The sequence below is a fragment of the Mesorhizobium sp. M0019 genome, from assembly GCF_040323975.1.
Taxonomy (GTDB): Bacteria; Pseudomonadota; Alphaproteobacteria; order Rhizobiales; family Rhizobiaceae; genus Mesorhizobium.
On sequence record NZ_JAMYVK010000036.1, the window covers coordinates 1 to 55,426 of the forward strand.

Here is a 55,426-nt window from a genome sequence, read left to right on the forward strand (position 1 = left end):
GGAACCCCAGTCACAAAGAACCACGGTCGATCAGCAGGCGCACCGCCTGCCACAAGCGCCATTGCCGCGCGAGCGGCTTAGTCCTGCCATCTATTCAGGACGGTCCGACCGTGAGGTCGCAACGACTGACTTGGGTCATGAGCTGTCTACCGGCGGCGTCTGCACAGAGCGCGGCAAAATCCGCTGCTCGGCGTAACCATCGGACCTAAAAGCGGGCCACGCCGACGCTCAGCAAAACTAGCAGGAGCGAGGAAGATCCCGCCCGCGCTTTCGCCCAATTCAGAAGATAGAGTTTGTGATCGATTTTATCGGGCCGAGCAGGATCGATCCTTCCGGCACGCCGGCGTCGATCGGAATGGCTTTGCGGTTTGCTGTCGCCACCATCGGCTGACCGATGTCGGCCGTCACCACGACCGGGGTCTTGTTCGGCACACGATCATAGAGATCGATGATGTCCTGGTTCATCAGGCGAACACAGCCCGACGACACCGATTTGCCGATCGACCGCCATTCCGGCGAACCGTGCAAGCGGTAGAGCGTGTCCTGGTTGCCCTGGAAGAGATAAAGCGCCCGCGCGCCAAGCGGGTTCTTGAGCCCACCGGGCATGCCGCCATTCTCGGCGCTGTAGGGTCTCAACTCCGGCTGCCGGGCTATCATGTCGTCCGGCGGCGTCCATTTCGGCCATTTCTGCTTCCATTGGACCACGGCATCGCCCGACCATTCGAAGCCGGCGCGGCCGAGGCCGACGCCATAGCGGATCGCCTGGCCGCCCGGGCGCACCAGGTAGAGGAAGTGATTGGTCGTGTCGACGACGATGGTGCCCGGCTGCTGCCCGGTCGGATCGTCCACGATCTGGCGCAGGAACTGCGGGTCGATCTTGTCGACCGGTATGGCCGGCAGCTCGAAGCCGCCATCCGACATCGGCCCATACATCGTCACATAGTCGCCGAGCGCCGGCTCGACATAGGTCGGCGGCGGCGGCTCGACCGGTTGTTGCGACAGCGTGGTGCAACTGGAGACCGCGACCGAGGCGGCGCCGAGGGCTGCTGCGTTGAGAAAACCGCGACGGCTCAGGCGAAAAGAGGACGATGGGGGTGTGAACATGATTGCCTTTTTTAAGTCTCAAATCGCAACAAAGCATAAATGCGTCCGGTTGCGCGCGGTTGCCCGAGCAATGCCCGGCGCGATAGGCGGTTCCAATTCTGGCCGCAGGGTGGACAAACAAAGGCAAAGCTGTGACTGGATCGTCACTGTTGCGCCGACGCAACATTTCCGGTGTCACCCCCCGGCGACCAGACCTTCAAGGGACGGCAGGATCAGGGCCGGTGGAAAATCCCGGTATTCCTCTGGCTGATTGGCGCGGTTGATCCACACCGTCCTGAAGCCGAATTTGGTGGCGCCGGCGACGTCCCAGCGGTTGGATGACTGGAAAGAGACAGCGCCCGGATAGAGGCGCCAGCCCGTGGTGACCATGTCGTAGACCGACGGATCGGTCTTGAAGCGCCTGACGCTGTCGACGGAAAAGACGTCGTCCAGGACCTGGTCGAGCGCGGCGGACTTGACGGCCGCTTGCAGCATCTCAGGCGAACCGTTGGACAGGATCGCCAGCCTTGCCCCCGATGCCTTGAGCGCCTTGAGCACGGCCGGTACCTCCGGATAGCAGTCCAGCCGCCAATAGGCCTCGAGCAACTTCGCCCTCAGCCCGGCATCGGCGGATGGAACCTTGCGCAGGGCGAAGTCGAGGGCCTGCTCGGTGAGCTGCCAGAAATCGGCATAGGCCCCCATCAGCGTCCTGACCCAGGAATATTCCAGCTGCTTGGCGCGCCAAATATCGGACAACAACTGGCCGTCCGGCCCGATCTGGTCGGCGTGACGGCGCACGGCCGCATGCACGTCGAACAGCGTGCCATAGGCGTCGAAGACGTAAGCCGCGAACTGCATTCGACAGTTTTGAGGCCGCGTAAGGCAAGGCGCAAGCGCTGATTGCAGTCCGCCAGTCCGCTGGCCTCAACAAATCTCAGCCAAGCCGGTTGACGGCGGCCGCCAAAGCATCTTCCAATGCGCCGCAACAAGCATCGAACGGAACCTGGCAATGACACTGGCGACTGCGGCGCAATCCGCGACATGGACCTTCGTCGACGGCGACTGGTACGAGGGCAATGTTGCCATTCTAGGGCCGCGCAGCCACGCCATGTGGCTCGGCACCAGCGTGTTCGACGGCGCCCGCTGGTTCGAGGGCGTCGCTCCCGATCTCGATCGCCATGCAGCGCGGGTAAATGCCTCGGCGATCGCGCTCGGTCTGAAACCGACGATGAGCACCGACAGGATCGTCGGCCTGACCTGGGACGGGCTGAAGAAGTTCGAAGGCAACACGGCGGTCTATATCAGGCCGATGTATTGGGCCGAGCATGGCGGCTATATGGGCGTGCCGGCCGACCCGGCCTCGACTCGTTTCTGCCTTTGCCTCTACGAATCGCCGATGATCTCGCCGGCGGGGTTTTCGGTGACGGTGTCGCCGTTCCGGCGCCCGACCATCGAAACCATGCCGACCAACGCCAAGGCCGGCTGCCTCTATCCCAACAACGGCCGGGCCATCCTAGAGGCCAAGATGCGCGGCTTCGACAATGCGCTCGTGCTCGACATGCTGGGCAATGTCGCCGAGACCGGCACCTCGAATATTTTCCTGGTCAAGGACGGCCATGTCCTGACGCCGGCGCCGAACGGCACCTTCCTGTCCGGCATTACCCGCGCGCGCACCATGGCCCTGCTAGGCGAATACGGTTTCACGACGACGGAAAAGACGCTGTCGATCCGCGATTTCCTGGAGGCGGACGAAATCTTCTCGACCGGAAACCACTCGAAAGTCGTGCCGGTCACCCGTATCGAGGATCGCAATCTGCAGCCCGGACCGGTGGCCAAGAAGGCGCGCGAACTGTATTGGGAATGGGCGCATTCGACTTCGCCCGGCTGACCCGCTAAAAAGCGGCCGGCGCTTCGTTTCCGGAGTTGTTCCAGACCAATCCAGTCCTATGTTAGTCCGGTATCGACACCGGATTTTTCCACGAGGGAGTACGACCGATGGCTTTTGAATTGCCCGCCTTGCCCTATGATTACGAGGCTTTGCAGCCTTATATGTCCAAGGAAACGCTGGAATATCATCACGACAAGCACCACAAGGCCTATGTCGACAACGGCAACAAGCTGGCCGCCGAGGCGGGCATGGGCGATTTGTCGGTCGAAGAGGCCGTCAAACAGTCCTTCGGCAAGAATGCGGGCCTCTTCAACAATGCCGCCCAGCACTACAATCACATCCATTTCTGGAAATGGATGAAGAAGGGCGGCGGTGGCAACAAGCTGCCGGGCGCATTGCAAAAGGCGGTCGACAGCGATCTTGGTGGCTACGACAAGTTCAAGGCCGACTTCATCGCCGCCGGCACCACCCAGTTCGGTTCGGGCTGGGCCTGGATCTCGGTCAAGGACGGTAAGCTGGCGATCTCGAAGACGCCGAACGGCGAGAACCCGCTCGTCCATGGCGCGACGCCGATCCTCGGCGTCGATGTCTGGGAACATTCCTATTACATCGATTATCGCAACGCCCGGCCGAAATATCTCGAAGCCTTCGTCGACAGTCTCATCAACTGGGACTATGTGCTCGAGCTCTACGAAAAGGCCTGATCCGTTCCAGAAAGCCCCGGCAGAACCGGGGCTTTTCTTTTTCAGCATCAGAACGACAGCTGCAAAAATTTCACGCAAGCGTGAGGCGAAGCGTCGGAATTTTTAAGCCATCCTTGCCGTTTGTCATCGGGGTGGGGCCGCATCCTGAATTGCCTTCAACATGGAGCCAAGTGAATGAGAAAGCTTATCCTCGCCATCTCGATGCTCGCCTTCGCTGGTTCGGCGGCATTTGCCGATCCGGTAGCCGACCGGCAGGCTCTGATGAAGGAACGTGGCAAGATCGCCGCCGGTTTGTCGAAAGTGGTCAAGGGCGAGACGCCCTACGACGCAGCTTCGGTGCTGACGGCGTTGCAGGCACTGCAGGTCAATGCCGAGAAATTCCATGCCGGCGTCGACACGCTTTTCCCGGCGGGCAGCGACACCGGCGACACCACGGCGTCCCCAAAAATCTGGCAGGACATGGCCGGGTTCAAGACGGCTGAAGGCAAGTACCTCGCCGACGTCAAGGCGGCGGTCGCCGCAGCACCTGCGGATGCCGACGCGTTGAAGGCGCAGTTCAACACCATCGGCGGCGGCTGCGGCAACTGTCATCAAAACTACAGGGTGAAAAAAGGCTGATAGCGGGCAATGCGCTTGCTGAAGAAACTTGTCGGCGCCGCCCTCGTTCTGGGCGGCGCGGCCGCGATTGCCGGCTGGTTCCTGTCGGCTCCGGTCAGGCTCGATGCCGCAACGCTGGCTGAGCTTGGTCCTGGCGACGCGGCCAGGGGCAAGCGCATCTTCTACGCCGGCGGCTGCACATCCTGTCATGCCAAGCCTGGCTCGCAAGGCGACGCCCGTCTTCAGCTGGCGGGCGGCCTTGAACTCAAGACGCCATTCGGCACCTTCGTGCCGCCGAACATATCGCAGGATACCAAGGACGGCATCGGCGCCTGGTCGGTCGAGGACTTTGCCAACGCCATGCTGAAGGGCGTGTCGCCGTCGGGCGAGCATCTCTATCCGGCATTTCCCTATACTTCCTACGCGCGCATGAAGCCGGCCGACACTGCCGATCTCTATGCATTCCTGAAGACGTTACCCGCGATCGCCGGCAAGGCGCCCGCCAATTCGCTAGGGTTTCCCTTCAACGTCCGACGCGGCCTTGGTCTGTGGAAATTGCTCTATTTGAGCGACCAGCCGGTCGTTTCCTTCGCCGACGGCAGGCCGCAGCCGGTGCAGGCCGGCCGCTATCTGGTCGAAGGCCCCGGCCATTGCGGCGAATGCCACACGCCGCGGGATCTTGCCGGCGGCACCAGGAAAAGCCAGTGGCTGGCAGGCGCCGCCGCCGCCGAAGGCAGCGGCATCGTGCCGAACATCACGTCGGGCGAGGGCGGCATCGCCGACTGGTCCGAGGCCGACATTGCCAACTATCTCGAAACCGGCTTCACGCCGGATTTCGATACGGTCGGCGGCGCAATGGTCGACGTGCAGCGGAACATGGCCGTGCTGACCCCGGAGGACCGCGCGGCGATCGCCGCCTACCTGAAAGCCGTGCCGCCGCACCCCAACGGCTATCCGGCGCGCAAGAAGCCGTCGAGCTGACGGCTGTTGCGTCAGCGGTCGCCGAGGAAATCGAAGCCGGTTTCGAAGAAGTGATTGTAGTCGCAGGTCATTTCCTCGCCGGGCGCAATGTCGCGCAAGGCATAGGTCTCCTCCGGCTGCGAGACGTCGCAATTCGGGCTGTCGGCATGGTTCATGTAGCGCGCATCGTCGGCCTCGAAGACGATGTAATTCGGGTCGCGCCGGTCCGGATAGGCGTAGCGGTCGAGATAGGTTCTGACCGGCCCGGTTTCCCGCTCGTAGGCCGCTACCTCGATGCGCCGGTCGTATTTCGGGTCGAGCTTCCAGACCAGCGTGCCGCGGGCAATGTGGTTCTTGGCAAAGACGCCGATGCCCTGGATGGGCGATTTGTCGAGATAGACATCGACGAGCAACATGGCAGATCCCTGGGTGATTGTGTGTTGGCGCGGCTGTGAAAAGGCCGCGCACTGGGTAGCGCGCGGCCTTTGCAATTGCGAGCGGAAAATCAGCTGTGCCTGCCCATTATCCGAAGCCTCGTACGGCTCGTCGCCTGTTGAGACCCTAGCGCTGTTGCAGCGCCAGCCGGATGCCTAAGGCGCAATAGATACCGCCGACAGCTTTGCCTTGCCATCTCCGCACCGTCGGGTTTCGGCGCAGGAATGCACCGAGGCCGCCCGCAGCCACGGCGAAAACCACCGTGCTGACGAGGCCCAACAGAACAAAGATGACGCCCAATATCGCCAGTTGAAGCATCACCGATCCGTTTTCAGGCCGCACGAACTGCGGAAGAAATGCGAGGAAGAAAAGCGCGGTCTTGGGATTGAGAACCTCGGTCAAAACAGCCTGCCGAAATGCTTTGGCAGCGGGGATCGCAAGTGCGCCGGCGGCCGGATAGGCCGGCGTTTTCTCGATGATCGCGCGAATGCCGAGATAAATAAGGTAGGCTGCGCCGATGTACTTCACGATGTTGAAAAGCGCCGCCGACGTGGCAATGATCGCCGAAATGCCGACGATCGCCATGAAGGTGTGAACCACGTCGCCGGCCGCGATCCCCGCGCCGGTCGCGATGCCCACCCTGGTTCCAGAGCTGGTTGCCCGCGCCACGGTCAAAAGGGTGGCAGGACCCGGGATGAAGACAAAGCCAAGCACAACCGCGACATAAGCTATCAACGTGGCGAGATCGATCATTGGTGGGCTCCGCAACTCTCACCGCCAATGAAGCCACGTCGCGGAACGGAAGGCAATGACCGCTCATCCGCCGATGTTCACGCCGCAAGCTCGGCCTTGCCCGTCACCTTGAGCGCGAAGGCGTAGGTGAAGGCGATTTCCTCCAGTCTTGAAAACCGGCCGGAGGCGCCGGCATGGCCTGAATCCAGGTTGATCTTGAACAGCACCGGATTTTCACCCGTCTTGCGGTCGCGCAACCGCGCCACCCATTTGGCCGGCTCCCAATAAGTGACGCGCGGGTCGGTCAGGCCGGCCAGCGCCAGAATCGGCGGATAGTCGAGCGCGGCTACATTGTCGTAGGGTGAATAGGCGGCGATGGTCCGGTAATCCTCCGCCGAAGCGATCGGATTGCCCCATTCCGGCCATTCCGGCGGCGTCAGCGGCAAGCTGGCGTCGAGCATGGTGGAGAGCACGTCGACGAAGGGAACCTCGGCGACGACGGCGCCGAAGCATTTCGGCGCCATGTTGGCGACCGTGCCCATCAGCATGCCGCCGGCCGAACCGCCTTGCGCGACGATGCGGTCATGCTGCGTATAGCGCTCGGCGACGAGATGCTGGGCGACCGCGATGAAATCGGTGAACGTATTCATCTTGTTCGCCCGCTTGCCGTCGTCGTACCAGCCATAGCCCTTGTCCTTGCCGCCGCGAACATGGGCTATCGCATAGACAAAGCCGCGGTCGACCAGCGAAAACAGATTGGTATTGAACGCGGCCGGCACGGTGATGCCGTAGGAGCCGTAGCCGTAAAGCAGGCAAGGCGCCGACCCGTCGAGCGGCGTGTCGCGGTGATGGAGGAGCGAGATCGGCACCAGTTCGCCGTCGGCGGCAGGCGCCATCAGCCGGCGCGTGACATAGTGCTCCGGGTCGTGGCCGGACGGCACTTCCTGGGTCTTGAGCAGCACCCGCTCCCGGGTGCGCATGTTGTAATCGAAGACCTGCGCCGGGGTCGTCATCGACGAATAGGAAAAGCGCATGATCTCGGTGTCGTATTCGTAGGAGCCGGACAGGCCGAGCGAGAAGGCTTCCTCGTCGAAGGAGATCAGGTGCTCCTCGCCGCTCTTGCGGTCGCGTACGACGATGCGCGGCAGGCCTTCCTTGCGCTCGAGCCGGACCATGTGGTCCTTGAAGCCGATCACCGAAAGGATCAGCCGGCCCGCTTCGTGCGGCACCAGTTCCTGCCAATTGGCGCGCACCGGATCATGGGCCGGCGCCGTCATGATCTTGAAGTCCTTGGCGCCGTCGGCATTGGTGAGGATGAAGAAGATGTCGCCGCCTTCCTCGAGTTCGTACTGCAGGCCCGTCTGGCGCGCCGCAACCAGCTTCGGCTCTGCGAACGGATCGTCGGCGCTCATGATACGGTATTCCGAGGTCTCATGGTCGTTGATGCCGATCATGATCCACTCGTTGGAGCGCGTGCCGCCGACATCCATGAAAAAGCCCGGATCGGTCTCCTCGTAGATCAGCCGGTCGTTTTCAGGACCGTCGCCAAGCGCATGGAACAGCACTTTGGAAGGACGGTGGTTGGGGTCGAGGCGGGTGTAGAAAAAACCGTCATTGCCGGCATCCCACACACCGCCGCCGCCGGTGTCCGGGACCCTGTCCGCCAGATCGTTGCCGCCGGCCAGATCGCGGACGCGCAGCGTGTAGAATTCGGAACCCTTGTCGTCGAAGGCCCAGAGCAGCTTGCTGTGGTCGTCCGAATGATCGACGCCGCCCAGGCGGAAATAGGGCTTGCCCTCGGCCTCGGCATCGCCGTCGAGCAATATCTGCTTGTCGCCGCCGTCACGCGCCGTGCGGAAATAACGCGGCTGCTGGCCGCCAAGCTTGAAGGAGGAGCCGTAGGCGTAAGGTCCGTCCTTCATCGGCACGGAAGAATCGTCTTCCTTGATGCGTCCCTTCATTTCCGCGAAAAGCTGCTTCTGCAGTTGGACCGTATCGGCCATCAGCGCCGCCTGGTAAGCATTCTCGGCTTCGAGGTGGGCGCGGATTTGGCCGTCGAGCAGGGACGGATCCCTGAACATCTCTTGCCAATTGGCGACCCTCAGCCAGCCATAATCGTCCGTCCGCGTTATGCCGTGATGCGTGTCGAAGATCGGCCGCTTCTCCGGCTGCGGCGGCGTGGCGGTCGGAAACACTGGGGTTCTGGTCATTGCATCTCGCTGTGGAAGCTACTTGAATGGCGAATGAACACGCCGAGCAGCGCGGGTTCAAGGGCTATGATCTATTGTCGTGGTGGCTCGAGAGGACGGGCTGGAGGAGCGGATGACGAATATTTCTTCTCGGACTGCCGCGGTTCTCGCCGTCGCTGCGATGACCCTGCCAGTGCCGGTCAATCTCATGCAACTGCCTTCGCGGCTTGGCAAGTGGCCGATAAGGCTGGGTCTACGGAAATACATTACCCCATTTCAATGACACAGCGCACCGCTCCGGCGACGGCTCGCGAGCAACAGTAACGCTTCGCAACCTATGATTTTACTGAATCCGCCGATCATCCAGGCTGTAATGCCGCCGGCAGGGTCAAGCATCGAACTCTATTTACCTGCTGCCGTTTGTGTAATGGCTGCTTGCCGCGGCGTCAGTCGATGCTGGTCTGACCAGAAAAAACGGCAAAGTTACGCTTTGCACGAAAGAGTGAAGCTGAATATGGAAGATTTGACTTGTATCGCTGAATAGACCGAAAGAAGCGAATTGACTTACTTGGCGGCCCGGCCCATTAAGATGCCGCGACGCGAATCGCGGAGGCTTTTTCCTGCACAAGTTCGCGCGATGCCCAACTATCGAAACGGGCGCAAACAGAAACAATTCTCGTTGGGGCCTGAACGCCATGGATATTACCGAAACACCTTCCAGAAACAGTGACGCGCTGATCGAGCTCACCGCCGACGTGGTGGCTGCCTATGTCAGCAACAATCCCGTACCGGTCGGCGAACTGCCGAACCTTATCGCCGATGTCCATGCCGCTCTCGGGCGTGTCGGCGGGGCCGCCGAGCAGCCGCCTGCCGACAAGCAGAAGCCGGCGGTAAATCCGAAGCGTTCGGTGCATGACGACTACATCGTCTGTCTCGAGGACGGCAAGAAGTTCAAGTCGCTCAAGCGTCACTTGATGACCCACTATGATCTGACGCCCGACCAGTATCGTGAAAAGTGGAACCTGGACCCAAGCTATCCGATGGTTGCGCCCAATTACGCGGCCGCCCGTTCGCAGCTCGCCAAGAAGATGGGTCTCGGCCGCAAGCGCAAGGGACGCTGACAAGCGGCTCTTCCGGTTTGATACTCAAACGACGCCTACAGGCGCCGTTTTCGCATTGTGGGGAGACCAAGCTCAGGCCGCCAGTTCTTCATGCCGCCAGCAACTGCCGTGCGGTCAGGCGGTCTGCTTCAGCGCTGCCTCGGCGTCACGCTTGATGCGCTTGACCATCGAGCGAAGACCATTGGCGCGCTGCGGCGACAGGTGCTCGTCAAGTCCGAGTGCCTTTAGCGTTGCCTCGGCGTCGGTCCTCTGGATTTCGCTGGCCGGCCGTCCCGAAAACAGCGCCAGCATGATGGCGACTAGGCCGCGCACGATATGGGCGTCGGAATCGCCCTCGAAGGTGATAACGGGGTCGGCACCCCCGCCCTGTTCGGTGGTCAACCAGACCTGGCTGACGCAGCCGGGCACCTTGTTGGCCGGTATGCGTTGCTCGTCGGGAAACGGCGGCAGCGCTTCACCCAGTTCAATCACATAGCGATAGCGGTCTTCCCACTCGTCGAGCAGGGAAAAGTCGTCGCGGATGGTCTGGATCGTCGTCGTCATTCCCCCGGATATAGTCATCCGGCGCTGCCACGTCACGGAAAAAGAGGAGAAACGCCGCGGGCGCCGGGCGTGGGGAGCCTTGCGGTCTGGCGGATGAATTCGGCCGAAACAGTCTCAGTTCGTCGCCGGCAAGTGCAGTTTCGCCGGCAGATCGACTTTCGCCGGCAAGACGATTTCCCCGGGCACGCTGCCGGTGGTCGTCACCGTATCGGGTTCAGCGGCCTTGTCGTCCAGCATGGCGGCCGCGATCTTGGCGGTCTCCTTTGCCCGGGCGGTGATGGTGTGCATTGCCGATTTGCCGGTCTCGCAAACGTCCGGCTTGCGCTCGCAGATGCCGGCGATGTCACCGACGGCTTCGCGCGCCGCAAACAGCGCCTGGAGCGGCCCGACGCTTTCGTGGCCCGCATCATCGGCGCCGACACCCAGCGGCAGCGCCAGAAGCACCAGCGAAAACCAGAAAGCAGCTCTTATCAGAAAGCCCATCTGTCTGTCCTTTATGACGGTCATGCGTCCGAACCGCAGACCTTGTACCGCGATACTGGCACAGACGCGCAAAGGACGGCTTGTCCCGAAAGCAACAGTTTTCCTCAAATTTTAGGTAGATTCGAAACGAAGCGTTTTGAAGTTCATTTGCGTCGAACGGCTCAGATTTTATTCAGCAAATGATAACCATCCAACCTATTGTTTTTCATGATCATTTTCTTACTCGGCGACAGTTTGATGCCATCGGCCGCAGGTGCAGGCGCGGGCGGTGTGGATAACGCTCCGTTTACTATGGCGGCAATTGCCCCGGTTTTTCCCCGCCGGTATCCCGATATTTGCAGCCTGCCGGGGGACGATCGGCCCAGCCTTATCCATTCCTTAAACGCTGGATGCGAGTTTTGGATCGACAAAAGCCGCCTGCAAAGCAGGGCCGTTCACGACCGGGTGCGTTGAGTTGAGTGCGATCAAGGCCAGATACGCCGAGTTGCCGGGCGCGATAGCCGCCGGTTGCGAACGGATGGTTCATCCGTCCGTGCTCGGCCAGAGCGATCGTCGCCGCCACAGCCGGTTCATTGGCGCCATGCTGGCGGCTCCTTTCTTCAGCGCGGGTGCAGCGGTGACGCTGGTCACGTCGGGCATGGGCGCGGCCGTGACTGTGGCTGCCATCTTTGCGGCGTTCGGCCTTTGCTGGTTCGCCGCCCTGCTGGTGGCTGCATCGGGCAAGATGACCCTGGCCGGCCAACTCGCCTTGGTCGTCGGCAGCATTGCCCTCGGTGCCCTTATCGCTGCCGCCGGCGGTGTGGCCTCGCCGGTTGCCTTGCTCGCGGTGGCGGTGCCGTTTGAAGCGTGGTGGATCGGCCAGTCGCGCCGTGCCGTGATCTGGGGCGCCATATCGGCCTTTGTCGCAGTCTTGCTGCAGCCTTTAGCCGGTTCCGTCTTGCCGCTCGACCAGACCGAAATCGCCGCATGGCACTGGCTGGTACCACTGGCCTGGGCACTCACGCTCATTCCGCGTATCGCTCCGCTTCGCGGCGCCGCCAGCGCACAGTTCGATCCGGCCGGCAGCCACCGGCTCGAAGACCTCATCGACGCCGTCGTGCTGCGAATCGCGGCGCATGGCGAGGTTCTGGACGTCTCGGCTAAGGCACGCGCTATGCTGAGGCTGCCGCCGGAGCTGCTTTTCGGCACCGGACTTTTCGATCGCATCCATCTGTCCGACCGCGTCCCGTATCTCAGTGCGCTGGCCGATATGCGCGATGGCGCCCTGTCGCGCCGGCTCGACCTTCGCGTACGGCTGCCGCAGAGCAGCGGCGTGACGGCCGACAATTACCGGCCGTTCTCGCTCGAGATGATGCGCGCGCCGGGGCAGGAGACTGTCTTCACGCTTCTTCTGTGCGAGAACGACGAACTGGCCGGACTGCGCCAGGAGCTTGCCGCTGCCAATGAGGCGGCTGCCTCCGCCGAGGTGGCGAAAGGACGTTTCCTTGCCGTCGTCAGCCATGAGTTGCGCACCCCGCTCAATGCCATCATCGGCTTTTCCGACATGTTGCTGCACGAGATGTTCGGCAGCTTCAAGGATCCGCGCCAGAAGGAATATGTTGGGCTGGTCAGGGATTCGGGCCAGCACCTGCTTGCCGTCGTCACCTCGATACTCGACGTATCGCGGATCGAATCGGGCGCCTACGCGACCGAACCGGAACCGTTCCGCTTCCGCGAAGCGGTCGAGATGTGCCAGTCCATGATGCGCCTGCAAGCCGAGGCAAAGGCTATCGATCTGCAGGCCCAGATCGCGCCGGACGCAGGCGAAATAAATGCCGACCGTCGCGCCGTGCAGCAGATCCTGATCAATCTCGTCTCTAACGCGATCAAGTTCACGCCCGAAGGCGGCAATGTCGTCATCGGCGCCAAGCGCATCGGCTCGCGGCTGCATTTCTGGGTCCGGGACACCGGCATCGGCATCGCCGAGGAAGACTTCGTCAATCTCGGCAAGCCGTTCATGCAGATCCAGAACGACTATACCCGCCGTTTCGAAGGCACAGGCCTCGGGCTCTCGCTGGTGAAGGGGCTGGTGGCGCTGCACGAGGGCACCATGTCGATCGAAAGCATGCCGGGCGAGGGCACCACGGTGACGATCAGCCTTCCCGTGAGCGGCCCGACGAGCCGCTCGGCGGAGAAGACCGGCGTGGTGCCGATGTCCGCGGTCAAAGCCAAGGCGGACGGTGGCAAAGGGGAGAGCAATGGGTCGCTCCGCAAAACAGCCTAAGGCGGTCAAACGCCGCGGCAATGCCTTCGAGCACGGAGCGATGGCGCTGGGCAGCCTGATCTCGCGCAATCCTGTTGTGGTCGGCGGCTCCACCGCGTTCCTGGTGACGCTGTTCTACGTCTCGGCGAACGCGCTTTGGTACCAGCCCTTTCCGCATGCCGGCGCGTTTTTCGCCACCAGGAGTATCGAGCGCTTTCCGCGGGCGGACAGCGACGAGCCCGAAACCACCATCAATATCGTGCGTCCGGCCGCTGCGCCGATCAAGAGCGACCCGGTCGTCGAGCAGGTCCAGGGCATATTGAAGGATCTCGATTTCTATTCCGGCACCATCGACGGGATTCCCGGACCGAATACGCGCAAGGCCATCCAGGCCTATCAGCAGAAGGTCGGATTGAATGCCTCCGGCGAGATCGACAGCGTCCTGCTGGATCAACTGGGCGCCACGCCAAAGACCGCGGCCGTGGTGCCGCATCCGGTGCCGCGGCCGGTCGAAACGGCCGCTGCTCCGGCCGCCATTCCGGTGTCCGCACCGGCAAATGCGACGGCGCCGGATCCCCGCATCGTCAAGATCCAGGCCGGACTGAAAGCGTTCGGCAATGACGACATGCAATTGGATGGCGTCGTCGGCGCGCGCACCAAGGCCGCGATCAAGGAATTCCAGGCGCTGTTCGGCCTGCCCGAGACCGGCGAGCCCGACGAGATCGTCTACGTCAAGATGCGCGAGATCGGCCTGACCAACTGAGGGTCGAAACCCAGTCTCCCGGTCTATTTAAGCCATTGCTCCGGGTCACGCATTCCGTGGACTATCGCCACGGCTAACATGCCGTAGGGCATAGGCTCATAAATCACGATGTAGCGTCCCTCGACCAGAATGCGGGCGGTGGCGCTCAATTCCGGTCGAGCTGCGCCCATTTTGGCGTGCTCGCAAGCCAATTCCAGCCTGTCGAAAATGCGTCCGATCAGCTTGTCAGCCGCCTTCTGGTTATCGATGGCAATGTGGTGCCAAATATCTCGCAAATCCTGAGAAGCTCGGGGGGTGAGCCGGTATTCAGCCACGGGCTGCGCGTTCGGCTTTCAGAGCGCGTAAGAAAGCCGTGCGATCCACGTGCTGGCCCTCGCCGCTTGCCATCCCTTCGTCATACGCCCTTTTGAGACGTTCCAGTTTAAGAGTGCGGAATTCCTCGCGCTGCTCCCATAGACGTAGTGCTTCCCTGACAATTTCACTGTTGGAAGCATAGTCTCCGCTGTTCACAGCGTCTTGTAGACGGGCGGCCTGCTTGGGCGTAAGCGACACAGTAAGAGTGCGCATGGGTTGGGCTTTCATACCGGACGCTATAGCATTTTTTCACAGGGGCTAACAAGATTTGTTAGATCTTGGGTAGATCGTCGCATTCCGGGGACTCGCTATGATAGCCAACCGTTGCTCGCGAATAAGTGACAATCTCGACGCCACAAAACCGAAATCGTGCAGGGTCGCGCCATGCGGGTAACCACCGATCTGTGGGTGTCGGCGCTGTTGCGCCGGGTTTTCAGCGCCGGCGGCTTTGCCGCCGTGGTCAAGCGCGGCGCGACGGAAGCCGGCGCGGTTTTCGTGCTGGCGCGGGGCAGGCTGGGGGAGATAGCGCTGTTCGGGCCGGCGCCGCAGACGAGTTACGATTCAGCCAGGCCGGACGACCGTTTTTTCAGCCTGCTTGGCGAAGGCGACGATGCCGCCATCTTCGACGCGCGGCTGGAGCGCGAGAAGAGATTCGATTCGGATATCTGGGTGATTGAGATCGAGGCGGGCGCCATTCCCGTCGAGGAGCTTATCTCGGTCAAGGCGTCTTAACGGCAAGCCCTTCAGACGCGACGCGCCTTTGGGGTGGCGGCTATGTCGGCGCTGTTCGGCTTGCGCAGGTCGGCATTTGCGGCGACGCGCCCAGGCTTGCGAACAATTTTCGATACGGTGTCGGCCTTCCAGCCGCGGAGCCTGTCCAACGCCGCGTCGCGGTGCAGCAGGCGGTAGCGGTCGAGGAAGATGCGGATCGCCTGCGGGTGCGGAAACTCGGTCGGATAGATGGCCGCCGTGATCAGGAACGCCTTGTCTTCACTAAGGTCGAGCGCGCGCAAGGCGGCCAGCAGCGGTGTGTAATTGTGGCTCGCGGTGAGCGTCCGCGCCGTTGAAAAATCGACTTCGAGCGCATCGGCGAGCGCTGTCTGGAAGAATGCCGCATTGCCGGTCAGCGCGGTCTCGCGCAGCTTGACGTAGGTTTGTGGCGCGACGAACGGACCGATGGCGGTGCAGCTCTCGCGCATCATGGATCGCAACCGCCGCCGTACAGTTTCAGCGGCATCGGAAGCCTCTTGCCTGTTGACCTCGCCCGCAACCACTTCGGCGTTTTCAGACGCGGCTTTGGCGGTTGTTTCCGGCTGCTGCTGCGACCGCACCAGCGTCGGCCTTTCGAGCACTTTGATGAGATCCGCGATCGTTTGATTGAGATCCTTGCGGCGGGCAATGGCACGGGCATGCGGCAGGCCGTGACGTCCGATCAGCGCGATCAGGTCGACGTCGCTGAGGGCGCGCGAGCGGATGAGCAGCGGAGCGGCGATGTCGACCCGCTCCTGGCAAAGCCGCCGCACCAGCGCGGCAGGTGCATATTCGCATTCGGAAAGGGCTGCCGCGACGTAGCGGCGCGATTCGACCGAGACATTCTCGAAAAGCGGCAGCGTCAGGTCTTCGAGCTGCGCGATTTCCCGGCGCGAAGGGCGGGTGAGCGAGCAGAACGCCGATACCGCGGCGCGAAACAGCCTTTCGGCCTTTCCCGATTCAGCTCCTGCTGCGATTTGCCTGAAATCCGAAGCTGACACGAAGGATACGCCCGACACTCGACACGATCTGGACAGCGCTCTGCCGGGCTGTACCGGTTTCGCGTTTCCCAAGAACAAAGATCAATTTAGCGGCGATCCGTTAGCGCTCCGTTAACCTACTACCTTCTTAATCGACTATGGAGGCGTTGCGTTGTGCTCCGGGGCAACCGAGAGGAATACGCGAACCATGGGCATGGTACTGTCTTTCGTGCCGCGAACGGCGGCAACCAATCGAGCACAACAAGCCGCGCCGGCGGCAGTGATCATTTTTCCCGGGGTGCGCTACGAGCAGCGGCCGCTGACGGGCGAAACGCGGCCGGCCGGCCCCGACAAGCCGGGACCTTCGGGAACATTGCCGGTACCGCATCACTGAGCATCGGAACCGGCTTAAAAATCCTGCAGTTCGCAGGAACTCTGTTCGAGAAACCGCGAGACGATCGGCTTCCAGCTGTCGTCGGGCACGAACGAACGGATGACGAATACGCCTTCCTCTATCGGCGCCTCGACGAAGATGGCCCCTTGCAGTTCCTCGGGAAGATCCTTGCGGACCTCGATCATCTGGGCCGGCGTCAGCACAACGGTGTCGAGCACGCCTGCGGTCGCGCTGTGGTCGTTGAACGAGTAGATGTTGTGGCCGCCGCGGTCGTAGACCGATATCGACCAGAACGGCACCTTTCCCGGTGCCTTGACCCGCATCATCCCCTCGGCAAGATCGAAGCGGCATGCCGCCGCATAAAACAGCGGATCGACCGATTTCACCACCGGCGCGCCGCCGGCTTCCGCGTCGAGCCTGGTCATCTTGTAGAGATCCGAAGCCATGGCCAATCGCGACCAGGCGTCGCGTTCGGAAAACTCGGGGACGAGCAGCAGCACGATGATGTGCACGATGCCGGCGCCGAGCAGGCCGAGCAGCACGGCATGCAGCAGGCTACGCATTGCAGCCGACCTTCTGGATCTGCGGCAGCGTGACGTCCGAGAGACCGGTGCTGCTGGCGATCGGCGTGTCGTAGAACGTAAGCACCAAGTACATCTTGCCGGCGCCGCTGGTCAGCAGCCAGTTGCCGGGCGCAGGGCGGCTGCCGACGGAAATGACCACCGAATTGTCGGCCTGGCGCAGCACTTGATAGGACTGCAGCGCAGCCGGCCTCGGCTTGCCGGTCTCGACCACGCCAAGCGACTGGTCGGCGGCATAAAGCGTCCAGAACCGGGCGGTGGGAAAGCCGCCCGCAATCTTGTAGGCACATTGCCGCTTGAGCTGTTCGCCGCCGGAATCGCGCTCGGCTATGAAGGACAGTCCTTCCGCCTGTCCGAGCGCCAGCACGCCTTCGCGAGCCACGCGGGCCTTCGAATAGGGATCTGCCGTCGGCGTGCCGATATCGGGGAAGGCGGTCCATTGGCCGATCCTGATGGCGCCGACGCCATCCTGCAGCTTCAGTGCATACCAGACGCTGCCGCCACCGCCGACGACGGCGATGGCAAGCGAAAGCAGCGTCAGGAAGGCGTTCTTGAGCATGAGGAGCCGGGGAACCGAAGGCCGGGGACTGAAAGACTGTCGCTCGGGATATCGCGGTGCGGGGGCTTGTGGCAAGCGGCCCCGCGCAATTGGCCGTCACAGCGCCGACAGGGTCTCCGGCGCAGCGGGCGCGTCGAGCACGGGTGCCGCCTGGAACAGCTTCGTGAGTTCCTTCAGGGTCTGGGTGGTCCGGCTGGACAGCACCGGCGGACGCTCGGCGGCGGCATCGGCTGCTGCCTGTTCGGCGCTCTTCTTCTCCGCTTCCTCGGCCTTGGCAGCGATTTCGGCATCGACGAAGGGGTGATCGAGGCCGGGGATCGGTCTGAGGTCGATATTCTGGTGCGCATAGAGCATCAGGCGCTGCCACACCATGGCCGGCAGCGTGCCGCCGGTCATCTTGTTGGTCGCGGTGAAGTCGTCATTACCGAGCCAGACGGCGGCCGTGTAGTTGCCGGTAAAGCCGACAAACCAGGCATCGCGGTAGGACTGGGTCGTGCCGGTCTTGCCGGCGACGACGATGTTTGGAAGGGCTGCGCGCCGGGCAGTGCCGATCACCGGCACCGCCGCCAGCATGGTGTTCATGTATTTGAGCGCCTGCTCCGACAGCACCCGATGCGGCGGCGGCGCATCCTTGGCGAAGTCGTAGACCACCTCGCCGGTACGGGTGAAGAGTTGGCTGACGCCGTGCCGGGTTCCGGCAAGGCCGTTCTGGGCAAATACGCTGTAACCCGTCGCCTGGTCCATCACGGTCATGCCCGACGTGCCGAGCACCATGGTCTTGTGTGATTCCAGCGGCGACTCGACGCCCATCGCTTCGGCCATCGCCTTGATCGGCTTGATGCCGAGATAATCCTTGGCCAGCCGCACCGGCACCGTGTTGATCGATTTGGCCATCGCCGTGATCAGCGTGACGTTGCCGGCCGACCCGCCATTGTAATTGTGGGGCGACCAGCTGCCCCAGGAGATGGGTCCGCCGGAAACCACCGAATCCGGCGTGAAGCCATGCTCCATCGCCGTCGCATAGACATAGGGCTTGAACGAGGAGCCGGTCTGGCGAAGCGCTTTGGTGGCGCGGTTGAACTGGCTCGCGCCGTAGTCGCGGCCGCCGACGATCGCCCTGACGGCGCCATTGGTCTCGATGACGACGATGGCGCCCTCGGTGACGTTGTATTCCTTGCCGAACTGGCGGAGGTGGAACTCCATCGATTCTTCGGCCGCCTTCTGGATGTTGGCATCGAAGGTGGTGTGGGCGACAAGCGAGTGCGGGCCGCCTTTGGCGGCGATCTTCTTGACCTCGTCGAAGGCCCAGTCGAGGTAATAGTCGGGGCTCTTCTGCTCGCCGCGGTCGACGATTTCGGCCGGGTGCAGCCTTGCTTGCAGCACTTGGCCTTCGGTCATGAAGCCGGAATCGACCAGATTGGACAGCACCACGTTGGCCCGCGCCCGGGCGGCGGGCAGGTTTATGTGCGGCGCATATTTGGTCGGCGCCTTGAACAGGCCGGCCAGCATCGCCGCCTCGGCAAGGTTCAGGTCCTTGACGCTCTTGCCGAAATAGAAATCGGCTGCCGCCTCGATGCCGAAGGTGCCGCCGCCCATATAGGCGCGGTCGAGGTAAAGCTGCAGGATTTCCTTCTTCGACAGATTGGCTTCGAGCCACAGCGACAGGAACGCTTCCTTGATCTTGCGCTCGAACGTCCGCTCATTGGTCAGGAACAGGTTCTTGGCCAGCTGCTGGGTGATGCTCGAGCCACCCTGGACGACGGAATTTGCCCGCACATTCTCGAATATGGCGCGCGACAGGCCGAGCACATCGATGCCGTAATGGTCGAAGAAACGGCGGTCTTCGGTCGCCAGCACCGCCTTGATGACATGGTCGGGCATCTCGTCGACCGGCACCGAATCGCGCTGGATGATGCCGCGCTGGCCGATCTCGTTGCCGTAGCGGTCGAGGAAGGTGACGGCGAAGTCGCCTTGCGTGCGCCAGTCGCCGGCGGTTATCTGGAAGGCCGGCAAGGCCAGCGCCAAAAGGACGACGATGCCGCCAGCACCGAGCGTAAAGCCTTCACTCAATAGTTCGATCAGGCCACGGCGCCAGCCGCCGACGCGGAAACGCCGCGAGAAGATGGTCGCCGCCTCCCAGAACTGGCGCGCCCTGAAGCCGATTTCGTAGACCGAGGAATCAATCCACGCATCCACCGCCAGCAGCCTTGCGGCGATCGGACCTCTTCTCTTGCGTGGTTCCAAAGGACTAGCCATTCCAGGATCCGGCTGCGGCGATGCCGCTAACTGAGAAACCGCATACCGGCAATTTCAGGGAGGCGCGCCTTTGAAGACTATTCGTCCATTTTGGTGCTGCCTACAAGGGCGATGAAGATAGGCGCGATGAAGATAAGGGCGATGAAGACGTAACGGGCGGTTCGTCGAGGGGAAGACGGCTCCTGCGAGACGTCAGCGCAGGATGTTGGCTGCCCTGCGCGAGTAGGTGGTGTCGTTGATCTGGGCGAGCATGAAGGCCGCTACGTCGGCCCGCGCCAGTGTCGGCAGCAGCGACGCCGACCGGATGCCATTGCCGTGGCGAAATTCACCCGTTGCCGCCCCATTGCTCAGCTTGGGGGGCCGCACGATGGTCCAGTCGAGATTGGATTGAACGATCAGGCTTTCCTTCACTTCATGGTCCGCCACCTCATGGCGCAGCACCAATGGCGCGATGATGTTGCCCAACAGGGGGCCCAGTTGCCGCCGGCTGTCGCGAACGCCAAGGAATGAAAGATAGATGAGCCGTTCGGGGCCGGCCTGTTGCATCGCCGCGACGATGAAGCCGATGCCGGCAACGACGGCCGGATCGCGTTTCAGCGGCACGCCCACCCCAAGACAGCTGAAAACCGCATCATTCCCGACAACGGCGCGTTCGACTGCCTGCCGATCGGCGACGTTTCCGACGATCACCTTCAGATTTTCGTGGCTGATGGCAAGCTTGCCCGGCGTGCGGACGAAGGCGGTCACCGCATGGCCCTTCGCCAACGCCGCCGAGACAAGCAGTCGACCCGTCGCACCGGAAGCGCCGAAGATCAGCAGTTTCATCGTCCGCTCCTGGAAACCGTTAGCCCCGCTTACGCCCGGCGACGAAGGCGACAGGCGCCCCGGTCGGGCCGGGCAGCAACCGGCTGTCGGCATAGCCGCTCTGATCGACCAGGTCCTGGGCTGCGCCCTTTTCAAAGACCGTGCCGCCCCACATTGTGGTGCGGAAGCGGGCGAGGGCGTCTCCCAGTGCATCCGGTCCAGGATTGACCATTGCCAACAGCAGCCAGCCGCCGGGCCGCAGCGCGGCGTAGCTGCGCTTGACGACGGCCCTGACATCCGGCTCGGGGATGAAGGCGCTTGGTACGAAAACAAGGTCGAACGCGTCCGTGTCCGCGATATCCTGGCCCAGCCCGGTGTGCAGTTCGATGCGATGTTCGAGCCCGGCTGCCCTGACGTTGGCAGCGGCCTGCGCGATGGCTTCAGGCAGGGGATCGACACCGACCGCCTTCAGGCCGGGCCATTGCCGCAGCATCGACACCGACAGGGCGCCGACGCCGACGCCGATATCCAGGAAGGCTGCGCCCGGTGCGGCGAGCCTCTCCGGCAAACCGGTCAGTTGTGGCGCGATCAGCCGCTTCAGCAACGCCGGGAAGCCAGATGAAACGTCGCCGAAGGCCTGGCGTAAACGGGCTTCCAGGGCCTCGACGCTTTCGGAGGAGCGCGACAGCAGCTTGCCACCTGAAAGCAGGTCGACCCGGATGCTGGCCAGCACCGGCGTGAGTTCAATGACGCCAGCACTTGATACGACGTCGGAGGCGCCGAGTTCGGCAAGCACGGCCCCTGTGCGCCGGGCCACACTGCCCTCGAGTGGCGTGCCGGAAATACGCGCCTCCATCGCCAAACCGAGCGCCACCAACGCATTGGCCGACGTCGCGTGCCGCGCCACCATCGTTCGCAAACCTTCGATATCCATCGATCGCTTCCCTGAATTGGATCAGGCCTATTCTCGCGCGGACGTCAAATTCAGGCGATTTGCAATTTCCGGGCATGCTTGTGCAAAACTGCACAGGTGCGCGGCGAGGAATTGATCTAGACTAGGTTCGTGATCAAGACCGGCGAACCGGACTGGAACGATCTGCGCTACTTTCTCGCTGCCGCCCGCGCGGGAACGTTGTCGGGAGCAGCGCGCGTGCTCGGCGTGCGTCACACGACGATCAGCCGGCGCCTTGCTGCTCTTGAGGCGGCACTCGGGGTTTCGCTTGTCGTGCGAACGCGGCAAGGCATCGAGATCACGCCGCTTGGCCAGACATTGCTGCCACTCGGTGATGACCTTGAACGTACCATGCAAGCACTGACGGCGCTTGTGCGTTCGGGCAAGAATAGCGTTCGGCTGGCACTGCCGTCAGGCTTCAGCCCCCTTTTTGCCGAGCGTATGGCCGGGTTCCATAAGGCCCACCCCGATATCAATCTTGAACTGACGAGCGGCAGCAGGCCCGTGGACCTGCAGCACGGCGAGGCCGACCTAGCGGTCAGGATCGGCACCATCGCCGACGACGATCGCGCAGAAGCTTTGTGTTGCGGGCTGGTCGATCTACGCGTCCCAGCGCTATCTCGACCGTCACCCGATGCCCATCGACCCTCGCCAGCTGGCCGGACACGAGATCATTGGATTTCACGCAAGCCTTGCCGGCGTCCCCGGCGCCAAATGGGTTGAGGCGCACGGCGCCGGCGCGACAATTGTCCTTCGCGTTGCCGAAATGACGGAAATGCTGGCGGCGGCTCTGAGTGGCGCCGGTCTGGCGGTAATGCCCTGCATGTTGGCCGAAGCTGAACCGCGGATGGTGCGCCTTGCCCCCGACATTCTCGGCAGTCATCCGGTGTCGCTCGTCTATCGCCGTGAAATCGGGGCGGAGGCGCCGGTGCGCGCCGTCATCCGCTTCGTTTCTACCATCATCAAGGACCATGCCGAGGTGATCAGCGGCGAGACGCAGTAGGGGCATGGTGCAGCCGCTTGCGCGAGGTGCCGAGGATTGGCAGTCGTCACACGGGACGCTTGTCCCGCTCTTTGCGGGTCGCACCTTATCGTCCGGCGTTGGTTCTCTCGGAAGACTCGCTGGATACTCGATTTGCGGGAGCGCCAGAGAATCTTGCGATCCCGATAATATTAACAGGTATTATTTCCGCTAGGTCTCTCACCACAGTTGGGTCATGCCAAATGCCTGAGAATTGAATTTCCGCTGTGAAACACCTATCTTACAGTGAAATTCACGTTTTCGACTTTAGCTGCAAGGAGATTTTACGGATGGCCCAAGGCAATCAGAACATCATGGGAAAATCTGAGGCTCGCTTCATGGAAAATCAAAAGAAGGCGGCGGAGCGGAACAAAGCAACTGCCGAATATCTCTCGGAGGCGAAGGCCAGGACCATCAAGACGGCAAGGCTGAGGGAATTGCGACTGGCCAAGGAAGAGGCGGACCGCGCGGCGGCAGCTCTGAATCCGGGCGCCCCGAAGAAGAAGCGGGCGTCGCGGGCACTCAAGCAGGCCGTATCCGCATCGACGCAGCCCAAATCATGAGCCTGACATTTCCCATTCCAGCTACAGCCAGGAAGCAAACGCATCCGCTTCGTCGGCCGTGCCGTCGCGGGTTGCAGGAGCAGGGCTTATTGCCGAGATCATGAAGGTTCATAATCCGCATGAGACGCGCTGATTCGCGCTTTGGCGGGATGCCTTCATGCAACGCAGCTACGCAGCCGGGAGCTCGACGCGACGGGCGAAGGGAAAGACGATGACCGCGCCGGCCGTCGAATTGCAGAAGGCCATATTCGATGCTGTGAATGGCGATCCCGATTTATCGGCGGCATTGGGCGACGCAAGATTGTTCGACCGTGCGCCGGAAAATGTTGCGTTCCCCCACATGACCTTCGGCCGCACCAGCGTCTACGATTGGGCAACGGGAATGGAGAACGACGCAGAACAGTTGCTGACGTTGCATGTCTGGTCGAAATCAGAGGCCAGCAAGGAAACCAATGACATCATGGACCTTGTTAGCACCCGCCTGCGCGATACGGCTCTCTCGCTCGGCGAACATCGCCGCGCCTACCTCAAGCTCGAATTCGCCGAAGCCCGCTACGACGAGGACCTTTCGGCCCATCACGGGCTGCTGCGCTTCCGTGCCGTGATCAAGGACGAGGGCTGAGCACCGGGCACTTTTTGCAAATCGGACAATTTTGTTCTTGCTTTGTGCCGGCAGCTATGCTACTAATTCCCCTATGGTGCTGATGGCGCCAGCGACCCGCCGCAGAGGCGGGTTTTTTGTTTCAGGTTCGGTTCGCCTGAACTGCCATCGGTTGCCTTGGGCCGGATGCTTCGTCCTCCCAAATGGTCCTGCCCGCCAGATGATGCCGGTTGTCGGCGAAGGATTGGAGGGCTAGGTTAAACATTGGCGATTTCGCGGAGCCGGGCGGCGAAATGGCAATCCGGTAATCTCGCGCTTCAGGGGTGTGGCGGGCATGCATTCGAGCGTTCACCGTTCATATCACGTTCAGCACCGGCGCGTTAGAACGCTGACCATGAAAACCCTTCGCTCCCACTTCCGGACCGCGGCACTGGCGCTGTCAGCCGCCGGTCTGCTTGCGTCGCAAGCGATGGCGATCCCCGCTGTCGTGCCCGAGTGGACTCAGCCGGTCGTCGTCGCCGCGTCCGACTGCTACGCGATCGGCCAGCAGGTGGCCGAGCAGAATGGCGGCACCCTGGCCAAGGCCTCGCAGTCGACACGCGGCGGCCAGCCGGTCTGCGTCATCGTCGTACTCGTTCCGGGCAAGGACGGGCAGCGTCCCCGTCGCTCGGAGATCGTCGTTCCGCTGAACTGAACCGTGCCGTTTCCCAGTCTGCCGGAATCGGCCTATATCTGAACAGCTTCAACAGGCCTTCCGCATGCGCGTACTCGTCGTCGAAGATGACAAGGATCTCAACCGGCAGATCGGCGATGCGCTGGTCGATGCCGGCTATGTCGTCGACCGCGCTTTCGACGGCGAGGAAGGGCTTTTTCTCGGCGACACCGAGCCCTACGATGCCGTGGTGCTCGATATCGGCCTGCCGCAGATGGACGGCATCAGCGTGGTCGAACGCTGGCGGCGCGGCGGCCGCAAGATGCCGGTGCTGATCCTGACGGCACGCGACCGCTGGAGCGACAAGGTTGCCGGCATCGACGCCGGCGCCGACGACTACGTCACCAAACCCTTCCACATCGAGGAAATCCTGGCCAGGGTGCGGGCCTTGATCCGGCGTGCTGCCGGGCACGCTTCGTCCGAACTGACCTGCGGGCCGCTCCGCCTCGACACCAAGGTCTCCAAGGCCGACGTCGACGGCGTGCCGCTGAAGCTGACCTCGCACGAATTCCGCTTGCTTGCCTATTTGATGCACCATATGGGCGAGGTGGTGTCCCGGACCGAGCTGGTCGAGCATCTCTACGACCAGGATTTCGACCGCGATTCCAACACCATCGAGGTCTTTGTCGGACGGCTTCGCAAGAAGATGGGCATCGACATGATCGAAACTGTTCGCGGCATGGGCTACCGCATGCGTAAGCCGGAGGCGTAACGCGGAACCGCTGCCTACAAAACCCGCCGTCTCGAACACGCCGTCGCTGCGGTCATGGCCGCGTTCGGTGGCGTTTCGCGTCATCGCCTTTTCCACGGTCTGGGCGATCCTCACTCTGGTCGTCATCTTCACCTTGATCACCACGCTCTATCGCCAGGCCAGCGAGCGCGGTTTCGACAGCCTGCTTTCGGCGCATCTGTTCAACCTGATCGGCTCGGTCGGCGCTTCTGAAAGCGGCCAATTGACCGGCGCCCCCGACCTTGGTGATTTGAGGTTCTCGGAACCGAATTCCGGCTGGTACTGGTCGGTCGAGCCTGCCTCGGAAGGCGTGCACGGCGATCTCCATTCGTCGTCGATGACCAAGGCGATCCCGTCGCCAAGCGTTGCCGAGGTGCCCTTCAATGCCAGCTTCCAGCGCAGCTATTCAGCGGACGGCATCGAAGGCGAGCAGTTGGAGGTGTTCGAGAGCGAGTTCGTGCTCGATGCGAAAAACCGCGCCGCGCGCTTCCGCGTCATGGGCAACCAGACCGAGCTCGAGCAGGAAATCGCCACCTTCCAGCGGCGCCTTTTGACCTATCTGTCGCTGTTCGGCGTCGGCATGATCGCCATCAATGCGATTGCCATCCTGCTCGGCCTGCAGCCGCTGCGCCGGGTCAGGAATGCGCTTGCCATGGTGCGCGAAGGAACCGCGCAGCGCCTAGACGGCCGTTTCCCGGCCGAGATCGAGCCGCTCGCCAACGAGACCAATGCGCTGATCGAGAACAACAGGCGTATCGTCGAGCGGTCGCGCACACAGGTCGGCAACCTGGCTCACTCGCTGAAGACGCCGCTTGCCGTGCTGCTCAACGAGGGACGGGCGCTGGGTGGCGCCAAGGGTCAGCTGATCGCCGAGCAGGCCGCTTCCATGCAAAAGCAAGTGGACCATTATCTGCAACGTGCCCGCGTCGCCGCGCAGCGCGACAGCGTCGTCTACCGTACGCCGGTGGCGCCGCTGGTCCAGCGCATGGTTCGGGTGCTGCAGAAGCTCAACCCGCAGACGTTGCTGTCGCTCTCACTGCCGGCCACCGACATCGTCTTTGCCGGCGAACGCGAGGACCTGGAGGAGCTGCTCGGCAATCTGCTCGACAATGCGATGAAATGGGCAAGGAGCGCGGTCGCCGTTTCGGTCAAGCCAATCTCCAGCAAGGGTGGCGCTGGCACGGAAGGCGCAGCCAACCTGTTCGAGATCAGCATCGAGGATGACGGCCCCGGCATTCCCGACGACAAGGCGCGCGAGGTGTTGCAGCGCGGCCGGCGGCTCGACGAGACAAAACCGGGCAGCGGGCTCGGACTTGCCATTGTCGCCGACCTTGTCAACGAGTATGGAGGCTCTCTGGCGCTGGAACGATCCGTCATGGGTGGATTGAAGGCGATGGTTCGATTGCGGAGCCTTCAGTAATGCTTTTCCAGATTGCTTTTCCAGGTGGCCGGCCGCGGCCAAATTTCCGACAAACATCGACATTATGGCCGCGCCAGCTGCTGACAGCGCGGCGGTCCAGCTCAAGAAAGCCGGTATTGGCATGAAGATTCGCGTCGCGCTCGTTTCCGCCCTGCTCGCCGTCTCCGGCTGCACAACGCTCGGCAAGGGCCCGGCCGTTACGGTGACGCCGGCCGCGACGCCCCCCAGCGGCGCCAAGGTGGCGACGACGATCATCTCCGCCATGGGCGGCGGCCTCGTCGGCGGCTCTATCGGCGCCGGCCTGAGCGAGACCGAGAAGCGCAGCGCGCTCGAGGCGGAATACAAGGCGCTTGAATACACGGCGAGCGGCCAGAAAGTGGCTTGGAAGAGCGACGGTTCGGCCCATCGCGGCGAAGTGGTCGCCGCCCAGCCCTATCGCGTCGGCTCGCAGGACTGCCGGCAATACACCCATACGGTGTTTACCGGCACCGCCGGCGCCACCGCGCGCGGAACCGCGTGCCGCAATGCCGACGGCAGCTGGACGCCGCTGACGTAGCTGGCCGGCCGTCGATCCGCCGATTCCGGTCCGGCACTAAAGCGCGTCGCGTTCGACCGGCCTCATGCGACGCGCTTTAGGTCCTTGCTTTGATGCATGGTCGTTATCGCAAAACCGCTGCACACTTTTGCGCGACATGCATTATCGATCGGAGCGGCCCCGCCAAAGCGTCGCAGCACGCTTGTGTTGGCAGGGCAAGGGTCTCGTTCTATTGGAAGAGCCATGCTGTTCTGGGTCATAGCCGCAATCCTGACGCTGGGCGCAAGCCTGGCGGTGCTGCTGCCGTTGGCCGGCGGATCGAAGAACGCGTCCGCTGCCGGCGATCACGACCTTGAAGTCTATCGCGACCAGCTGGCCGAGCTTGACCGCGATATGGCGCGTGGCCTGATCCAGCCAATGGAGGCCGAAGAGGCACGCGCCGAAATCGCCCGCCGCATCCTTCGCCTGAGCAATGCCGGCCACGCCGACGACACGGCGACGCAACCGTCGCGGTCGACAAGGCTGGTGGCGACGGCGGCCGTGCTGCTGGTTCCGCTGGTCAGCTGGGGCCTCTATGGCCAGCTCGGCTCACCCGACCTGCCGTCGCAGCCGCTCAGCGAACGCCTGGCCAAGAACCCCGCCGACAGCTCGGTCGACGAGCTGATAGCCCGCGCCGAGGCGCACCTGGCGGCCAACCCATCCGATGGCCGCGGCTGGGACGTGCTGGCGCCGGTCTATCTGCGCATGCAGCGATACGCCGATGCGGTGACCGCCTATCGCAACGCCATCCGCCTCGACGGCGACAGCGCCGCCCGCCAGGCGGGTCTTGGCGAGGCGATCGCCAATGCGGCCGGCGGCATTGTCTCCGCCGAAGCGCAGGCGGCTTTCGAGGCGGCGTTGAAGCTCGATCCGGCCAATCCGAAGGCATCGTTCTATCTCGCCATGGGCATGGCACAGGAAGGCCGCATAGCTGAAGCCACGGCGGCCTGGCAAAAGATGCTTGCCGCCTTGCCGCAGGGCTCGCCGTGGCGCGGCGCCGTCGAGCAGGCGCTGGCCGAATCCGCCGCCCGCAGCGTCGCTTCGGAGGCGCCCGCGAAAGGGCCGACCGCCGAGGATATCGATGCTGCTTCCTCGATGTCGCCGCAGGACCGGCAAGCCATGATCAGCACCATGGTTGCCGGCCTCGACGAAAAGCTTCGGCAAAATCCGCGCGACGAGGAAGGGTGGATGCAGCTCGTTCGTTCCTATGCCGTGCTGGGCAAGACAGATCAGGCGCGTGACGCGCTCAATCGCGGTATCGCCGTCTTTGGCGCGGACAGCGATCAGGCCAGAAAATTCACCGCCTTTGCCGCCTCGCTTGGCGTGACGGCGGCGGAGTAGACGATGACGCGCAAGCAGAAACGACTGTCGGTGATCGCAGCGGGGCTGGGGTTTCTCGGTGTTGCCACGGGGCTGACCTTCTATGCGCTTGGCCAGAAGGCCTCCTATTTCTACATGCCGGCCGATCTGGCCACCGCCAGCCTTCAGCCGGGCCAGCGCATCAGGCTCGGCGGTCTCGTCGAAAAAGGCACGGTCGAGCGTAGCCAAGGCGCCACCGTCGCCTTTTCGGTGACCGACAACCAGAAGGACGTCAAGGTCACCTATACCGGCATTCTTCCCGACCTCTTCCGGGAAGGACAGGGCGTGATCACCGAAGGCTCGTTTGGCCCCGATGGCGTCTTTGTCGCCGACAGCGTGCTGGCCAAGCATGACGAGACTTATATGCCGAAGGAGGTAGCCGACGGCCTCAAGGCCAAGGGCGTATGGCAGGAGAGCAAGAGTGACTAGCGGGTGCGGTGACAATGGTTGAAACCGGACATTTCGCCCTGATCCTGGCGTTTGCGCTGGCCCTGGTGCAGACGATGGTGCCGCTGTTCGGTGCGCGCACCGGCAACCACAAGATGATGGCCGTCGGCGCACCGGCCGCGCTGACCGGCTTTGCCTTGACGGCGCTGTCTTTCGTGGCGCTGGCAACCGCCTACGCCGGCTCCGACTTCTCGGTTGAGAGCGTCTGGGAGAACTCGCATTCGCTGCAGCCGCTGATCTACAAGATCACCGGAACCTGGGGCAATCACGAAGGTTCGATGCTGCTCTGGGTGCTGATCCTGACCTTCTTCGGCGCGCTCGTCGCCGTCTTCGGCGGCAATCTTCCGGCGACGCTCCGGGCCAATGTGCTTGCCGTGCAGGGAGCGATCGGCGCCACTTTCTTCCTGTTCATCCTGACGACGTCGAACCCGTTCGTCAGGCTCAATCCGGCGCCTATCGAGGGCCGCGATCTCAACCCGATCCTGCAGGACCTCGGCCTCGCCATCCATCCGCCGCTGCTTTATCTCGGCTATGTCGGTTTCTCGATCTGCTTTTCCTTCTCTGTCGCTGCCCTCATCGAGGGCCGCATTGACGCTTCGTGGGCGCGCTGGGTAAGGCCGTGGACATTGGTTGCCTGGATGTTCCTCACCGGCGGCATCGCCATGGGCTCCTACTGGGCCTATTACGAGCTCGGCTGGGGCGGCTTCTGGTTCTGGGATCCGGTCGAGAACGCATCCTTCATGCCGTGGCTGGCGGGCACGGCGCTGCTGCATTCGGCGATCGTCATGGAAAAGCGCTCGGCGCTGAAGATCTGGACGCTGCTTCTGGCGATCCTGACCTTCTCACTGTCGCTGCTCGGCACCTTCCTGGTGCGCTCCGGCGTGCTGACCTCGGTGCACGCATTCGCCACCGATCCGACGCGCGGCGTTTTCATCCTCTGCATCCTGACGCTGTTCATCGGCGGCTCGCTGGCGCTGTTTGCCTTGCGCGCCTCCCGGCTGACGGCCGGCGGGCTGTTTCACCCGATCTCGCGCGAAGGCGCGCTGGTCCTGAACAATCTGTTCCTGACCACCGCCACCGCCACCGTGCTGGTCGGCACGCTCTACCCGCTCGTCGTCGAAGCCCTGTCTGCCGACAAGATTTCGGTCGGCGCGCCGTTCTTCAACCTGACATTCGGCCCGCTGATGGTGCCGCTCTTGGTCGTCGTGCCGTTCGGGCCGCTCCTCGCCTGGAAGCGCGGTGACATTTTCGCGGTCGCCCAGCGCCTGATGGCGGCTTTCGCGGCGGCGCTGCTCGCCGTGCTGGTGACGGCCCTGTTCATCGATGGCGCTTCGGTGTTGGCGGCACTCGGTGTCGGCCTTGCCTTCTGGCTGATCTGCGGCGCGCTCTCCGATCTCGCCGTCAAATCCGGCTTCGGCACCGTCGCGCCCGCCACCATGCTCAGGCGCTTCGCCGGCCTACCGCGCTCGGTCTTCGGCACAGCGCTTGCGCATCTCGGCCTCGGGCTGACAACGCTCGGCATTGTCGGCACGCTTTGCTTCGGCACCGAAAAAATCCTGTTGATGCATGCCGGCGAGACCGTCGAACTGTCCGGCCACAAGCTGCGCTTCGAGGGACTCTACCCGGCCCAGGGGCCTAACTACAGTGAGGATCGCGGCCGCTTCGCCCTGCTTGGCGCCGACGGCAGCGTCACCGGCGAGATCACCTCGGCCAAGCGCTCATATCCGGTGCGCCAGATGACCACAACCGAATCCGGCATCAGGACGATCGGCTTCAGCCAGCTCTATCTTTCGCTTGGCGACGAGGGCAGCGATGGCTCTGTGGTCGTTCGTCTGTGGTGGAAGCCGCTGGTGACGCTGATCTGGGGCGGCGGAATGGTGATGATGGCGGGCGCGGCGATGTCGCTGCTCGACCGCCGCCTGCGCGTCGGCGCACCGTCGCGCCGCAAGGCTGCGGCCGGCGTGCCATCGGCGAGCCCGCAATGAAAAGGGTCACGCTGGCCTCGCTGGTCCTGCTGCTGGCGCTGTTGTTCGCCGGCGCCGTGCAGGCGGTCAAGCCCGACGAGGTGCTCGCCGACCCGGCACTCGAGGCGAGGGCGCGCGCTTTGTCGGAAGGCCTGCGCTGCATGGTCTGCCAGAACCAGTCGATCGACGAGTCCGATGCCGACCTCGCCCGCGACCTGCGCATCCTTGTGCGCCAGCGCCTGGTCGCCGGCGATACCGATCGGCAGGTGATGGACTATGTCGTTTCGCGCTACGGCGAATTCGTGCTGCTGAAGCCACGCTTCAATCTGCGCAATGTTTTGCTCTGGGGGACGCCAGTTCTTCTGCTGCTCGTTGGCGGGACATTCATCCTGCTGGCCGCCCGCTCGCGCCATTCGACGGTGACCGCTGCATTAACTGCCGAGGAACAGGCGGCGCTGGACAAGATGCTCCGCCGCGATTGATCGATACATTACGAAAGTTTCATGTACCGGAAATGGCGCCGTAATGTGCGGCCCTCTATTTCCTTTGTCGAGGATGCCAATCAAGGGGCGTCCCTTGAAAAGAGGATACGATAACCATGAATGTTGCCCCCAATTCATATCTTCGCACCCGCAAACGCCTTCTGGCCGCAGCCGCATCCCTGGCCATTGCCGGCGCGATCGGCTTTGGTGCTGTTGCCACCGGGACAGCCCCGGTGCTGGCCGACGCCGTGCGTGTCGAGGCACCGCAGGTCCCGAGCTTCGCCGATGTGGTCGAGCGCGTTTCGCCGGCGGTCGTCAGCGTGCGCGTCAAGGCCAAGATCCAGTCGACGGCCGATGACGGTTCCGGCCAGATGGACGACGAGGACGGCTTAGGCAATCTTCCCGACAACCCGCAGCTGCGCCGGTTCTTCCGCGAATTCCGCGGCTTTGGCGATCAAGGCGGCGATCAGGGCCAGAACGGAATGCGCCGTTTTGGACACCGTGACCGCAACAACGACCAGCCGCGGCCGGTGGCGCAAGGGTCCGGTTTCTTCATCTCCGATGACGGCTATCTCGTCACCAACAACCATGTCGTCGAGGAGGGCACCGCCTTCACCGTGGTGACCAATGACGGCAAGGAACTCGACGCCAAGCTGATCGGCACCGATCCGCGCACCGATCTTGCCGTGCTCAAGGTCGATGACGGCAACAAGTTCACCTATGTCGACTTCGCCGATGATTCCAAGGTTCGCGTCGGCGACTGGGTGGTGGCTGTCGGCAATCCGTTCGGCCTCGGCGGCACGGTTACCGCAGGCATCGTTTCGGCTCGCGGCCGCGATATCGGCGCCGGTCCCTATGACGACTTCATCCAGATCGACGCCTCAGTGAACCGCGGCAATTCGGGCGGCCCGACCTTCAACCTCAACGGCCAGGTTGTTGGCATCAACACCGCGATCTTCTCGCCGTCGGGCGGCAGCGTCGGCATTGCCTTCGATATTCCCGCTTCGACCGCCAAGCAGGTCGTGCAGGATCTGATGAAGAACGGTACAGTCCAGCGCGGCTGGCTCGGCGTCGAAATCCAGCCGGTCACCCCCGAAATCGCCGAGTCGCTTGGCCTAGGGTCCGGCAAGGGCGCGCTCGTTGCCAGCGCGCAGGACAGCGGTCCCGGCAAGAAGGCCGGCATCACCGCCGGTGACGTGATCACCCAGGTGGACGGCAAGGACGTTGCTTCGCCGAAGGAACTCGCCCGCCTGATTGGCGCTTACCCGCCCGGCAAATCTGTCGATGTCACGGTGTGGCGCAACGGCAAGAGCGAGGCGGTTAAGGTCGATCTCGGCAAGTTGCCGTCGAGCGACAAGCAGGCCTCGGCCGACCAGCAGCCTGCCCCCGCGCCGAAGACCGACACGCTCGCCGATCTCGGCCTGACCGTCACCAAGTCTGACAATGGCAAGGGCCTTGTGGTGACCGATGTCGACCCCGACAGCGATGCCGCCGATCGCGGCATCCAGCCCGGCGACGTCATCACCTCCGTCAATTCGGCGGAAGTAAACGGCACCGGCGACGTCGACAAGGCGATGGCCGACGCGGTGAAGTCCGGCCGCAAGGCGGTGCTGATGCAGATCACCCGCGACGACAGCAACCGCTTCGTCGCACTGCCTGTCGCCAAGGGCTGAGCGCATGACCCCGAACACGTATTCCGTTTTCGGAAAGGCTCATGCGCCGATTCAAGGTGGTAGAGCGTCCTTTGCGCGTCCAAGAGGACGCGCGGCGCTCTAGTGGTCGACTTTTCCGGTGCGGCGGTTTTCAACACCCCCGAGCCGCCGCACGGGAAAGCACGGGGCCTGAATACGTTAGTCAGTCATCGTGTTCCGCCCCAGCGGCAGCGGGCTTCCCATCGCCCGCTGCCGCTCGAACATGCCGCTCAAGGCGTGAAGCGGTTTTAGGCTACGACATGCTAAAACAAAGACTTACCGCGTATCCCTGAATCACTTTGTTCGCGATACGCCATGGAGAAGGCCACGATGCATATGCCGGCCACTCAATCTTCCAGCGAAATCGCGTATAACGGTTCTATGAAGATTCTCGTCATAGAAGACGATCGCGAGGCAGCCGACTACCTGCAGAAGGCGTTCGCCGAGGCCGGCCATACCGCCCATGTCGCCGGCGACGGCGAAACCGGCTTCGCGCTCGCTGATTCCGGCGACTATGACGTCATGGTCGTTGATCGCATGATGCCGCGCCGCGACGGCCTGTCCGTCATTGCCGGGCTCAGGTCCCGGGGCAATACGACGCCCGTGCTGATCCTGTCGGCGCTCGGCGAAGTCGACGACCGGGTCACCGGTCTGCGCGCCGGCGGCGACGACTATCTGACCAAGCCCTACGCCTTTTCCGAACTGCTCGCCCGCGTCGAGGTGCTGAACCGCCGCGCCAGCGCCAGGGAAGCTGAAACCGTCTACCGGGTCGGTGATCTCGAACTCGACCGGCTGTCGCACTCGGTGCGCCGCGCCGGGCGCGAGATAACGCTGCAGCCGCGCGAGTTCCGCCTGCTCGAATATCTGATGCGCCATGCCGGCCAGGTGGTGACGCGCACCATGCTGCTCGAGAATGTCTGGGACTACCATTTCGATCCGCAGACCAACGTCATCGACGTTCATATCTCGCGGCTGCGGGGCAAGATCGAGAAGGGCTTCGACAAGCCGATCCTGCACACGGTTCGCGGCGCCGGCTATATGCTGAAAAGCGGCTAGAACCCTATGGCTCTTTCCGTGCCGGCCATCATGAAGACGACGGCAGCGCGGCTTTCGGCGCTCTACCTCCTGCTGTTCGCCATCTGCGCGGTGCTGCTCGTGTTCTACATGACCTCGCTGTCGGCGCGCATGCTGACCGGCCAGACCCAGGACACGATCAACGACGAGGTGCTCGGCCTTGCCCGCGCCTATCAGCGCGGCGGCCTGCCGCTGCTGGTCCGCGTCGTCGAGCAGCGCTCCCGCCAGCCCGGCGCCAATCTCTATCTGATCGCCGATGCCAACGGCCAGATCCTGACCGGCAACGTGCAGAGCCTGGAGCCGGGCGTGATCGAGGCCGAGGGCTGGACCACCGAACCGTTCTCCTACCGCCGCTTCGGTGAGGGCGAGCTCGAGCGGCAGCGCAACCCGATCTCCGACCCGAACGAGCCCGCCCAGAGCGAAGTTCAGGCCGAAGGCGAGAAAGGCCACAACGCCATTGCCCTGGTGCTGCGCCTGCCCAACCAGATGATCATGCTGGTCGGCCGCGACCTCGGCGAGCCGGAGCGCTTCCGCGCCGTCATTCGCCGCGCCTTGATGCTGGCGCTCGGCATGATGGGCGTCGGCGGGCTGCTGATCTGGTTCTTCGTCGGGCGCGCGGCGCTGAAGCGCATCGACAGCGTGTCCGAGGCGAGCCGCCGCATCATGGGCGGCGATCTTTCCGGCCGGCTGCCGGTCACCGGCGCCGGCGACGAGTTCGACCGGCTGTCGGAAAACCTCAATTCCATGCTGGCCAGGATCGCCACGCTGAACGAGGGCCTGAAGCAGGTCTCCGACAACATCGCCCACGACCTGAAGACGCCGCTGACCAGGCTGCGCAATCGCGCCGAGGCGACGCTTTCCGGCAAGCACAACACCAGCGACTACCGGCAGGCGCTGGAAGGAACGATCGCCGAATCCGATCAGCTGATAAAGACCTTCAACGCCATCCTGATGATCTCGCGACTGGAAGCCGGCTATTCCTCGGAAAGCACCACCAGGGTTGATCTGGCCGCTGCCGTGCACGACGTCGTCGAACTCTACGAGCCGGTAGCGGAGGAGGCGGGCGTGACGCTCGAAACTTCGGTGCAAGGTTCCTTCGCCGTCAACGGCAATCGCGAGCTGATTGGCCAGGCGCTGTCCAACATCGTCGACAACGCGATCAAATATTCGACCGACTCGACCTCCAGGCCTACGGTTCGCGTGACGCTGGAGCGTGTCGGTAGCGAGATCAGACTTGCCGTCTCCGACAACGGCCAGGGCATTCCCGACGATGTCGACCGCGCCAGGGTGACCGAGCGTTTCGTGCGGCTGGAAAAGAGCCGCTCGCAGCCGGGTTCCGGCCTTGGCTTGAGCCTCGCCAAGGCGATCGTGACGTTCCACAATGGACGGCTTGAGCTTCTGCCCGGCAATCCCGGATTGTCCGTCGTCATGAGTTTTCCCGGGCGGGAGGATCGCTGATGGTGGCGAGGATGGCAGTGCGACGCCTCGAAACGGACAGGCTGTTGAAGCCGACGATAAAGCTCGTTCCGCTGGATGCAAGCCGCGCAAGGCAGGAATTGTCGGAGATCGCCGACGCCGCGCGGCAAAAAGAACTGCCGCGACTGGCGAAATTCTTGGCAGGCAAGGGGGTCGTCCAGGATTTCCTCGCCGCCGTGTTCGACCTGTCGCCGTTCCTGCGCGATACCGCGCGCCGCCGGCCGCGGATACTCGATGCGCTTTTCGACGAGGCCATCGAGGCGCGGCTATCATCGATCGGCGCCGCGGTCGACAAGGCAGCACGCGTACAGGCCGTCTCCGAAAGCAGCCTGATGATGGAGCTGCGCCAATGCAAGGCGGAGGCGCATTTCCTGATCGCCTTGGCCGATCTCGCCGGCGAAGCCGAGACCTCGCTGACGGTGCGGCGACTGAGCGACCTTGCCGACGCCTGCACGCGTGCGGCTGTCGATTTCCTGCTCCGCGACGCGCATGAGCAAGGCAAGCTCCGATTGCCGGATCCCAAAAATCCGGCGCGACGCTCGGGCTGGATCCTGCTCGGCATGGGCAAGCTTGGCGCCCACGAGCTGAACTTCTCCTCCGACATTGACCTCGTCGTCTTCTTCGACCCCGATGCGCCTGCCGTCGTCGATCCGCTCGATGCCACCGAGCTGTTTTCGCGCCTGACCCGCCGGCTGGTCCGCATTCTCCAGGACCGCACCGAGCACGGTTACGTCTTCCGCACCGATCTCCGGCTTCGTCCCGATCCCGGCTCGACGCCGCTGGCGATCCCGGTCGAGGCGGCGCTGCGCTACTATGAGGCGCGCGGCCAGAACTGGGAGCGCGCCGCCATGATCAAGGCGCGCCCGGTGGCCGGCGATCTTGCCGCCGGCGCCGCGTTCCTGAAGGAGCTGCAGCCCTATATCTGGCGCAAATACATGGACTATGCGGCGATCGCCGACGTCCACTCGATCAAGCGCCAGATCCACGCCCACAAGGGCCATGGCGAGGTCGCGGTCAAAGGCCACAACGTCAAGCTCGGCCGCGGCGGCATTCGCGAGATCGAGTTCTTCGTCCAGACCCAGCAGCTCATCGCCGGCGGCCGCTTTCCCGAATTGCGCGGCCGCGAGACCGTACCGATGCTCGGCGAGCTTTCCGCGCGCGCCTGGATCACCGCCGATGCGCGCGATGCGCTCACCAGGCAATACTGGTTCCTGCGCCGCGTCGAGCATGCCATCCAGATGGTTGCCGACGAGCAGACGCATATCCTGCCGGAGGACGAAGAGGGGCTGGAGCGCGTCGCCCGCATGCTGGGCTTTGCCGATGCGGCAGGCTTTGCCGAAACGTTCCGCGCGGCGCTGCACCAGGTCGAGCGCCACTATGCAGCGCTGTTCGAAACCGCGCCGGAGCTTTCGGCCGGCATCGGCAATCTGGTCTTTACCGGCGACGTCGACGATCCCGATACCTTGCAGACCTTGCAGCGGCTCGGCTTCCAGCGGCCGAGCGACATCTGCCGGGTTATCCGCGGCTGGCACTTCGGCCGCTACCGCGTCACCCGGTCGGCGGAAGCGCGCGAGCGGCTGACCGAACTGACGCCGGCGCTGCTGCAAGCCTTCGGCCAGACGCGGCGGGCGGACGAGGCAGTGATCCGCTTCGACGAATTCCTTGCCGGCCTGCCTGCCGGCATCCAGCTGTTTTCGCTGCTGCAGTCGAATCCGGCTTTGCTGAAGCTGATGGCGACTATCATGGGCGCGGCACCGCGGCTGGCCGCCATCATCACGCGCCGGCCGCATGTCTTCGATGGGCTGCTCGATCCGGCGCTGCTGAGCGAACTGCCAAACCGCGCCTATCTGTCGGCGCGCCTTGCCGCCTTCCTCGAAGGCGACAGAGCCTATGAAGACGTGCTCGACCGGCTGCGCATCTTTGCTTCGGAGCAAAAATTCCTGATCGGCGTCAGGCTGCTTGCCGGGTCGATCGACCCGCCGCGCGCCGGCCGCGCTTTTTCCGATCTCGCCGACCTGACCATCGAGGCGGCATTGCAGGCGGTGATGGCGGAATTCGCTTTGCGTCATGGCTATATTGCCGGCGGCCGGGTCGCGCTGCTCGGCATGGGCAAGCTCGGCAGCCGCGAACTGACGGCGGGCTCCGACGTCGACCTCATCCTGCTCTACGATCACGACGCCGATGCGGAGGAGTCCGACGGCGACAAGCCGCTTGCCCCGTCGCATTACTGCAGCCGGCTGACACAGCGGCTGATCGCCGCCGTTTCGGCGCCGACCGCCGAGGGCGTGCTCTACGAGCTCGACCTTCGCCTGCGGCCGTCCGGCAACAAGGGGCCGGTGGCCACCCATGTCGACGCCTTCAAGAAGTATCAGCGCCAGGAAGCCTGGACATGGGAGCACATGGCGCTGGCGCGCGCCCGCACGATCGGCGGCGATGCCGAGCTCTGCCGCGAGGTCGAGGGAGAAGTTGCCGCAGTGCTCGCTCTGCCGCGCGATCCAGCCAAGGTGATGGCCGAGGCATCCGAGATGCGCGCCATGGTCGACAAGGAGAAGCCGCCGCGCGATCCCTGGGACATCAAGCTGATCCCGGGCGGCCTCATCGATCTCGAATTCATTGCCCAGGTTGCGCTGATCACCGGAAAGATCGAGGCAGGCCGCAGGGCCACCGGCACGGCTGAGGTCCTGTCGCGCCTGGCGCCGGATTTCGCCAGCGCCCAGGTCAGGCAGGAACTGGTGGATGCCTATTCGCTCTATCTGGCGCTGACCCAGATGATACGGCTTTGCCTCACCGGCGCGTTCGAACGCGACGACGTTCCGCCAGGGCTTTCGGATCTGCTTCTGGCCGTCACCGACCTGCCGGATTTCGGGGTGCTTGAAGCGCATCTCGGGGAGACGTCGCAGAAGGTCATAAAGGATTTCGACCTTCTGCTTCGTGCGAAACAACCGTGACGGCAACCAGCCGTACGGGCGAGAGCATCGGGCCCAAAATTGCGACCTGCTTTGGGAGGTTCCGATGTTCAATCAAAGAGATAGAGCGGGGGATTGAAGGTCCGCCGCTCTAGCATCGGGGGTGACGATGCAACAGGAGAAGACCATGAGAAAGACGACCAGACTTGCACTCGTTTTCGCAGCCCTGGCCGGCGCCGTCGGCACCGCTGCCTATGCAGACGAGCACTCCGGGGCCGGGCCGCGCGACGGCATGATGATGCGCCTCGGCAAGGTCATGAACGACAATGACGGCACCATCACCTTCGACCAGTTCTCCGACGCCATGAACGCGCGGCTGAAGAAGATGGTCGCTGACAATGGCGGCAAGCTGACCGTGGCACAGCTCGCCGACGCGCTGGAGAAAGCACGCTTCGAGCAGATGGCCAGGCGCATCATCGCCCGTTACGACACCAAGGGCGACGGCACGCTGACCGCCGATGGCATCACAAGCCGCCAGAAGAAGGTCTTCGCCATGCTCGACCGTGACAATGACGGGAAAATCGAGAAGAACGAACTGCCGAAAGGTCCCGGCGGTCACCGCCAATGGGACGGCGAGGGCAATGATGGCACTGACGGTATGCAGTGAGAATTGATAACGCTCCGGCGGTGCGAGCCGCCGGAGACTTATGTGCGCGTCGACGCCTGAATCACCAGATCGGCCCAACTGCGAACGGACGGTGTTTCCACCGCATTCAGCTACTCTGTTCGCCGAGTCCGGTGCAGGGCGCGGCTTGTGTGGACCTGCAAAATCCGGTCGCGCAGATGGGCATAGAAGCGCGGCGGCAGCATGCCGTAATCAAAGCGGGACGGCTTCGTCCCTGGAATGGGCCTCAAATCGGGACCCGGCCAAAGGAATTCATTGATCTCGGTCACGATGATCCATGACGGCATATCGTCGAGACCGAGGTGGGTTTTGAGTGGCGCAGGTATTTCTATTGCATCCGCATGATCAGCCGGAGCTGAGTGGGTAATCGGAACCACCGTTACAACTTCACGCCCCTCCACGATGTGACGGGCGGCGACAATTGCGCAGGGCCGGCTCTTGCGGGCTTCCTCCGCGCCTTTTTTGTTTTCTCTCGCCCAGAGATAGGAATAGGAAATCACCAGACCGGGGACAGGTTTTGGGAGGCTCACGGTGTCCAGTCTTTGAGCATTGCATCAAGTCCGGCGTATTGGGTCGGGACGGCGCTTTCGCCGATGGCGTTCAGCGTCTCGTCGTCCAATTCCTCGACCGGGCGGGCGACCCGTCCTCTGACCAAAACCTCGAACATAGCCGCTGACAGGAGTACTGTATGGGTCCGCCCATTCTTTGTGATTGCAACCGGCGTGCGCTGGGCGGCATCCTGAAAGCGTCCGACATTCTGCTGGAATTCCGTTGAAGTCACTCGCATCACAAGCCCTCCTTTCTTTATCTAAAATAGATAAAATAGATAGACTTATCAAGGGAAAGTTCTCGCGTTGCCGGGCGGCGCGCAAGCGCATGTTCGACTGATCATGCTGGGCCTGGTCACGAAGTCATTCAGGCAGCGGCCCTGACCGCCTGCGCGGCTTTCTTGATCGGGATGCGTACCGAGACGATCGTTCCGACGCTTTCGGTCGAGCGGATCTTCAACGCGCCACCCTGAAGCTCGGCCAGCGAGCGCGAGATGGCGAGGCCGAGGCCGGAGCCGGCATGGCTCTTGGAGAACTGGTTTTGCACCTGTTCGAATGGCCGCCCGAGCTTGCTCAGCGCCGCCTTCGGGATGCCGCAGCCATTGTCCTCGATCGTCAGGATCAGCGCGCTGGAAATGCTGCGGGCTCTGACCGAGATGTGGCCGCCTTGCCCGGTGAACTTCACCGCATTGGACAGAAGGTTGATGAGGATCTGCTTGATCGCCCTGCGGTCGGCGAACAGCGTCAGCGAATCGGCGATGCGGGTTTCGACGGTGATCGACTTTTCCGCCGCCTGCAGAGAAACGACGCGAACCGTCTCCCTGATGAGCGGGCAGAGATCGATTTCTTCCTGATCCAGGGCGAACTGGCCGGCCTCGATCTTCGACATGTCGAGGATGTCATTGATCACACCGAGAAGATATTTGCCGCTGCCGTTGATGTCGGTGGCATACTCTTCGTAGCGCGGCGAACCCAGCGGCCCGAACAGCCGCCGTTCCATCAGTTCCGAGAAGCCGATGATCGCGTTGAGCGGGGTGCGCAACTCGTGCGACATGTTGGCCAGGAATTCGGATTTGGCCCGGTTTGCCGCTTCGGCGCGCTCGGTTTCCTTCATGTATTTGCGATTGAGTTCGACGAGCTCACGAGCCCGTTCTTCTTCCGCGCGGCGGGCAAGGCTGAGGTCATGGATTGTCGCCATCAGCCGGCGCTCGCTGTCGACCAGCTTCTCCTGGTGCAGCTTGATCTGGGTGATGTCGGAGCCGACAGAGACGGTACCGCCGTCCCTTGTCCGCAACTCGTTCACCTGCAGCCAGCGGCCGTCGGCAAGCTGGCGCTCGAAGGTCACGCCTCCCTGCGGTCCGTTGGTATTGGCAAGCCGCCGCTCCGAGGCGAAGGCCAGCATGCGTTCCTCCAGAACGGCGCGCGGAGCGCCCGGCATCACGTCGCGATCCAACAGGCCGTTGTCCTGCTGGTATTTGGAATTGCACATGATCAGGCGCTCGGACGAATCCCACAGCACGAAAGATTCGTTGATGTTTTCGATGGCCGTCCTCAGGCGCAGGTCCGCCGCTTCGGAGCGCAGGGCCAGATGCCGCTGCTCGGTGACGTCGACGGCGATGCCGATCAGCTGGATCTCCGGCGCTTCCGGGTCGATAACGTGTGCTCGTGCGCGCATCCAAACCCATTGCCCGTCGGCATGGCGCATCCGGAACACCTGGTCGATATGGTCGATCTCGCGTGCGACGATCCTGTTGGCGAGTTCGAACAAATCGCCGTCCTCGGGATGAATGATTTCATCGACTTCGCCGAACGACAGCATCGTGTCACAAGGCTCGTAGCCCAGCATGTCGTACATCGAGCGCGACCAGTACATCTTGCCGCGCACCATGTCCCAATCCCACAGGCCGCAGCGGCCGCGCACCAGCGCCATGTCGATGCGCTGGTGGGCTTCGAGATAGATGCGATCGGCGGCCTGGGCGCGCGCCGCCTGGCCGAAATAGGCGTAGAGGATGATGATCAGCACGCCGGCCGTCAGCACGAACAGCGTGACGTTGAGCGAGACCGTCTTGCGCCAGGCGTCAAAAACTGCCTCCTGCGGCACGAACGCTGCCGCGGCACCCCTTCGGGCATTCGCCAGGCTCACTGCCGCGTACCAGTCCTGTCCGCCGATGTTGACCTCCATTACCCCGGCGCGGTCGCCGAACATGAACAGCGGCTGCCCGCCCTGCACGACGCCATCGAGCGATCGCCCCTCCCAGTGCATCGACTGCGGCGATACGGCAATGATCTTGAAGGCGCTATCGGTGATCGCCAGTACGTGGCTTCGGCCCATCGCGCCCTGACGACCGGTGCTCTCCAGCAGGTCCTGGATCGCGCCGGGCGCGGAAACCATGGTCGCGTCGGCGATCGAACTGGCCAGTTGGCCGGCGGCCAGCGCAAGGATCGCCTTGGCGTCGCGCTCGATCTCGTCGCGCTCGTTCATCAGCGACAGAAAGCGCAGTACTGCGATGATCAACAGAAACATGATGATGAGGGCCGGGATCGATCGCCGCAACAGCGGCTCGGCTGCCAGCAGCCGTCGGTAGGCAGGTTCGGCGATGAGCCGCGTATTGCCCGCGAGACCGTCGCTTCGCGCCTCGCGACGCTCAAACGCCGTCCCGCCGGGCGCGCCCCACGCGTCCGCCTTCGCCATAAATGGCACTCCCCGATTTTCTGTCCCGCTTGACGATCCGGCAACGCCGCACTTCCGAATCGTCACTAAAGAATCAAAGGTGATTCGCCTTGTCCAGAGGCGCGGCGAAAAAAGATTAAAAATCGACTAAAATAATGGGGTTTTCGGGTGGTCTTCCCTTTTTCCCACAAGGGGAGAACGGGAGGTCGCTTACGCCAGGGTGCGCTCGACGATGTCTCGCAAATCGGCCGACAGCTTCTCGGTATTGGCGATCGAAAGCAACGCCTCCCTTGCCTTGGCCTGCCGCACCGGTTCGAGCGAGCGCCACGACCTGAGCGCCGTCGCCAGCCTGGCGGCCACCTGCGGGTTGCGTTTTTCGACCTGCAGCACCGTTTCGACGAAAAGCCGGTAGCCTTGGCCGTCGGCGCGATGGAAGCCGGTCTGGTTGGCGCTGGAAAACGTACCGATGAGTGCCCGTACCCGGTTCGGGTTGGCCATCGAGAACGCCGGGTGGCTGGTCAAGGCGCGCACCGCGTCCACGGTTTGCGGGCCGGGCACGCTGGCCTGGGTCTGGAACCATTTGTCCATGACCAGCGGATCGGTTGCATATTTCGCCTCGAAATCGGCCAGTGCCTTGGTCGCCTCAGGTGAGCCATGGTGACGGTGCGCAAGAACGGTCAACGCCGCGGCACGATCCGTCATGTTGGTCGCCGATTGGAAGTGCCCGGCAGCGAGTCCCGCACCTCCCGGCAGCAAGGAGAGATAGTCCAGCAGGACATTGCGCAGCGCCCGCCCCCCGGCACTGGCCGCGTCCGGGCTGAACGGGCCATTGTCGGCGAGCCGATCGTAAAGTTTGGAGAATATCTCGCGGTTGGCCTCGGCGATCGCAACTGCCAGCGCCTCGCGCGCCGCGAAAATGGCGTCGGGGTCGATGTTCTTGCCGATGTCGCGGGCGATATCGGCCTCGCCGGGCAGCGCCAGGGCCAGTGCCCGATAGGCGGGTTCGAGTGCTTCGTCGCCGGCTGTCTTGCCGGCAAGCTCGGTCAGCCGGGCGCTGATCTCGGTTGGCCTGTGGTCCAGGATCTGGCGGAAACCGGCAATCAGCGCATCAGTCAAAAGCGTGTTGAACGACTGCCAGCGCGAGAAGGCGTCGCTGTCGTGGCCAGCCAGAAAAAACTGGTCGTCGGGCCGCTGCTCGACCGAAAGCGTCACCGGCGCCGAAAAGCCGCGGTTGAGCGACATGGCCGGACGCTCGACAATCCCGGAAAACCTGACGACATGGCGGCGTTTGCGGATATGGATGACACCGTCCTCGACATTCGCCCCTTCGACGCCGCTATGGGCTATCGCCTCGCCATCGGCGCCAACCAGGCCGAAGGCAAGCGGAATGTGCATCAGCCGCTTGCGGCTTTCCGCCGGTGTTGGCGGCACCGACTGCTCGATTTCGAGCGTGAATTCCCGCGCCGCCGGATTATACGCCGAACTGACGGTCAGGTTCGGGGTACCGGCCTGATGATACCACAGCGAAAACTGCGACAGGTCGCGACCTGAGACGTCTTCGAACACTTTGATGAAGTCTTCGATCGTCGCCGCCTGGCCGTCGTGACGTTCGAAATAGAGGTCCATGCCGGCGCGGAACGTCTCGGCGCCGAGGATGGTATGGATCATGCGCACGACTTCCGAGCCTTTTTCGTAGACCGTCGCCGTGTAGAAATTGTTGATCTCGCGGTAGCGGCGAGGCCGGACCGGATGCGCCAGCGGCCCTTGGTCCTCGGGAAACTGATGGGCGCGCAGCGTACGCACCTCGGCGATGCGCTTGACGGCGCGCGAGCGCTGATCGGCCGAGAATTCGTGGTCGCGGAAAACCGTCAGCCCTTCCTTCAGGCAAAGCTGGAACCAGTCGCGGCAAGTGATTCTGTTACCTGTCCAATTGTGGAAATACTCATGCGCGATGATGGCTTCGATATTGGCGAAATCGGCGTCGGTCGCAGTTTCCTGGTCGGCAAGAACGTACTTGTCGTTGAAGATGTTGAGGCCCTTGTTCTCCATTGCGCCCATATTGAAGTCGGACACGGCGACGATGTTGAAGACATCGAGGTCGTATTCGCGGCCGAATGCCTCCTCGTCCCATTTCATTGACCGTTTCAAAGCGTCCATGGCGTAGCCGGGGAGCCTCTCCTTGCCCGGTTCGACATAGATTCCGAGCTCGACCTTGCGGCCAGACAGGGTGACAAAACTGTCCGAGATCTTGCCGAGGTCGCCCGCCACCAGCGCAAACAAATAGGACGGCTTGGGGAAGGGGTCGTGCCAGACCGCATAGTGCCAGCCGCCGGCAAGCTCGCCGCCACCGGCCGGGTTGCCGTTGGACAAAAGCAGCGGCGCCTCACGGCGCTGAGCTTCGATGCGGACCGTATAGACCGACAGGATGTCGGGACGGTCGAGGAAATAAGTGATGCGGCGAAAGCCTTCGGCCTCGCATTGTGTGCAATAGACGTCGCTCGAGCGATAGAGGCCCATTAGCGCCTCGTTCTGCGCCGGCGCCAACACGGTTTCAATTCTCAGCTGGAAGCACCTTGTCGCAGGGGGGCTGATGATTGTCAGTTGATCGGGCGTGGCGAGAAAATCCGCAGGGCTCGGTTCCTGGCCGTCGATGGCGATGCTGCGGAGCGTCAGCCCGTCGCCATCCAGCACCAGTGGCACCGACGCCGCAATCCCGTCGCGGCGTTCGACCGTCAGCACGGCGGTCACATGCGTTGCTTCAGGCGAAAGGCGGAAAGTCAGGCTGGTTTCCGGAATGAGATAATCACTGGGGCGATAGTCTTCGAGCTTGAAGACCTGGCCGGTATCTGTGCGCATTCCTTGATTTTTCCTGTCGATCCGGGAGCGGCGGGCGGGTCCGCTGGTCCAAATAATTTGAAGTCTGCGCTCTTTACACGAAACGTTCCCTCGACAAAACTGCAGCGACGTCATTTCAGGCGATCATTTCCCAAGCATCATCGCGAGGCTTCCATGACCGTCGTCACGCCGAAATTCGGAACGAGCGCCTCTGTGTTGCCTCGCGAGGATATGGCCTTCATCAAGGGCGCGCGGGAGGCGAGTACGATCGGGTCGACGCCTGCCGCGCTCAATGCGGTGACCGACGCGCTCTACCGCACCTACGGTATCAGGCATATCGACATGCCGGCAACGCCGGCGTGCATCTGGGCGGCGATCGAGGAAGCAAAAGGGGCGTGACAGCCAGACCGGATTTGCCAGTGCTTGCAGCTGGCGATCTTGCCGGCGAGCACAGCACGCTGACCGGGATCTTGCTCAAGATCGTATCGGTGGCGGTCTTCGTCGGCATGTCGTCCTGCATCAAGGCGGCAGGCACCGTGCCGGCGGGCCAGATCGTCTTCTTCCGCTCCTTCTTTGCCATTTTTCCGATCATCGCCTTCCTCGCCTTCCAGGGAAAACTCGGAACCGCCTTTTCGACAAAGCGCCCGCTCAACCACATTGCGCGCGGCGTCGTCGGTGTCTGTGCCATGGGGCTCGGCTTCTTCGCGCTGACGCGGCTGCCGCTGCCGGAGGCGATCACACTGAACTACGCGCAGCCGCTGCTGGTCGTGGTGTTCAGTTCGATCTTCCTCGGCGAAGCCATCCGCATCTATCGCTGGAGTGCGGTTGCCGTCGGCCTGGTCGGGGTGCTGATCATCTCGTGGCCGGAACTGACGCTGCTCAGTTCGGGCGCTGCCCTTGGCGATCAGGAGGTGCTTGGCGTCATCGGCGCCCTCATCGCCGCGGCGATCTCGGCCATCGCCATGCTCCTGGTTCGCAACCTCGTCCAGAGCGAGCGGACGGCGACCATCGTGCTGTGGTTTTCGGTAACCGCGAGCGTCATGGCGCTGCTTTCGCTGCCATTCGGCTGGCAGGCGCTGACGCCAGCACAGGCGGGGCTTCTGATTGCCGCGGGTTTTTGCGGCGGGCTTGGCCAGATCCTGATGACCTCGGCCTATCGCCATGCCGAGGCTTCCGTCGTAGCACCTTTCGAATACACTTCGATGATCCTCGGCGTCGTCGTCGGCTATCTGGTCTTTGGCGACGTCGCCACGATCAACATGCTGGTCGGCGGCATGATCGTGGTTGCGGCGGGGATTTTCATCATCTGGCGCGAGCGCCAGCTGGGTCTCGAACGCACCCGCACCCGCAAGGCCGTCGCGCCGGAAGGGTGATCAGCCCGCTGCGTCGGTCCGCTCTTTCGCCAGCCGCATCAGCACCGCCCGCGTCTGCTCGTCGGCGGGGAAAAAAGATTCGATCGCCAGCTCCGACAGCGTCACGTCGAGCGGCGTGCCGAACACGGTGATGGTGCTGATGAACGACAGCACCGCGTCGCCATGGGCAAGCTTGAGCGGATGGACAATCGCGTTCGGTTCGACCGGCGCCGGCCGGCTGCTTTTAAGGCCGGACGGATAGGCCCGAAGCTCGCGCTCGAGCTCGACCAGAACCGGATCGGCGGCAGCGTCGTTCTGCCGCTTCAGCCGCTCCAGAAGATGCGTCCGCCATTCCGCAGGGTTGACGATGCGCGGCGCGATGCCGCCGGGATGCAGGCTGAGGCGCAACACGTTGACCGGCGGCTTCAGCAGGGAGGCGTCGGCGACATTGGCGAGGAACGGGCCGATGGCGGCGTTCGCCGACACCAGGTTCCAATGCCGGTCCACGGCAAGCGCCGGGAACGGCTCGTGCGCCTTGAGCACGGTCTCGACCGCCGCCATCGCCGGTGCCATCGAGGCATCGTCAAGTGGTCGTTCGCTGAAGCTCGGGGCAAAGCCGGCGGCCAGCAGCAGCTGGTTGCGCTGCCTGAGCGGGATCGAGAGCTGCTCTGCCAGATGCAACACCATATCACGCGAGGGTGCGGCGCGGCCGCTTTCCACGAAACTCAGATGCCGCTGCGAGATCTCGGCCTCCATAGCAAGGTCGAGCTGGCTCATGCGCCGGCGTGTACGCCATTCGCGAATGAGACTGCCGGCGGAAATCTGGGCTGCTGTCATGACGAGATGACTAGGCCGGAAGTGGGCGCATTTCAATTACCTGCTAGGTCATGATGCCGCCCTTCCTTCCTCGCAAGGGGAGGACGGAAGACGCGTTCTGCACCGTTACCCAAGTGCCCGCAACTTCGCCTTCACTTCGAGGAAATCCCGCCACGCCAGCTTCTTGTGCGCCGGCGTTCTCAACAAATAGGCCGGATGCAGGGTCGGCATGGCGGGAATGGCGACGCCAGACGGGGTCGTGTGGACGCGCCAGTTGCCGCGCAGCCGCAATATGCCTTCGGAGGTGTTGAGCAGGGTCTTTGCCGACGGGCCGCCGAGATTGACCAGCACCTTCGGATTGACCAGTTCGATCTGCCGCTCGATGAACGGCCGGCAGATCTCGGTCTCGTGCGGCGTCGGCGTGCGGTTGCCCGGCGGCCGCCAGGGAATCACGTTGGCGATGTAGGCAGATGTCCGGTCAAGACCGATCGCGGCCAGCATGCGGTCGAGCAGCCGGCCCGAGCGGCCGACGAACGGCAAGCCCTCTATGTCCTCGTCGCGGCCCGGTGCTTCGCCGACCAGCATCACCGCGGCAGTCGGATTGCCGTCGGCGAACACCAGGTTCTTGGCGGTGAATTTAAGATTGCAGCCGTCGAATGCCGCCATGTTCTGGCGAAGCTCGTCGAGGCTTGCCGCCGATCTCGCCAGTTGCCGCGCCAACGCCGCCTGCGCCTCGTCGGGCACCGTTGCGGTGGCCGGGGGCGTTCGCACTGCCGGTGCCGTATTCGGTCTCTCGCCCATTTCGGCACGCGACACGCTCGTCGAGCGTTGCTGCGCTGCATCTTCACCGGCCGGCAGAGCGGCAGCCACAGGCACCCGCTCCGGCGGCCTGGCTTCTGCAAACCTGTTTACCGGCTGTTCTTCAAGTGCCTCGTCGACGCCGGCGCTGGCGTAGAAGGCCAGCAGCTCGGCGAGATCGGCTCGGCTAGTGTGGGGGGCGGCAGTCATGGTTTCACATTCGGCCGCGGAGCTTGAATTTGCAAGTTCAGCTCGACGGTATGCGCGGATCCTGCACCAGATAGAACGTCCAGCGCGGCGTGTAGTCGGTGATCAGGAAATAGAAGCTGGCGGTCTTCAGCGGGTCGATCTTGCCGTTCTTGAACAGCAGGCGGTCATACGGTTCGAAATTGCGGTCGAAATCGGCGTAGCTGCTCGACCAGATATTTTCGGGCGTTTTGTTGCGCTGGTCGAACGACAGGCCGTCGCCGAACACGCTCGGCTGGTCGAGGATCTCTTGGAGTTCGAACTGGAACTCGACCCAGGCTTGGCCGCTATTGTTGAGCACGTCGATGCGCATATACATCAGACCATTGGCGAAGTCTCCCGCCTTGCCGAACGGCTGGATCGGCCTTGTCGTGCGAATGGCCAGCGTTACCGGCGTCGCTGAATTCAGCTCTTCGGTGATGACCAGCGGATCCTCCTTCGTGCCGATGCCGGAAGCCCCGGTGATGCGGAAACCGCCGCGCTCGTCGGAAAAGGAATAGGCGCCGGTCGCCCAGACCAGTTGCTGCTCGGCATGGGCATCGAGGGCCGTCAGTGGCAGAAGCGCCAAGAGCGCCGCACGGCAAAACCGGCCGGGCGTGAAAAAAAAGCGCGTCGATGAAAAGCCAGCCGGCCCGAATATGCGCATGGCGGGAAGTATGGCCGATAAGCAAGCCGTCGAACAATTAAAAACATCAGTGCGACATATCTGTGCAAACGGAATAGGATTGAAGATTGATGCTCGTCACCGCGAATCTGTGCGGCAGGACGCGACTTTTTGACGAAATCGGTATTGTCACGTCCGCGCCGGTTTCCCGTCGCTATTTGATGCGCTATGCAGCGCGTGAGCCAGCAAGATGCCGGGAATAGCGAGCCAGTGAGGGATCGATGAGCGATATCGAACGCGAAAGCATGGAATTCGACGTGGTCATCGTCGGCGCCGGCCCGGCCGGCCTCGCCGCCGCGATCCGTCTCAAGCAGGTCAATCCCGAGCTTTCCGTCGTCGTGCTGGAAAAGGGCGGCGAAGTCGGCGCGCACATCCTGTCCGGCGCCGTCGTCGATCCGATCGGCATCGACCGGCTGCTGCCCGGCTGGCGCGAAGAGGAGGGTCATCCCTTCAGGACACCGGTCACCGACGACCATTTCCTGGTTCTCGGCCCCGCCGGTTCGTTCCGTCTGCCCAATATCCTCATGCCGCCGCTGATGAACAATCACGGCAACTATATCGTCTCGCTCGGCAATGTCTGCCGCTGGCTGGCGACCAAGGCCGAGGCGCTGGGCGTCGAGATCTATCCGGGCTTTGCCGCGGTCGGCCTGCTCTACAACGAGGCCGGTGCGGTCACCGGCGTCGTCACCGGCGACATGGGCGTCGAGAAGGACGGCACGCATGGTCCGGGCTTTGCGCCGGGCATGGCGCTGATGGGCAAATATGTCTTGATCGGCGAGGGCGCGCGCGGCTCGCTGGCCAAGCAACTGATCGCCAAACACCACCTTTCCGACGGTCGTGAGCCCGGAAAATACGGCATCGGCCTCAAGGAACTCTGGCAGATCAAACCGGAAAACCACCGGCCCGGCCTTGTCCAGCATTCCTTCGGCTGGCCGCTCGATATGAAGACCGGCGGCGGCTCCTTCCTCTACCATCTCGAGGACAACCAGGTGGCAGTCGGCTTCGTCGTTCACCTGAACTACAAGAACCCCTATCTGTCGCCCTTTGACGAGTTCCAGCGCTTCAAGACCCATCCGGCGATCCGCGGCACCTTCGAGGGTGCCAAGCGGCTGGGCTACGGTGCCCGCGCCATCACCGAAGGCGGCTGGCAGTCGGTGCCGAAACTGTCCTTTCCCGGCGGTGCGCTGATCGGCTGCGCGGCCGGCTTCGTCAACGTGCCGCGCATCAAGGGCTCGCACAATGCCGTGCTCTCCGGAATGCTGGCGGCCGAGCATGTCTGTGATGCGATAGCCGCCGGCCGCACCAATGACGAGCTGGCCTCCTACGAGGCCACCTGGCGCGCCACCGATATCGGCAAGGACCTGAAGAAAGTGCGCAACGTCAAGCCGCTATGGTCGCGCTTCGGCACCATTGTCGGCGTCGGCCTTGGCGGCCTCGACATGTGGCTGAACACGCTGTTCGGCTTCTCGCCCTTCGGCACGATGAAGCACGGCAGGGCCGACTACGCGACGCTGGAACCGGCCGCCGCGCACCAGAAGATCGCCTACCCGAAGCCGGACGGGGTGCTGACCTTCGACCGGCTGTCGTCGGTGTTCCTGTCCAACACCAACCACGAGGAGAACGAGCCGGTGCATCTGCTCGTCGCCGACATGGACCTGCAGAAGCGCTCCGAGCATGACGTCTATGCGGGGCCCTCGACGCGTTACTGCCCGGCCAGCGTCTACGAATGGGTCGACAAGGATGGCAATGCCGCCGCCGATCCTGCGGCCAAGGATGTGCGCTTCGTCATCAACGCGCAGAACTGCGTGCACTGCAAGACTTGCGACATCAAGGACCCGAACCAGAACATAAATTGGGTGCCGCCACAGGGCGGCGAGGGCCCGGTCTACCAGAACATGTAAGTCACAAGGTTTGCTCCGGACTAAACAAGATGAGGAGCAGCGCAACCGTAGGATTGTTGAATAAACCGCCTGCCTGTGTTTCCTTTCTGCGGCGACAGGGAGGAAGGAAAAATGCGCCTGGCAGTTCTGACGAGCGTTGTGGCGATCGGGGCATTGTGCGCCCCTGCAGCCTTGGCCGGCACTAAGGTGCTGGTCAAGACACGAACTTACAGCATTGCCGGAACCACCGGCGCGGCCCTGATCGAGGCCATGGATCGCAGTGGGCCGAAGCACGGCTTCATGACCCACGCCATCGCGCAGACCGGCTACAGCGTCGATGATTGGACCTTCGACGCCCATCGGGAAAACGGCGTCTGCCGCCTGCGCCAGGCCAACGGGACGCTCAATCTCTTCTATACCTATCCCAAACTAGTCTCAGCCACGTCGCCTGCGCTGCAGAAGCGCTGGAAGCGGTTCTTCGCTGGCGTCCGCGCCCATGAAGAGACCCATGGCCGCATCGCCAGACAGATGATGCGGGCCACCGAAAAGTCGGTTCGAGGGCTGACAGTCGGTGATGACCCGCACTGTTTCGAGGCACGTCGCGAGGCAAAGCGCCGGATCAATGCCATCTATGCCGAATACGAGGCAAAGCAGATCGCCTTCGATGCGCACGAGCATCGCGACGGCGGCCCTGTCGAGCACCTCATCCGCGCTTTTGTAGGCCAGTAATAAGCCAGGTCGAGATTGGACTGCGGATTTTCAGCTTCGCGTCCCGCCAGGCAGCGCCGCAAGCGCGGTCGCCGTCTGGTGCTCGTCGAGCGGCTTTTGTTCATCCGACCGTAGCGAAAACTCCACCAGCACCGGCAGATGGTCTGAGCCGGTGTCCTCAAGGGTCGACGCCGAACGGATAACGATGGCGCCCTTGCTGAAAACCTGGTCGATCGGCAGTCCGGCGAAGCGCAGGAAATCCGGCAGCCTTCTGTAGAGCCAGGTCGGCCCGACCGACGGCATTACAGTCAGCTTGCCAAGCGATGCGACGCGCCGGACGGCGGCGCTCCATGGCGCTGCGTTGCAGTCGCCTGCCAGGATCGACGTCTCGCCAAGCGAGGCGATTTCGTCAGACAACCCTCCAATCTGCCGTGATTGGTTGTGCGGCCATGGCCAGGTGAGGTGGATGGCGGCGACATCGACGTCGGTTCCGCCGAAATCGACCGTGGCGATCGCCATCGCGCCGCGGCTGTCGCAGTGCGGCTCCGTGCCTATGGCAAACGGTCGTCTGGACAGCAGCGCAACGCCGAACACGCCATTGGGATATGGGCAGAGGATCCGGTGGGGATAGGCGCCGGATAGCAGCCCAAGCTTTGCCTTCCACATCTCGGACACCTCGTCGAGGGTGATCACATCAGGCTGGGTCCGGCCGATCAGCGACAGCACCTGCTCAGGCGTTGGATTGTTGAACCTGAGGTTCATCTGCAGCAGGCGGTAGACTGGCTCGTCACCGGGTTTGGCTTCGTAGCCGGCCTGCACCTGCCATAGCCGCGAAAGCGGCAAGGCATTCGACGTAGTGGCAAAGGAGGCTATCGCAAACAGCAATGCGGCCGCGGCCTGCAGGCGAAACGAGGTGGCGAGCAGCGGCAGCGCGCAAAGCGCCATCAGCACCGAAAAATGGACGCGGAAATGAGCAAAGGAATCGAGGGCCGGATGCAGCGAGCCGAAGAACCCGGCCACCAGCGCGGCCGAGAGTGCAAGCATTGCGACGAATGCCAGCGCAACCGTCATGTCCCGAACACGTGCCATCGCTTTGTCTATCGGCAGAAATGCGGCTCAATCAAGATGACGAAATGTCCTGACCCGGACCGACACATGCGATTCGGCATTTACTGGAAGGCCGTTTCCGAAAAGCTCCTGAGCTTGCGCGAATGCAGTCGCTCCATCGGCATTTCAGCCAGCTTCTCCATCGCCCTGATGCCGATGGTCAGGTGCTGCGCCACTTGCCGCTTGTAGAACTCGGTCGCCATGCCGGGCAGCTTCAATTCGCCATGCAGCGGCTTGTCGGATACGCAAAGCAGCGTGCCATAGGGAACCCGGAAGCGGAAGCCGTTGGCAGCGATCGTCGCCGATTCCATATCGAGCGCGATCGCCCGCGACTGCGACAGCCGCTGCACCGGCCCGCGCTGGTCGCGCAGCTCCCAATTGCGGTTGTCGATAGTGGCGACGGTGCCAGTGCGCATGATGCGCTTGAGATCGTATCCGGAAAGCCCGGTGACCTCGGCGACCGCTTCCTGCAGCGCCACCTGGATTTCGGCTAGCGGCGGGATCGGCACCCAGACCGGAAGATCGTCGTCGAGGACATGGTCTTCTCGTACATAGGCATGGGCCAGCACATAATCCCCGAGCGCCTGCGTGTTGCGCAGGCCGGCGCAATGGCCGAGCATCACCCAGGCATGCGGCCGGAGCACCGCAATATGGTCGGTGATCGTCTTGGCGTTGGAAGGCCCAACGCCGATATTGACCATGGTGATGCCGCCATGATTCGGCTTCTTCAGATGATAGGCCGGCATCTGCGGCAGGCGAGGGGGCGCAGCACCCTCACCGGGCGCGCCGTCCCCTGCTTTGGTCACGATGTTGCCCGGCTCGACGAACTCGACATATCCGTCACCGCCATTGGCCATCAATTCGCGTGCACGGGCGACGAATTCGTCGATATAGAATTGGTAGTTGGTGAACAGCACGAAGTTCTGGAAATGCTGGGGGCTGGTCGCCGTATAATGCGACATCCGGTGCAGCGAATAGTCGATCCGTTGCGCGGTGAACGGCGCCAGCGGCCGTGCCTCGCCCAATGCCACTTCGAACGTGCCGTTGGCGATCTGGTCGTCGGTGCCGTCGAGATCTGGCACGTCGAACAGGTCACGGATCGGCCGTTTGATGCGTTCGGCAGCAGCGCCGTCGACATGGGTGCCTTCGAGGAAGGCGAAATGCAGCGGGATGGGAGTGGTCGATTCCGAAACCGTGACCGGAACGCCGTGGTTGCGCATGATCAGCCGAAGCTGTTCGGTGAGGTAGCTTTCGAAAAGAGCAGGCTGGGTGATGGTGGTTGAGAAATGCCCCGGCGTCGGCATGTGGCCATAGGCCTGCCGCGAGTCGATTTGCGTGAAGGAACTCGTGGTGACGCCGATCTCCGGATAGAAAGCCCGGTAGCGTTTGTTGTTGTCGCCGCCCGCGGCGAGCGCGGCAAATGAATCGCGCAGGAACTTGGTGTTGCGGTCGTAAAGCACCTGTAGGGCCGCGACGGCCTTCTTGGCGTCGTTGAAGCTCTGCCGGCCAAACGGCTCCGGCGTGACCACCGATTCAATGGCTTGGGGATAGATTCGCTTTTCCATGACCCAATATAGAGAGTTGGACGCGCGGTTGGGAGGGGGTAAGGCGGCCTCAATACGCGCTGTCGGCGTTTTTCGGTCTGCTAACCGCGCTGCAGGCTAACCAGCAGCACAAAGCCGAGGCCTGACTTCCTCAACGCAGGCGCCTCGATCGTCGAGCCGGCATTGGTGCGCATCGTCGGCACCGCCAGTACCGGTACCGAAAGAACAGTCAGGATGAGCGCCGCGCGCGGCAGCAGCCGAAGCGTCTTGAGGGTGTTGGCGGCGAGGCGGTTCATTGGCGTTTTGCTTTTCTCTAAAGGTTCAGCTCTTTGTCGGGTTCAGTGGCGAAGCTGGTTCGGGCAACCGAGCCGGCAGGAAATGGCGACGTCCCAGGCGCGGGCCGGGCGGCCGGCTTCGGCGACAAGGACGGCGAACAACATGCCGAACAGGCTCATCAGCAGGCAGACGATGGTGAAGCGGCGGGCAAGCATTGCGCGGTGTCTCCTTCAACACGCATGACAATGCCTTGCCCAGGGTGAACCGGCTCTGATCCCGGCGTTCATCTGGGGTTCAAAAATGGTTGATGATCTCTGAGAGGGTCCGCTTTGAGTGCAGCGACCCATGGCGACGCCATGGCTGCGAGACCGATAACATGAAAACGGGGCCGACTGGCCCCGCTCACCCCGGCAGGAAGGGCACGATCAGAGCTTGTGCCAGGTCTGGCTCTTGCAGATCAGCCCGCCGAGCACGCAGCCGCTCATCTTGAGCGAACTGCCGGAAAGCGAAGCCTTGCCCGAATAAGTCTTGTCGGTTTCCGGGTCGGTTATGGTGCCGGCATATTTGTTGTCGCCGGCAACCTTCAGTGAACCGATGTTCTTGCCGGCAAATTTGCCGGATTTGAGCGTAATCGAAAATGCCCCGCCGCCACCCGAAATGGCGGCAGTCGATCCGGCTTGCGTTTTCCAATTGCCTTCGATCGGATCGGCCCATGCCGCGCCGGTCATCATTATTGCGGCCGCGAGGGCCAGGCTCACTTGTCGAAACATGTCTTTCCTCCCTCAGGTAAGTCCAATCGGGCTCCGTCCCGGGTGTCTGCCCCTTACGCAAACGTAAGCTAGTCCAGCTCCCGGAAAAACAAAAGCGGTGCCGCGACGGAAGGGTTGCGGGTTTTTGCCCGCTCCC

57 protein-coding genes and 1 pseudogene are annotated in these 55,426 nt (G+C 63.0%); 31 read left to right on the plus strand and 27 right to left on the minus strand.

Annotated features, from left to right (window positions below; all coding sequences use genetic code 11):
* Positions 1–196: hypothetical protein (locus NKK47_RS23455; protein ID WP_352578406.1), on the plus strand; the 196-nt coding region annotated here is incomplete at its 5' end.
* Positions 197–279: 83 nt separating this feature from the next.
* Here the strand turns inward: NKK47_RS23455 and NKK47_RS23460 are convergent.
* Both NKK47_RS23460 and NKK47_RS23465 read right to left on the minus strand, forming a co-directional pair.
* Complete coding sequence (locus tag NKK47_RS23460; RefSeq protein ID WP_352578407.1) at positions 280–1,104, minus strand: L,D-transpeptidase; 825 nt, start codon at positions 1,102–1,104, stop codon at positions 280–282.
* Between the two features lie 174 nt (positions 1,105–1,278).
* Positions 1,279–1,941, minus strand: a complete 663-nt coding sequence (locus tag NKK47_RS23465) for a haloacid dehalogenase type II (RefSeq protein ID WP_023677852.1) — start codon at positions 1,939–1,941, stop codon at positions 1,279–1,281.
* 151 nt (positions 1,942–2,092) lie between these two features.
* Between NKK47_RS23465 and NKK47_RS23470 the strand changes: the two genes are divergently transcribed.
* From NKK47_RS23470 to NKK47_RS23485, 4 genes are all read left to right on the plus strand, one after another.
* Positions 2,093–2,971 carry a branched-chain amino acid aminotransferase gene (locus tag NKK47_RS23470; protein WP_352578408.1) on the plus strand — a complete coding sequence of 293 codons (879 nt, stop codon included), beginning with the start codon at positions 2,093–2,095 and terminating at the stop codon, positions 2,969–2,971.
* 107 nt (positions 2,972–3,078) lie between these two features.
* The gene (locus NKK47_RS23475; protein WP_352578409.1) at positions 3,079–3,675 is read left to right on the plus strand and encodes a superoxide dismutase; all 597 of its coding nucleotides are present in this window, start codon (positions 3,079–3,081) and stop codon (positions 3,673–3,675) included.
* Between the two features lie 174 nt (positions 3,676–3,849).
* On the plus strand, positions 3,850–4,293 hold the full coding sequence (locus tag NKK47_RS23480; RefSeq protein ID WP_352449059.1) for a c-type cytochrome: 444 nt from the start codon (positions 3,850–3,852) through the stop codon (positions 4,291–4,293).
* Between the two features lie 9 nt (positions 4,294–4,302).
* On the plus strand, positions 4,303–5,253 hold the full coding sequence (locus NKK47_RS23485) for a cytochrome c (RefSeq protein ID WP_352578410.1): 951 nt from the start codon (positions 4,303–4,305) through the stop codon (positions 5,251–5,253).
* Between the two features lie 11 nt (positions 5,254–5,264).
* Here the strand turns inward: NKK47_RS23485 and NKK47_RS23490 are convergent, their stop codons facing one another.
* From NKK47_RS23490 to NKK47_RS23500, 3 genes are all read right to left on the minus strand, one after another.
* Positions 5,265–5,648 (minus strand): SET domain-containing protein, encoded by a 384-nt coding sequence (locus NKK47_RS23490; protein ID WP_352449057.1) that lies wholly within the window; start codon positions 5,646–5,648, stop codon positions 5,265–5,267.
* Positions 5,649–5,793: 145 nt separating this feature from the next.
* A complete protein-coding gene (locus NKK47_RS23495; RefSeq protein WP_352578411.1) occupies positions 5,794–6,420 on the minus strand; it encodes a LysE family translocator in 627 nt (208 codons plus the stop codon).
* 77 nt (positions 6,421–6,497) lie between these two features.
* Positions 6,498–8,609, minus strand: a complete 2,112-nt coding sequence (locus tag NKK47_RS23500; protein ID WP_352578413.1) for a S9 family peptidase — start codon at positions 8,607–8,609, stop codon at positions 6,498–6,500.
* A 674-nt stretch (positions 8,610–9,283) separates the two neighbouring features.
* Between NKK47_RS23500 and NKK47_RS23505 the strand changes: the two genes are divergently transcribed.
* Entirely contained in the window at positions 9,284–9,709 is a 426-nt protein-coding gene (locus NKK47_RS23505; RefSeq protein WP_352454312.1) for a Ros/MucR family transcriptional regulator, read from the plus strand.
* Positions 9,710–9,823: 114 nt separating this feature from the next.
* Here the strand turns inward: NKK47_RS23505 and NKK47_RS23510 are convergent, their stop codons facing one another.
* Both NKK47_RS23510 and NKK47_RS23515 read right to left on the minus strand, forming a co-directional pair.
* Positions 9,824–10,252 carry a SufE family protein gene (locus NKK47_RS23510; RefSeq protein ID WP_352578445.1) on the minus strand — a complete coding sequence of 143 codons (429 nt, stop codon included), beginning with the start codon at positions 10,250–10,252 and terminating at the stop codon, positions 9,824–9,826.
* Between the two features lie 114 nt (positions 10,253–10,366).
* Entirely contained in the window at positions 10,367–10,735 is a 369-nt protein-coding gene (locus NKK47_RS23515) for a DUF5330 domain-containing protein (RefSeq protein ID WP_352578447.1), read from the minus strand.
* A gap of 517 nt (positions 10,736–11,252) precedes the next feature.
* Between NKK47_RS23515 and NKK47_RS23520 the strand changes: the two genes are divergently transcribed.
* Together NKK47_RS23520 and NKK47_RS23525 are read left to right on the plus strand one after the other, a co-directional pair.
* Entirely contained in the window at positions 11,253–12,998 is a 1,746-nt protein-coding gene (locus NKK47_RS23520; protein ID WP_352578448.1) for a sensor histidine kinase, read from the plus strand.
* Complete coding sequence (locus tag NKK47_RS23525) at positions 12,973–13,740, plus strand: peptidoglycan-binding domain-containing protein (protein ID WP_352578414.1); 768 nt, start codon at positions 12,973–12,975, stop codon at positions 13,738–13,740. The genes NKK47_RS23520 and NKK47_RS23525 overlap by 26 nt, the downstream gene beginning before the upstream one ends.
* Positions 13,741–13,763: 23 nt before the next feature.
* On the opposite strand, the gene NKK47_RS23530 is transcribed toward NKK47_RS23525, so the two are convergent.
* Together NKK47_RS23530 and NKK47_RS23535 are read right to left on the minus strand one after the other, a co-directional pair.
* Positions 13,764–14,054: a type II toxin-antitoxin system RelE/ParE family toxin gene (locus tag NKK47_RS23530; protein WP_352578415.1), complete on the minus strand. Its 291-nt coding sequence runs from the start codon at positions 14,052–14,054 to the stop codon at positions 13,764–13,766.
* Entirely contained in the window at positions 14,047–14,307 is a 261-nt protein-coding gene (locus NKK47_RS23535; RefSeq protein ID WP_352578416.1) for a type II toxin-antitoxin system ParD family antitoxin, read from the minus strand. The genes NKK47_RS23530 and NKK47_RS23535 overlap by 8 nt, the downstream gene beginning before the upstream one ends.
* A 171-nt stretch (positions 14,308–14,478) precedes the next feature.
* Here NKK47_RS23535 and NKK47_RS23540 point away from each other — a divergent pair, with 171 nt between their 5' ends.
* Positions 14,479–14,826: a DUF1491 family protein gene (locus NKK47_RS23540; RefSeq protein ID WP_352578417.1), complete on the plus strand. Its 348-nt coding sequence runs from the start codon at positions 14,479–14,481 to the stop codon at positions 14,824–14,826.
* An 11-nt stretch (positions 14,827–14,837) separates the two neighbouring features.
* Here NKK47_RS23540 and NKK47_RS23545 read toward each other — a convergent pair whose 3' ends face one another.
* Complete coding sequence (locus NKK47_RS23545) at positions 14,838–15,845, minus strand: DUF2336 domain-containing protein (protein WP_352578418.1); 1,008 nt, start codon at positions 15,843–15,845, stop codon at positions 14,838–14,840.
* 187 nt (positions 15,846–16,032) lie between these two features.
* Between NKK47_RS23545 and NKK47_RS23550 the strand changes: the two genes are divergently transcribed.
* Positions 16,033–16,218 (plus strand): hypothetical protein, encoded by a 186-nt coding sequence (locus NKK47_RS23550; RefSeq protein WP_023677835.1) that lies wholly within the window; start codon positions 16,033–16,035, stop codon positions 16,216–16,218.
* A 14-nt stretch (positions 16,219–16,232) separates the two neighbouring features.
* On the opposite strand, the gene NKK47_RS23555 is transcribed toward NKK47_RS23550, so the two are convergent.
* The 5 genes from NKK47_RS23555 to NKK47_RS23575 form a co-directional block, all read right to left on the minus strand.
* Positions 16,233–16,781 (minus strand): DUF1254 domain-containing protein, encoded by a 549-nt coding sequence (locus tag NKK47_RS23555; RefSeq protein ID WP_352578419.1) that lies wholly within the window; start codon positions 16,779–16,781, stop codon positions 16,233–16,235.
* Positions 16,774–17,358, minus strand: coding sequence for a DUF1214 domain-containing protein (locus NKK47_RS23560; protein ID WP_352449049.1), 585 nt, complete (start codon positions 17,356–17,358; stop codon positions 16,774–16,776). The genes NKK47_RS23555 and NKK47_RS23560 overlap by 8 nt, the downstream gene beginning before the upstream one ends.
* A 96-nt stretch (positions 17,359–17,454) precedes the next feature.
* Positions 17,455–19,614, minus strand: a complete 2,160-nt coding sequence (locus tag NKK47_RS23565) for a transglycosylase domain-containing protein (protein WP_352578420.1) — start codon at positions 19,612–19,614, stop codon at positions 17,455–17,457.
* A gap of 192 nt (positions 19,615–19,806) precedes the next feature.
* Positions 19,807–20,439 (minus strand): NAD(P)-dependent oxidoreductase, encoded by a 633-nt coding sequence (locus tag NKK47_RS23570; protein WP_352578421.1) that lies wholly within the window; start codon positions 20,437–20,439, stop codon positions 19,807–19,809.
* Positions 20,440–20,458: 19 nt separating this feature from the next.
* Complete coding sequence (locus tag NKK47_RS23575; protein ID WP_352578422.1) at positions 20,459–21,352, minus strand: class I SAM-dependent methyltransferase; 894 nt, start codon at positions 21,350–21,352, stop codon at positions 20,459–20,461.
* A gap of 129 nt (positions 21,353–21,481) precedes the next feature.
* Between NKK47_RS23575 and NKK47_RS23580 the strand changes: the two are divergent.
* From NKK47_RS23580 to NKK47_RS23655, 16 genes and pseudogenes are all read left to right on the plus strand, one after another.
* Positions 21,482–22,373: pseudogene (locus tag NKK47_RS23580) on the plus strand (LysR family transcriptional regulator).
* A gap of 308 nt (positions 22,374–22,681) precedes the next feature.
* Positions 22,682–22,954 (plus strand): hypothetical protein, encoded by a 273-nt coding sequence (locus NKK47_RS23585; RefSeq protein WP_352578423.1) that lies wholly within the window; start codon positions 22,682–22,684, stop codon positions 22,952–22,954.
* A gap of 211 nt (positions 22,955–23,165) precedes the next feature.
* On the plus strand, positions 23,166–23,576 hold the full coding sequence (locus NKK47_RS23590; RefSeq protein ID WP_352578424.1) for a DUF3168 domain-containing protein: 411 nt from the start codon (positions 23,166–23,168) through the stop codon (positions 23,574–23,576).
* A gap of 373 nt (positions 23,577–23,949) precedes the next feature.
* A complete protein-coding gene (locus NKK47_RS23595) occupies positions 23,950–24,249 on the plus strand; it encodes a hypothetical protein (protein ID WP_352569868.1) in 300 nt (99 codons plus the stop codon).
* 64 nt (positions 24,250–24,313) lie between these two features.
* On the plus strand, positions 24,314–24,979 hold the full coding sequence (locus tag NKK47_RS23600; RefSeq protein ID WP_352578425.1) for a response regulator transcription factor: 666 nt from the start codon (positions 24,314–24,316) through the stop codon (positions 24,977–24,979).
* Positions 24,980–24,989: 10 nt separating this feature from the next.
* Positions 24,990–26,417 (plus strand): ATP-binding protein, encoded by a 1,428-nt coding sequence (locus tag NKK47_RS23605; protein ID WP_352578449.1) that lies wholly within the window; start codon positions 24,990–24,992, stop codon positions 26,415–26,417.
* A gap of 121 nt (positions 26,418–26,538) precedes the next feature.
* The gene (locus NKK47_RS23610; protein WP_352449042.1) at positions 26,539–26,973 is read left to right on the plus strand and encodes an RT0821/Lpp0805 family surface protein; all 435 of its coding nucleotides are present in this window, start codon (positions 26,539–26,541) and stop codon (positions 26,971–26,973) included.
* Positions 26,974–27,195: 222 nt separating this feature from the next.
* Positions 27,196–28,332, plus strand: a complete 1,137-nt coding sequence (ccmI, locus tag NKK47_RS23615) for a c-type cytochrome biogenesis protein CcmI (protein WP_352578426.1) — start codon at positions 27,196–27,198, stop codon at positions 28,330–28,332.
* 3 nt (positions 28,333–28,335) lie between these two features.
* On the plus strand, positions 28,336–28,779 hold the full coding sequence (ccmE, locus tag NKK47_RS23620; protein ID WP_352454332.1) for a cytochrome c maturation protein CcmE: 444 nt from the start codon (positions 28,336–28,338) through the stop codon (positions 28,777–28,779).
* A gap of 14 nt (positions 28,780–28,793) precedes the next feature.
* Positions 28,794–30,782, plus strand: a complete 1,989-nt coding sequence (locus NKK47_RS23625; protein ID WP_352578427.1) for a heme lyase CcmF/NrfE family subunit — start codon at positions 28,794–28,796, stop codon at positions 30,780–30,782.
* Positions 30,779–31,243, plus strand: coding sequence for a cytochrome c-type biogenesis protein (locus NKK47_RS23630; RefSeq protein ID WP_352569863.1), 465 nt, complete (start codon positions 30,779–30,781; stop codon positions 31,241–31,243). The genes NKK47_RS23625 and NKK47_RS23630 overlap by 4 nt, the downstream gene beginning before the upstream one ends.
* A gap of 116 nt (positions 31,244–31,359) precedes the next feature.
* Positions 31,360–32,916, plus strand: a complete 1,557-nt coding sequence (locus NKK47_RS23635; protein ID WP_352578428.1) for a Do family serine endopeptidase — start codon at positions 31,360–31,362, stop codon at positions 32,914–32,916.
* A gap of 399 nt (positions 32,917–33,315) precedes the next feature.
* On the plus strand, positions 33,316–33,990 hold the full coding sequence (locus NKK47_RS23640; protein WP_254819962.1) for a response regulator transcription factor: 675 nt from the start codon (positions 33,316–33,318) through the stop codon (positions 33,988–33,990).
* Positions 33,991–33,996: 6 nt separating this feature from the next.
* Complete coding sequence (locus tag NKK47_RS23645; RefSeq protein ID WP_352578429.1) at positions 33,997–35,466, plus strand: sensor histidine kinase; 1,470 nt, start codon at positions 33,997–33,999, stop codon at positions 35,464–35,466.
* Entirely contained in the window at positions 35,466–38,432 is a 2,967-nt protein-coding gene (locus NKK47_RS23650) for a bifunctional [glutamine synthetase] adenylyltransferase/[glutamine synthetase]-adenylyl-L-tyrosine phosphorylase (RefSeq protein WP_352578430.1), read from the plus strand. The genes NKK47_RS23645 and NKK47_RS23650 overlap by 1 nt, the downstream gene beginning before the upstream one ends.
* A 145-nt stretch (positions 38,433–38,577) precedes the next feature.
* Positions 38,578–39,057, plus strand: coding sequence for an EF-hand domain-containing protein (locus tag NKK47_RS23655; RefSeq protein ID WP_352454338.1), 480 nt, complete (start codon positions 38,578–38,580; stop codon positions 39,055–39,057).
* A 110-nt stretch (positions 39,058–39,167) separates the two neighbouring features.
* On the opposite strand, the gene NKK47_RS23660 is transcribed toward NKK47_RS23655, so the two are convergent.
* The 4 genes from NKK47_RS23660 to pepN all read right to left on the minus strand — a co-directional run bounded on the left by NKK47_RS23660 (position 39,168) and on the right by pepN (position 45,150).
* Positions 39,168–39,605 carry a type II toxin-antitoxin system PemK/MazF family toxin gene (locus tag NKK47_RS23660; RefSeq protein ID WP_352578431.1) on the minus strand — a complete coding sequence of 146 codons (438 nt, stop codon included), beginning with the start codon at positions 39,603–39,605 and terminating at the stop codon, positions 39,168–39,170.
* A complete protein-coding gene (locus NKK47_RS23665; RefSeq protein ID WP_352454340.1) occupies positions 39,602–39,862 on the minus strand; it encodes a type II toxin-antitoxin system prevent-host-death family antitoxin in 261 nt (86 codons plus the stop codon). The genes NKK47_RS23660 and NKK47_RS23665 overlap by 4 nt, the downstream gene beginning before the upstream one ends.
* Positions 39,863–39,990: 128 nt before the next feature.
* Positions 39,991–42,315 (minus strand): PAS domain-containing sensor histidine kinase, encoded by a 2,325-nt coding sequence (locus NKK47_RS23670; protein ID WP_352454341.1) that lies wholly within the window; start codon positions 42,313–42,315, stop codon positions 39,991–39,993.
* 189 nt (positions 42,316–42,504) lie between these two features.
* Positions 42,505–45,150: an aminopeptidase N gene (pepN, locus tag NKK47_RS23675; RefSeq protein ID WP_352578432.1), complete on the minus strand. Its 2,646-nt coding sequence runs from the start codon at positions 45,148–45,150 to the stop codon at positions 42,505–42,507.
* A 153-nt stretch (positions 45,151–45,303) separates the two neighbouring features.
* Between pepN and NKK47_RS23680 the strand changes: the two genes are divergently transcribed.
* Together NKK47_RS23680 and NKK47_RS23685 are read left to right on the plus strand one after the other, a co-directional pair.
* Positions 45,304–45,528: a hypothetical protein gene (locus NKK47_RS23680; RefSeq protein WP_352578453.1), complete on the plus strand. Its 225-nt coding sequence runs from the start codon at positions 45,304–45,306 to the stop codon at positions 45,526–45,528.
* A complete protein-coding gene (locus NKK47_RS23685) occupies positions 45,525–46,502 on the plus strand; it encodes a DMT family transporter (protein WP_502905037.1) in 978 nt (325 codons plus the stop codon). The genes NKK47_RS23680 and NKK47_RS23685 overlap by 4 nt, the downstream gene beginning before the upstream one ends.
* On the opposite strand, the gene NKK47_RS23690 is transcribed toward NKK47_RS23685, so the two are convergent.
* The 3 genes from NKK47_RS23690 to NKK47_RS23700 all read right to left on the minus strand — a co-directional run bounded on the left by NKK47_RS23690 (position 46,503) and on the right by NKK47_RS23700 (position 48,987).
* Positions 46,503–47,318 (minus strand): helix-turn-helix domain-containing protein, encoded by an 816-nt coding sequence (locus tag NKK47_RS23690; protein WP_352578433.1) that lies wholly within the window; start codon positions 47,316–47,318, stop codon positions 46,503–46,505.
* A 105-nt stretch (positions 47,319–47,423) separates the two neighbouring features.
* Positions 47,424–48,305: a uracil-DNA glycosylase gene (locus tag NKK47_RS23695; RefSeq protein WP_352578434.1), complete on the minus strand. Its 882-nt coding sequence runs from the start codon at positions 48,303–48,305 to the stop codon at positions 47,424–47,426.
* A gap of 37 nt (positions 48,306–48,342) precedes the next feature.
* Positions 48,343–48,987 carry a hypothetical protein gene (locus tag NKK47_RS23700; RefSeq protein ID WP_352454345.1) on the minus strand — a complete coding sequence of 215 codons (645 nt, stop codon included), beginning with the start codon at positions 48,985–48,987 and terminating at the stop codon, positions 48,343–48,345.
* Here NKK47_RS23700 and NKK47_RS23705 point away from each other — a divergent pair.
* The 3 genes from NKK47_RS23705 to NKK47_RS23715 all read left to right on the plus strand — a co-directional run bounded on the left by NKK47_RS23705 (position 48,938) and on the right by NKK47_RS23715 (position 51,614).
* On the plus strand, positions 48,938–49,120 hold the full coding sequence (locus NKK47_RS23705; RefSeq protein ID WP_198023574.1) for a hypothetical protein: 183 nt from the start codon (positions 48,938–48,940) through the stop codon (positions 49,118–49,120). The two genes, NKK47_RS23700 and NKK47_RS23705, sit on opposite strands and share 50 nt — an antisense overlap.
* Positions 49,121–49,226: 106 nt before the next feature.
* Complete coding sequence (locus tag NKK47_RS23710; protein ID WP_023677807.1) at positions 49,227–50,906, plus strand: electron transfer flavoprotein-ubiquinone oxidoreductase; 1,680 nt, start codon at positions 49,227–49,229, stop codon at positions 50,904–50,906.
* A gap of 111 nt (positions 50,907–51,017) precedes the next feature.
* Positions 51,018–51,614, plus strand: coding sequence for a DUF922 domain-containing protein (locus tag NKK47_RS23715; protein WP_352454346.1), 597 nt, complete (start codon positions 51,018–51,020; stop codon positions 51,612–51,614).
* Positions 51,615–51,644: 30 nt separating this feature from the next.
* Here the strand turns inward: NKK47_RS23715 and NKK47_RS23720 are convergent, their stop codons facing one another.
* The 5 genes from NKK47_RS23720 to NKK47_RS23740 all read right to left on the minus strand — a co-directional run bounded on the left by NKK47_RS23720 (position 51,645) and on the right by NKK47_RS23740 (position 55,290).
* On the minus strand, positions 51,645–52,682 hold the full coding sequence (locus NKK47_RS23720; protein ID WP_352578435.1) for an endonuclease/exonuclease/phosphatase family protein: 1,038 nt from the start codon (positions 52,680–52,682) through the stop codon (positions 51,645–51,647).
* An 80-nt stretch (positions 52,683–52,762) separates the two neighbouring features.
* A complete protein-coding gene (locus NKK47_RS23725; protein ID WP_352454348.1) occupies positions 52,763–54,265 on the minus strand; it encodes an AMP nucleosidase in 1,503 nt (500 codons plus the stop codon).
* Positions 54,266–54,345: 80 nt separating this feature from the next.
* Positions 54,346–54,540 carry a hypothetical protein gene (locus tag NKK47_RS23730; protein WP_352454349.1) on the minus strand — a complete coding sequence of 65 codons (195 nt, stop codon included), beginning with the start codon at positions 54,538–54,540 and terminating at the stop codon, positions 54,346–54,348.
* Between the two features lie 42 nt (positions 54,541–54,582).
* On the minus strand, positions 54,583–54,735 hold the full coding sequence (locus NKK47_RS23735) for a hypothetical protein (RefSeq protein WP_023718367.1): 153 nt from the start codon (positions 54,733–54,735) through the stop codon (positions 54,583–54,585).
* 210 nt (positions 54,736–54,945) lie between these two features.
* The gene (locus NKK47_RS23740; protein WP_023677801.1) at positions 54,946–55,290 is read right to left on the minus strand and encodes a DUF2147 domain-containing protein; all 345 of its coding nucleotides are present in this window, start codon (positions 55,288–55,290) and stop codon (positions 54,946–54,948) included.
* Between the last annotated feature and the right edge of the window lie 136 nt (positions 55,291–55,426).

Bases quoted from the DNA above. Each gene is read 5' to 3' on its own strand.
- NKK47_RS23460 (WP_352578407.1), bottom strand. From the start codon at position 1,104: ATGTTCACACCCCCATCGTCCTCTTTTCGCCTGAGCCGTCGCGGTTTT.
- NKK47_RS23465 (WP_023677852.1), bottom strand. From the start codon at position 1,941: ATGCAGTTCGCGGCTTACGTCTTCGACGCCTATGGCACGCTGTTCGAC.
- NKK47_RS23470 (WP_352578408.1), top strand. From the start codon at position 2,093: ATGACACTGGCGACTGCGGCGCAATCCGCGACATGGACCTTCGTCGAC.
- NKK47_RS23475 (WP_352578409.1), top strand. From the start codon at position 3,079: ATGGCTTTTGAATTGCCCGCCTTGCCCTATGATTACGAGGCTTTGCAG.
- NKK47_RS23480 (WP_352449059.1), top strand. From the start codon at position 3,850: ATGAGAAAGCTTATCCTCGCCATCTCGATGCTCGCCTTCGCTGGTTCG.
- NKK47_RS23485 (WP_352578410.1), top strand. From the start codon at position 4,303: ATGCGCTTGCTGAAGAAACTTGTCGGCGCCGCCCTCGTTCTGGGCGGC.
- NKK47_RS23490 (WP_352449057.1), bottom strand. From the start codon at position 5,648: ATGTTGCTCGTCGATGTCTATCTCGACAAATCGCCCATCCAGGGCATC.
- NKK47_RS23495 (WP_352578411.1), bottom strand. From the start codon at position 6,420: ATGATCGATCTCGCCACGTTGATAGCTTATGTCGCGGTTGTGCTTGGC.
- NKK47_RS23500 (WP_352578413.1), bottom strand. From the start codon at position 8,609: ATGACCAGAACCCCAGTGTTTCCGACCGCCACGCCGCCGCAGCCGGAG.
- NKK47_RS23505 (WP_352454312.1), top strand. From the start codon at position 9,284: ATGGATATTACCGAAACACCTTCCAGAAACAGTGACGCGCTGATCGAG.
- NKK47_RS23510 (WP_352578445.1), bottom strand. From the start codon at position 10,252: ATGACGACGACGATCCAGACCATCCGCGACGACTTTTCCCTGCTCGAC.
- NKK47_RS23515 (WP_352578447.1), bottom strand. From the start codon at position 10,735: ATGGGCTTTCTGATAAGAGCTGCTTTCTGGTTTTCGCTGGTGCTTCTG.
- NKK47_RS23520 (WP_352578448.1), top strand. From the start codon at position 11,253: ATGGTTCATCCGTCCGTGCTCGGCCAGAGCGATCGTCGCCGCCACAGC.
- NKK47_RS23525 (WP_352578414.1), top strand. From the start codon at position 12,973: ATGGGTCGCTCCGCAAAACAGCCTAAGGCGGTCAAACGCCGCGGCAAT.
- NKK47_RS23535 (WP_352578416.1), bottom strand. From the start codon at position 14,307: ATGCGCACTCTTACTGTGTCGCTTACGCCCAAGCAGGCCGCCCGTCTA.
- NKK47_RS23540 (WP_352578417.1), top strand. From the start codon at position 14,479: ATGCGGGTAACCACCGATCTGTGGGTGTCGGCGCTGTTGCGCCGGGTT.
- NKK47_RS23550 (WP_023677835.1), top strand. From the start codon at position 16,033: ATGGGCATGGTACTGTCTTTCGTGCCGCGAACGGCGGCAACCAATCGA.
- NKK47_RS23555 (WP_352578419.1), bottom strand. From the start codon at position 16,781: ATGCGTAGCCTGCTGCATGCCGTGCTGCTCGGCCTGCTCGGCGCCGGC.
- NKK47_RS23560 (WP_352449049.1), bottom strand. From the start codon at position 17,358: ATGCTCAAGAACGCCTTCCTGACGCTGCTTTCGCTTGCCATCGCCGTC.
- NKK47_RS23565 (WP_352578420.1), bottom strand. From the start codon at position 19,614: ATGGCTAGTCCTTTGGAACCACGCAAGAGAAGAGGTCCGATCGCCGCA.
- NKK47_RS23570 (WP_352578421.1), bottom strand. From the start codon at position 20,439: ATGAAACTGCTGATCTTCGGCGCTTCCGGTGCGACGGGTCGACTGCTT.
- NKK47_RS23575 (WP_352578422.1), bottom strand. From the start codon at position 21,352: ATGGATATCGAAGGTTTGCGAACGATGGTGGCGCGGCACGCGACGTCG.
- NKK47_RS23585 (WP_352578423.1), top strand. From the start codon at position 22,682: ATGGCCCAAGGCAATCAGAACATCATGGGAAAATCTGAGGCTCGCTTC.
- NKK47_RS23590 (WP_352578424.1), top strand. From the start codon at position 23,166: ATGACCGCGCCGGCCGTCGAATTGCAGAAGGCCATATTCGATGCTGTG.
- NKK47_RS23595 (WP_352569868.1), top strand. From the start codon at position 23,950: ATGAAAACCCTTCGCTCCCACTTCCGGACCGCGGCACTGGCGCTGTCA.
- NKK47_RS23600 (WP_352578425.1), top strand. From the start codon at position 24,314: ATGCGCGTACTCGTCGTCGAAGATGACAAGGATCTCAACCGGCAGATC.
- NKK47_RS23610 (WP_352449042.1), top strand. From the start codon at position 26,539: ATGAAGATTCGCGTCGCGCTCGTTTCCGCCCTGCTCGCCGTCTCCGGC.
- ccmI (WP_352578426.1), top strand. From the start codon at position 27,196: ATGCTGTTCTGGGTCATAGCCGCAATCCTGACGCTGGGCGCAAGCCTG.
- ccmE (WP_352454332.1), top strand. From the start codon at position 28,336: ATGACGCGCAAGCAGAAACGACTGTCGGTGATCGCAGCGGGGCTGGGG.
- NKK47_RS23625 (WP_352578427.1), top strand. From the start codon at position 28,794: ATGGTTGAAACCGGACATTTCGCCCTGATCCTGGCGTTTGCGCTGGCC.
- NKK47_RS23630 (WP_352569863.1), top strand. From the start codon at position 30,779: ATGAAAAGGGTCACGCTGGCCTCGCTGGTCCTGCTGCTGGCGCTGTTG.
- NKK47_RS23635 (WP_352578428.1), top strand. From the start codon at position 31,360: ATGAATGTTGCCCCCAATTCATATCTTCGCACCCGCAAACGCCTTCTG.
- NKK47_RS23640 (WP_254819962.1), top strand. From the start codon at position 33,316: ATGAAGATTCTCGTCATAGAAGACGATCGCGAGGCAGCCGACTACCTG.
- NKK47_RS23645 (WP_352578429.1), top strand. From the start codon at position 33,997: ATGGCTCTTTCCGTGCCGGCCATCATGAAGACGACGGCAGCGCGGCTT.
- NKK47_RS23650 (WP_352578430.1), top strand. From the start codon at position 35,466: ATGGTGGCGAGGATGGCAGTGCGACGCCTCGAAACGGACAGGCTGTTG.
- NKK47_RS23655 (WP_352454338.1), top strand. From the start codon at position 38,578: ATGAGAAAGACGACCAGACTTGCACTCGTTTTCGCAGCCCTGGCCGGC.
- NKK47_RS23665 (WP_352454340.1), bottom strand. From the start codon at position 39,862: ATGCGAGTGACTTCAACGGAATTCCAGCAGAATGTCGGACGCTTTCAG.
- NKK47_RS23670 (WP_352454341.1), bottom strand. From the start codon at position 42,315: ATGGCGAAGGCGGACGCGTGGGGCGCGCCCGGCGGGACGGCGTTTGAG.
- pepN (WP_352578432.1), bottom strand. From the start codon at position 45,150: ATGCGCACAGATACCGGCCAGGTCTTCAAGCTCGAAGACTATCGCCCC.
- NKK47_RS23680 (WP_352578453.1), top strand. From the start codon at position 45,304: ATGACCGTCGTCACGCCGAAATTCGGAACGAGCGCCTCTGTGTTGCCT.
- NKK47_RS23690 (WP_352578433.1), bottom strand. From the start codon at position 47,318: ATGACAGCAGCCCAGATTTCCGCCGGCAGTCTCATTCGCGAATGGCGT.
- NKK47_RS23695 (WP_352578434.1), bottom strand. From the start codon at position 48,305: ATGACTGCCGCCCCCCACACTAGCCGAGCCGATCTCGCCGAGCTGCTG.
- NKK47_RS23700 (WP_352454345.1), bottom strand. From the start codon at position 48,987: ATGCGCATATTCGGGCCGGCTGGCTTTTCATCGACGCGCTTTTTTTTC.
- NKK47_RS23710 (WP_023677807.1), top strand. From the start codon at position 49,227: ATGAGCGATATCGAACGCGAAAGCATGGAATTCGACGTGGTCATCGTC.
- NKK47_RS23715 (WP_352454346.1), top strand. From the start codon at position 51,018: ATGCGCCTGGCAGTTCTGACGAGCGTTGTGGCGATCGGGGCATTGTGC.
- NKK47_RS23720 (WP_352578435.1), bottom strand. From the start codon at position 52,682: ATGGCACGTGTTCGGGACATGACGGTTGCGCTGGCATTCGTCGCAATG.
- NKK47_RS23725 (WP_352454348.1), bottom strand. From the start codon at position 54,265: ATGGAAAAGCGAATCTATCCCCAAGCCATTGAATCGGTGGTCACGCCG.
- NKK47_RS23730 (WP_352454349.1), bottom strand. From the start codon at position 54,540: ATGAACCGCCTCGCCGCCAACACCCTCAAGACGCTTCGGCTGCTGCCG.
- NKK47_RS23735 (WP_023718367.1), bottom strand. From the start codon at position 54,735: ATGCTTGCCCGCCGCTTCACCATCGTCTGCCTGCTGATGAGCCTGTTC.
- NKK47_RS23740 (WP_023677801.1), bottom strand. From the start codon at position 55,290: ATGTTTCGACAAGTGAGCCTGGCCCTCGCGGCCGCAATAATGATGACC.